The organism is Ralstonia sp. UBA689 (assembly GCF_002298975.1).
In the GTDB taxonomy this organism is placed as follows: Bacteria; Pseudomonadota; Gammaproteobacteria; order Burkholderiales; family Burkholderiaceae; genus Ralstonia.
Genome location: NZ_DBMV01000040.1, coordinates 54878 through 109886 on the forward strand (window position 1 = coordinate 54878; position 55009 = coordinate 109886).

Here is a 55009-nt window from a genome sequence, read left to right on the forward strand (position 1 = left end):
AACGTCTCGCGCGAACGCGTGCTCGATTCGTTCGACGCCTTCTTCGTGGAAGCCGAAGACTTGCCGCTGGACATCGACTCCAACGAGTACATTCGCACCGTCTTCCGCAAGGCGCTGGGCGATGACCGCGCCGCCAACATCATCGATCGCATCCTCTCGGGCGGCGACACAAGCGGCATCGAAGGCCTCAAGTGGATGGATGCTTCGTCGGTGGCGGAACTGATCCGCAACGAGCACCCGCAGATCATCGCCACCATCCTGGTGCATCTGGATCGCGACCAGGCTTCGGAAATACTGACCTATTTCTCCGAGCGTCTGCGCAACGACACCATTTTGCGCATCGCCACGCTCGACGGCATCCAGCCCAGCGCACTGCGCGAGCTGAACGACGTGCTGACCAAGCTGCTGCAGGGCAACGACCATCGCAAGAAGAACGCCATGGGCGGCGTGCTCACGGCGGCGGAAATCCTCAACCTGGTGCCGAGCGCGGTGGAGTCCGCCGTCATCGAGGGCGTGCGCTCGCGCGACCCGGAACTGGCCGATGCCATCGTCGAGAAGATGTTCGTCTTCGACAACCTGATCGATCTGGATGGCCGCAGCCTGCAGACGCTGCTGCGCGAGGTTGGCCAGGAAATCCTCGTGGTGGCGCTCAAGGGCGCCAAGCAGGAATTTCGCGACAAGGTGTTCGCCAACATGTCGCAGCGTGCCGGCACGATGCTCAAGGAAGAGCTGGAAGTGCTGGGCCCGGTCAAGGTGTCGGAAGTCGAAACGCAGCAGAAGGAAATCCTGATGATCGCGCGCCGCCTGGCCGACGAGGGCGAGATCACCATCGGCCGCAAGGCGGAGGACGCTTATGTCTGATCGCGTGCGCCTGTCCGTGATGGAGCGCTGAGATGCCGCGCCCGCCGATCATCCCGCGCGACACGCTGGTCGACTACCAGCGGTGGGAGCCGACCGATTTCGTGCGCGAGGCCGAGCTGGCCGCCGCCGCCGAGGCGGCGCCGCCACCGCCGCCGCCGCCGGTCGAGCCAGAAGAGCCGCCGATTTCCGAAGAGGAATGGCAGGCCGCGCTGGATGCGGAACTGGCCACCGCCCGCGACGAAGGCCGCCGCGACGGCTTTGCCCAGGGCTTTCAGGATGGCTTCGAACAAGGCCGCCGCCAGGGTGAGGAAGATTCCAAGCAGATCGCTGCGCTCATGCAATCCGTGCGCGAGGCGATCGACCAATTGAACGGCAGCGTTGCCGAAGAACTCGTCGACCTGGCGTTGCAACTGGCGCAGCAGTTCTTGCACGGCGCGCTGCATGCGCAGCCCGAACGCATCCTGCCGCTCGTGCGCGAGGTGCTGGGCGATGCGCCCACCGCGCCGGCACCCGCCATGCTGCGTGTGCACGCCGATGATGCCGAGCTGATCCGCCAGATGCTCGGCGCCGAGCTCGCCGCAGCCGGCTGGACTGTCGTCGTCGATGCCGCCATCGAGCGCGGCGGCTGCCGTGTACAAACCCGCTTTGGCGAAACCGACGCCACGCTGCAGACCCGCTGGGCCGAACTGACCCGCGCGCTGGGGCGCGATACCGCCTGGGTCGCCAGCGAGCGCTCGGAAGCCGAGCGCGTGGCCGGAGGGGCGCTCCATGTCGCTTGAAACCGTGCAGCCTGCTGGTCAGACCGCCGCCAACAACCCCAATGTGCGGGTGTGGCAGGCGCGCCTGCGCCAGACCGCGCAGCGCGCCCGCCTGGCGCGCCCCGTGGTGACGTGCGGCAAGCTCACGCGCGTGGCAGGGCTGGTCATGGAGGCGGTGGGCCTGAAGCTGCCCGTCGGCAGCGCCTGCCGTGTGGAACTGCCGCATGGCCGCCACGTGCTGGCCGAGGTGGTGGGCTTTGCCGAAGAGCGCGCCTTCCTGATGCCGCAGACCGATCTGGTGGGCGTGGTGCCGGGTGCGCGCGTGTTTCCGCTGGAGCCGCAGCGTCTGCCGGATGACGCCGCCGATCCAACCATCTCGCACAGCAAGTTCCTGCCCGTGGGCCCGCGCCTGCTGGGCCGCGTGGTCGATGCCAACGGCGAGCCGCTCGACGGCAAGGGGCCGCTCGGCACGCACGAAGAACTGGCCTGGGGCACGCTGAGCCCGCCACCGCTGAACCCGCTCAAGCGCAAACCGATCGAGCACGTGCTCGACGTGGGCGTACGTGCCATCAATGGTTTGCTGACGGTCGGCCAGGGCCAGCGCCTGGGCCTGTTTGCAGGCTCCGGCGTCGGCAAGAGCGTGCTGCTGGGCATGATGGCCCGCTATACGCAGGCCGACGTGGTGGTGGTGGGCCTGATCGGCGAGCGCGGCCGCGAAGTGAAGGAATTCGTCGACGAGATCCTCGGCGAGGAAGGGCTCGCGCGCTCCGCCGTGGTGGCCGCGCCGGCTGACAATTCGCCGCTGATGCGCCTGCAGGGTGCTGCCTACGCGCACACCATTGCGGAGTATTTCCGCGATCGTGGCTGCAACGTGCTGCTGATTGTCGATTCGCTCACCCGCTATGCGATGGCGCAGCGCGAGATCGCCCTGGCCATCGGCGAGCCGCCGGCCACCAAGGGCTATCCGCCCTCGGCATTTGCCAAGCTGCCGGCGCTGGTGGAGCGTGCCGGCAACGGCATGGTCGATGCCAGTGGCCGTGGCGGCTCCATCACCGCGTTCTACACCGTGCTGGCCGAAGGCGATGACCAGCAAGACCCGATTGCCGATGCCGCGCGCGCGATCCTGGATGGCCACTTCGTGCTTTCGCGCAAGCTGGCCGAGCAGGGTCACTACCCGGCCATCGACATCGAGCAGTCGATCAGCCGCGTGATGTCGGCCATCGTGCCGCGGGAGCATCTGGATGCAGCGCGCCGCTTCAAGCAGCTCTACGCCCGCTACCAGCGCAACCGAGACCTGATTGCCGTGGGCGCCTACGCACGCGGCAGCGATCCGATGACCGACCAGGCCATCGCCCGCTACCCCGACATGGAAGCGTTTCTGCAGCAGGGCATGTTCGAGAACGAAAGCCGTGAGCACACGCTGGAGAAGATGCTTGGGGTGCTCACGTGAAGTGCTCGCTTGACAGTGTGAAGCCGCAAGCGTTGTGCAGGCCGGAGGCTAAAGCCGCTGTGTTTGCGACCGATTGGTTGATGTAACGGGAAGCTGGAGGGTCTACCGATGACCACCATGAACAAGCCGTTCCGCCTCGAAACCGTGCTGGAACTGGCCCAGAAGGACACTGAAAGAGCCACGCAGGAAGTCGGCCGCCTGATGAACACGCGCGAGGCCGCTACGCAAAAACTGGCCTTGTTGTCGGACTACCGCAACAACTACCACCAGCAGATGCTGGCCACGGCCAATGCCGAAGGCGGCATCGACGCCACGCGCCTGCGCAACTACGCTGCCTTCATCGACCGCCTGGGCACCGCCGTGCATCAGCAGAAAGGCACCATCAGCGCACTGGAAAACCAGCTCGAAGCGAGCCGCGCCAACTGGCTGGAGAAGCAGCGTCGCGAACAATCGTTCGACATCCTGCGCCAGCGTCATATCGAAGAGCAGCGCCAGGACCAGGAACGCCACGCCCAGCGCGAGAATGACGAGCACGCCGCCAAGCTGATCCGCATGCGTGCGGCGCAGGGCGGTCGCTAACACGCAAGACGGAGTCAACGTGGCTTTGAGTGCTACTCCCAACACCGCAGCGCAAGACCTGAGCGGCATGCTGTCGGCCGGCAACAATGCCGCCGCCGACAAGACGCAGGGCGCGTCGTTATCCGGCGCCGATACCTTTGGCAACCTGCTGTCGGACCGTATGGCGCAGGATGCCGCGCGCCGCCGCGCCGATGCGCAGTCCGCCGCCGATGATGCCGCCAGCCGCGGTGCAGACATCGCGCGCAAGGATGCCGCGCGCGCCAACGCCGCGCGCAATGGGCAGGACGTCAAATCTGCCGCGAATCCGACCGCCCAGGCTACGACAACGCCGGCCGCTACTACGCAGGACGCTGTCAGTGCCAAGCCGGCACAGTCGACCAATGCCAAGGATCTCGATGCCGCCGCAGCGCAGGCTGTGATCGACCCCGCGGCCCAGTTGGCCGCCCAGATCGAGGCAGCGCGCCAGGCCGCGCAGCAGGCAGCTCAGCAACTTGCCCAGCAGACTGCTGTCGCCACATCGGCGACAGCGCTGCCTGCCGCGCAGCCGGCTGTCAGTCAGTCGAATACCAATACCGCTGCGGCACAGCCTGCACGGGCCACGCAGGGCACCGGCAATTCGACCGCAACGGATGCCGCCGCACTGGCCGCGCTGAATGCGGCCGCCAATGGCACGCCAAGCGCTGCGAATCCGGCGGATCCCACCGCTGTGGCTCAGGGCGAGCAGGCCGCACTGCAAGCCGCCAAGGCTGCCCAGAAGACCGCCAAGACTGCGGGTGCGGCCAACACCGGCAACACGCCAACGCTGCCCGCTACGGCGCTGCCAGACGGCAATGCACTCGCCCAGACCCTGGCCCGTACGCGCGCGGTGGCCGACAACACGCCACCCGCAGCGCGCCAGTTGGGCAGCGTGTCGTCGGCACAGAATGCCAACGGCGAGCACAGCCAGCCCAAGCGTGCCGACTCGAACACGCACAGCAACGTCACGCAAACCGCCCCAGCGGCTGTGGCTGATGCCACCAGCCACGCGGGCAGTGGCGGCAACACCGGCACGCAAGCCGATGCACAGGGCAACGGCACCCAATTCCAGGGCATCCTGGCCCGCGCCAATGGCGACGCCAGCGCGGCCGCCCCGACCTTCGCCGTCGGCACCGCCGGCGCGACCGGCGCCACGGCCGGTGCCACGATCACGCCAGCTCAAGTCCACACGCTGCCGACCTTCGGTGATGCCGCATGGCCGCACAGCATGGCCAGCCAGCTCGCCTTCATGCAGGTGCACCGCCAGTCGTCGGCTGAACTGCAGTTGAACCCGGCCGAACTGGGCGGGCTGAACGTCAAGTTGGAAGTGGACAATGGCGCCGTCAACGCCAGCTTTGTCTGTCAGCATCAGGCGGTGGCCGAGCTCGTGCAAGACGCCATGCCGCGCCTGCGTGATGCCATGCAGCAAGGCGGCATGCAGCTTGCGCAAACCTCGGTCAGCACCGGCGATTTCAGCCAGCAGCAAGGCGCTTCGCAGGGCTCGTCGACGCAGGGCAACGGTTCGGGCCATGGCGGCGGTGGCAGTGGCAGCCGTTTTGGCGGCAGCGCGCAAGGTGGAGCCGATACCGGCACGGTGGCCGTGACGTCGCGTGCGTCCAGCCACGTTGGCGTGATCGACACGTTTGCCTGAGGTGCTTGCCTAAAGTTTTGCTAAAGCCAGCCGTTAGTGCTCTGGAGTGCCATGCAAATGGCAGGCCGCAAGGCGACGAAAGTAGAAAGAAGGACGGGAAATAACGACGCGAACCTGCCCGATGTATCCGTGGCGGTGGCTTCGCGATGAATAACAAGGGGGTCAAGTCCGACCGGCGAAGACGGGATCAAACGGGGATCACTTCGCCACATTCGCCTTCGGGCGAATGCACACGGACCGATGCGGCGTGTCCGAGCCGGGGGGCTGGCGCACCGCATGTTTGCCGTACTTACGGGAGAGCGCACCGAGAGGTGCGCTTTTTGTTTTTGTGGTGCCCGAAATCAGGCGCGCGCCTCGGCGGTGGCCAGCGTGTCCGTTGACACCGGCACCACGTGCTCCACGTCATAGCCGCGCTCAAGCCACGCATCGATGCCGCCATGCAGCGGGCGCACGCGCTTGAAGCCGTGGCCCATCAGCTTGCGCGCGACCATCACGGCCGAGGCTTCGTTGGGGCAGGCGCAGTAAATGACGATCTCGCGGTCCGGGCCGTCGATCTCGATAGGGTTGTTCCGGCTCGACATGTCGTACAGCATCGCCCCCGGGATGCGTTGCGGCTGCAGTTGCCGCGAACTGTCGGCGCGTACGTCGATGATGACCGGTGCCGAGCCCGATTCGATCAAGTCGTGCAGCTCGTCGGGCGAAATACGCGCCATCTCCAGCATCTTGCGAAAACGCCAGCGTTGCAGCCAGCGCCCCGCCACGTAGAGTGCCGCCAGCAGCGCGATCAGCAGGATCGCCTGCATGCCGAGGCGGTCGAGCAGTCGCAGGGCCTGGTCGATGCTGTTGTGCGCCACGCGCCCGAGCATCAGCCAGATCAACGCCCAGAGCGCAGAGCCCCCCAGGTTGTACAGCACGAACGTACTGAACGACGTGCGCATGGTGCCCAGCAGCGCGGAAGACACCGTCGACAGCCCCGGGATGAACTTCGAGATCAACAGCAGCGGCGCGCCCCAGCGCTCGAACTGCGTGCGCGTGCGCCGCACGCATGAGTCGGGCGACAGCGACACCCGGCACAGCAGCGCCATCACGTGCCGGCCGTAACGCTTGCCGGCCAGATACCACAGCCCGTCGCCGAGCAGCGCACCTGTGATGGCGGCCGGCAACAGCTCCATGAATAACAGGGGTCCGTTCAGGGTGAGGGCACCACCTACCAGCAGCGTCGGTACCGCCGGCAGCGGCGCACCGGCTTGCGTGAGCAGTACGTTCAGGAACACGGCAAACGCACCGTATTCGGAGAGCAGGGGAAACAGGTCGTGCATGGAGACGGGGGGCAGGGCGGCAGGCCAGATGGGCCTGCCAAGTTACCGCATTCCGGCGCTGTCCGATAGCCATATCAGCGTGGTGTGCTGGGTGACGTGCCGGTCATGTGAAATTGGCGTGACAATGAAGTTTTCGCGCACGCGCCTGCTGCCATGTCTGCCGCTTCCTCTAACTCCGCCGCCGTTTCCCATTCCCGCCCCGCATCAGCGGCCGATGCCGTCAGCATCCGTCCGGCCGCGCTCGCTGACTTGCCGGCCATCGTCGCCATCTACACGGAGCATGTCCGCTTCGGTTCCGCCAGCTTCGAGGTCGAACCGCCCGATCTGGCCGAAATGACGCGCCGCTTCCGGGCCTTGCAGGACGCGGGCATGCCCTACGTGGTGGCCGAGGCCGACGGCAAGCTGCTTGGCTACGCTTATGCCGGCCCGCATCGTGCGCGACCCGCGTATCGCCATACGGTGGAAGACTCGATCTACCTCGACGCCGCCGCGCAGGGGCGGGGTGTGGGTACGTTATTGCTGCAGACGCTGATCGCCGAGTGCACGGCACGCGGATTCAAGCAGATGGTGGCGGTGGTCGGCGGCGGACATGAAAACCCGGGCTCTGCCAAGCTGCATGCGCGCTGCGGGTTCCGCGAGGTGGGCGTGCTGGAGAAGGTGGGCTACAAGTTTGGGCGGTGGCTGGATTGTTTGCTGATGCAGCGGGAGCTTTAGGCGTTGGTCCACCAAACACAGCGTTAGGCGTGGCGGGTCCCTAAACGCTCGCGAAGAAACTCAATCAAGCGCTGCGTCTTCGCCGGCAGCAGCCGGGTTTCCGTGATGGCGTAAACCGGCATCGGGGTTGCCGTGCCATTCGGGCAGGTTGCGACGCAGCGCCCCGCTGGCCAGCTCATCGGTGACGATCTCCTCTGGCACCAGCATGATGCCCATGTTCAGCGTTGCCCGACGCCGGATCATGCCGACGCTGTTGAGCGTGAACCGGCCGCCCACCGGCACCGTGGCGGTTCGCTTCCCGGCGCGCAGCGTCCATGCGCTGGTCTTCAGCATGCCCAGGCATTCGTGTCGCTCCGGGTCGGCGCGTGTGCGCGGCTCGCCCAGCAAGATAAGTGACGACACGGCGCTCCGCCGCATGAAAAAGCATGGCGTCACGCTATCGAGCACGAATCAGGTCATTGCCGAACTCGCCGGCAACTGGGCCACGCCGGAGGGCTCGCAGATCGTGCAGGTCGTGATGGAGGCGCTGCAAGGCGCCTGATGCAGAGGGCGGGCCGCGCGGTACTCAGTCAATGATGTCCGCACACGCATCCGTCGGGGCGGCTGCCACGTGGCCCACCAGCGGCACCATCTTCAAGCCCGCAGAGGCCACGCGGCATGGCGCGGCCACCACGCCGCAGCCCGAAAGGACTGCGCTACCGAGTAGAGAGACAGCCAGCAGAAAGCGTTTCATCGTTGGTCGGGGCGAGGGCGAATCGGATGGGGTGGCGCAAGTGTCAAGCAGAGAATGTTGCGCAGTGTGACACAAGCGTGCCCACGAACCTGTGCGTGTTTGTATCGGGACATGACAAGCTGTGCGCCGCCGTCGGAGAATGCTGCGGTGCATGAAATGGCAACCATCCTGACCGTACTTCCTACGGGCAGATCTGGCTTTCTTCAAAAAAGTCACATCTTCGATTTGCGCAAATCAACCCGCTACGCCTGACCGTAGGCCGCTAAACCAGCTCTGATGCGGGTTTTCCCTTAATTTCACATATCGCAACAATAAATTGTCTGTCGCGACATTTATTGTCTGAATGGGCTCGCCTACGATGACTCCATCGAATGCGGCGCCGCAGCGAAAAAGTCCAAACAATCCACCGGACACTGCCCGACGCGCTGCGCCCTGACCGGAGAAGACATCATGAAAGCCCAACGCACCCTGATCGCCGCCCTGATCGCCCTGGCCACCGTGCCGGCACTGGCCGCTACGAAGTTCGACGTGTACACCCAAGGCGCAGCGCAAGCCGGCCAACGTTTCGACGTTTATACGCAAGGCGCCAAGGCGGGCGGCAAGTTCGACCCGTACACCGAAGGTGCCAAGGTTGGCGACAAGTTCGATCCGTACACCCAAGGCGCACTGGCTCGCGCGGGCAAGTTCGACACCTACACGGAAGGCGCCAAGGCCGGCAGCAAGTTTGATCCGTACACCGAAGGCGCATTGGCTCGTGCCGGCAAGTTCGATCCGTACACTGAAGGTGCCAAGGTTGGCGACAAGTTCAACACGTACACCGACGGCGCCAACGCCTGAAGCCGCCGCTGGCGCGAAGGCGCCCGCCGCATAGAATTCACAGGAACGCCCGCATTGCGCGGGCGTTTTTGCTTTGTTGCGAACCGATATATTGTCATCGCGTCTCACTAGCATGCCACGCCTGGAGGATTCGATGACCCTCGCCCGCCGCCTCATTCGCACAGCCCGTTTCAGCCTGTGCATCTCACTGGCTGCGGCAGCCACGATGCTGGCCGGCTGCGCCACCGTCACGCCCGGCCCGTTCCAGATCACCGTGCGCGACACCGATGACACCCTGCTTGAGCAATTCCAGTTCCAGGCCGGTTCGCAGAACGCGCTGGAGATCGCCATGATCGGCATGTGCCGCGTCTATCCGGATGCCGTTGTCGTTGCCGAGCAATTGTTGACGCACGAGCGCCTGCAGGAGCGCTGCAAGCGGTCGTTCGCTTCGATGCTGAAGGCGCCTTGACCGGCCTCCTGAAGCGGGCTCCGCATGGGCCCCGGTTGCTCGTTGGGCGCCCTGATCGAAGCGGCTACCATGTCGCCTCGTCGGCCGGCATTGCCGGTCTTGTTTTTCGACGGTTTGAACGCACGCAAGAGGCCAATGTGAACCCGCAGGACGAGTCTTTCCCGATCTCTCGATGGATCCCTCGCTTTGCCGCGGCGCGGCCGCGCTTGTTGCTGGCATTCGCGCTGGGCACCGTCGTCGGTGCCGTGGTGCCGGCGGGGCATGGGTGGCTCTCACGCACGTTGCTCGGCTGGGATGTCGCTGTGTGGGCGTATCTGATTCTGGTCGGCGTGATGATGCTGCGGGCCGACCCGCGCCGAATCCGAGCCGTGGCCCGGCGCGAGGATGAACGCGCAGGTGCGGTGTTGGCGGTGGTCTGCCTGGGCGTGGTGGCCAGCATGGTGGCGATTGCCTTCGAGTTGGCGACGGCCAAGTCGGCGGGGCACGCACAGGCAGCGCACTACATTTTGACGGGCGTGACGGTGATCGGCGCCTGGCTGATGGTGCCGATGATGTTCACCGTGCACTACGCGCATCTGTACTACCGCACACCCGATGTGCCGCCGTTGCAATTTCCCGATCGGGAGATCGAGCCCGATTACTGGGATTTCCTCTACTTCTCCTTTACGATCGCGGTCGCCAGCCAGACGGCCGACGTCGGCATCCGCTCGCGCGCGATGCGCCGGGCGGTGCTGGGGCAGTCGCTGCTGTCGTTCTTCTTCAATACGAGCATCCTCGCACTCTCCATCAACATCGCTGCCGGTCTGTTCTCATGACGATGCTTCCTCCCACCACGCACCCCCGCGCCATCGATACCGTCAGCTACGTGCTGGTGGCCGCCATGATTGCGGCCGTGCTGTGGCTGCACCTGCTGCCTGCTGCCATTGCCGGTTTTCTCGTCTACACGCTCGCACTCAAGCTGGAAGCGCGCCTGCGCGAGCGGCGTATGTTGTCCCAGCGCGCCAAATCCATTGCGGTGATCGGCGTGTTCATGATTGCCGCACTCATCCTGGCGGGCATCGGCCTGAGTATTGGCCGCCTGGTCGAGCGAGGCCATGGGCTCGAAGGCATGCTCACGCGCATTGTCGACGTGCTTGACCACCTGCGCGAATCGCTGCCCGCTGCCGTGGCTGACTACATTCCGCTGTCGGTGACCGAACTGCGTGTCCAACTCGTGCAGATGCTCAAGGAGCACAGCCAGCAAGTGTCGACGATCGGCATCGATGGGCTGCGCGCCAGTGCGCTGGCGCTGGTGGGGTTGATCCTCGGGGCAATGGTGGCATGGTCGGATACGCTGAATCCGATACATCACAAGCCACTGGCCGCAGCGCTGTTCAGTCGGCTGGGGAGGCTCACGGCAGCCTTCGAGGCGGTGGTGTTTGCCCAGGTAAAGATTTCTGCGCTTAACACGGCGTTGGCGGCCATCTATCTTCTGGGGGCGCTGCCGTTGTTCGGGCAGCACGTGCCGTATTCCAAGTCGCTGATCCTGCTGACTTTCGTGGCCGGGCTGATTCCGGTGGTCGGCAACCTGATCTCCAACACCGCCATCGTGCTGATGAGCGTGACGGCATCGCTGCAACTGGCGGTGGCCTCGCTTGCTTTTCTGGTGGTGGTGCACAAGCTCGAGTACTTCGTGAACGCGCGCATCATCGGCAGCCGCATCGACGCGCGCGCGTGGGAGCTGATCCTGGCATTGATCGTGATGGAAGCGCTGTTCGGCGTGGGCGGCGTGATCGCCGCCCCGGTGCTGTACGCCTACATGAAGCGTGAGTTGACGGACGCCGGGCTGATCGGCTGATGTCGTCACTCGATGGTGATACCGCCAGCGCTTCGCGCTGACGGCATCGGTAGAAAAGAGCGCGCCCTACGGGACGAGGGGCGCGCAATAACTCGCTGACCGAGAGACGTCAGCGAGCCGAGGGGCGGTACACAGGGAAGCAATCGCGGGCGACGGATGTATGGCGTTGCCAGTCAAGTCCACGGCTTCGGAGGCGACAAAGCAGCAGATGACGCGGTCGTCTAGCAAGGCCTGATAGAAGAGGTCTCCCATCGCGCGGCATAGCGTTCCCGTTAGCAGGATCTTCATCGCTCCCCTCCCATGACGGGCTGATGATGGTGTTGTTGCGCGTCGGTCGACGGTACTGGCGCGAGGGCACTGTGCAGCAGCCTGTACTGGCGAGTATAGAAAGCGTCTCCTGAGCGACCATGCTACGAACGGACGAGCCTTGCGTGCGAATATGGCTAACAGGTTAGCTACCTGCCAAGGCAAGCGGCAGGCGGGTTTGCGGGAAAAAGGGGGGTGTTTCCCGGGCGAGGCGCGCCAAGTGGGCTGACGTTTCTGCCTGGACAGCAATTTGTCTGGTTTGCGCTAATCATTGTCGAATTTGCGGTAACGAGCCTGCACGGTTTGAGAGCATGATTGAGCGCTCCTTGCTTCAATCCTCTGCACCGCAAACCATCATGCAAACCACCGCAAACGGCACGGCCGCCGCCCCCATGCAGGCCGACAAGACCGGCTTTGGCGTGATCGGCGCCATCAGCTTCGCGCACTTCCTCAACGACATGATGCAGTCGTTGATCCTGGCGATCTATCCGCTGCTCAAGGGCAACTTCCACCTGGACTTCACGCAGATCGGGCTGATCACGCTCACGTACCAGATCACGGCGTCGTTACTGCAGCCGATGGTCGGGCTCTATACCGACAAGCATCCGAAGCCGTATTCGCTGGCGGTGGGCATGGGCTTTACGCTGGTGGGGCTGTTGTTGATGTCGGTGGCGCCGGACTTCGGCACGCTGTTACTGGCGGCTGCGCTGGTGGGCACGGGCTCGTCGATCTTCCATCCGGAATCATCGCGCGTGGCGCGCATGGCCTCAGGCGGCCGGCACGGGCTGGCGCAGTCGCTATTCCAGGTGGGCGGCAACGTGGGCAGCGCGATGGGTCCGCTGCTTGCCGCGGCCATCATCATGCCGTATGGGCAGCGCAGCCTGGCGTGGTTCTCGATTGCCGCGCTCATCGCCATCTTCGTGCTGTATCACGTGGGCGGCTGGTACAAGCGTGAACGCGCTGCGGGCCACGGTCGCAAGGCAGGCGGCCGCGCGCATGGGGCGGTTAAGCTCTCGGGCGGCCAGGTGGCGTTTGCGATGACGCTGCTAGTGGTGCTGCTGTTCTCCAAGTACTTCTACCTGGCGAGCTTGAACAGCTACTACACGTTCTACCTGATCACCAAGTTCCATCTCTCTACGCAGGCGTCGCAACTGTTCCTGTTCCTCTTCCTGTTCTCGGTGGCGGTGGGCACGATCGTGGGCGGGCCGATCGGTGACCGCATCGGGCGCAAGGTGGTGATCTGGGTGTCGATCCTGGGCGTGGCGCCGTTCACGCTGCTGCTGCCGTACGCCAATCTGTTCTGGACGGCCGTGCTGACGGTCTTCATCGGGTTGGTGCTGGCTTCGGCGTTCTCAGCCATCCTCGTGTACGCGCAGGAGCTGATTCCCGGCAAGGTGGGGATGGTGTCTGGCCTGTTCTTCGGGTTTGCGTTCGGGCTGGGCGGCATCGGCGCGGCCGTGCTCGGCAAGCTGGCCGACGCGACCGACATCTACTACGTCTACCACCTGTGCTCGTTCCTGCCGCTCATTGGTCTGCTGACGGCGTTCCTGCCGGACATCGAGCGCAAGCTGCGCCCGCAGGCAGCCTGACGCATCACAGGGTGTGCTGTCTGGCGTCGGCCAGCAGCGCATCGGCCAATTGCCGGCAGGCATCTGTCCGATCACGAAAGGGCCCAGGCATGGCGTTGTCATGAGAGGTGGGTTAGGCAAACGCCCGCGCCGAACCGCTGCGCCCCCATTTGCGCACGCGAAAGGCCACGCAGATCAGCGCAATGCCCCACACGATGGCCCACGCGCCGATCCACCACAGGACGGCCAGCACGCCCGCTTCGGGTCGCCACAGCAGCCAGCCGGCCAGCAGCACGCTGGCAATGCCGCCGAGGATGAGCCACCACTCGCCGGAGAGCTCTTCACGCAAACGCACGGCCACGACGATTTGCAGCACGCCCTGCGCAAGCAGCCACGCAGCGATGTACAGCAACAACCCCAGCGCGGTCACGGCCGGGTTGAACAGTGTCAGCACGCCCACCGCCACGCCGAGCAACCCCTGCAGCAGCAGTGGCCAGCGATCCTGCCCCTTGCGCAGCCCGCCGAAAGACGTCGCCAGCAACAGGCAACCCTCCACCAGCGCGTAGGCACCGAACACCAGGATGAGCGCGGCCAGCGTGGCCGCTGGCACAACGAATGCACCGATGCCGATGGCCAGCGCGCACAGCCCGCGAAGCGCGAGCACCCACCACAACTTGGAAAGTGTATGCAGCATCAAAACACTCCTTGATGGCAAAAACAAAAAACGAAAAGCGACCGCGCGCCAGGCGCGGCGTGCGATCGCTGATGATTCCAAGGTAGTGCAGGCTGCTGCGTGCCTCAATCCATGCGAGGTGATTCTGTGCATCTGGCGGGTCACATTTGGCGAATTTCTTCGCGCAATGTGCGTGCCGCGCAATACCACACGCCGCGCTACATCTTGATGCTCACGCGTGCCCAAGCGGTACGCCCCGGCTCGGGAATCGGCGTGCTTGCCGGGAATCCGAAGCCTGCGTCGCCGGCCAGGTTCAGGTGCTCGGTGTAGGCCTTGTTCAGTACGTTGTCGATGCCCACGGCCACGCGCACGGTCTTGCTTACAGCATAGCCGGCATGCAGCGACAGCACGCCAAAGCCCGCGCTTGGCCCGAAGTCTTGGCCGACCACGTTGCCCTGGTTCAGCGCATAGCGGTGCTGCGCTGCGGCCACACGCCAAAGCCCGCCGGCTGACCACGGCCCACGCTCGTACTCCACACCCAGACGCAGATCCAGCGGCGGCATTTGCGGCAGCGGCTGGCCGGTGCTGCTGTTGCGTCCCCATGCATAGGCGAGCGCGCCGTCGATGCGCCATGCGCTATCCACGCGCCACGTGCCGCCGATCTCGCCGCCGGCAATGCGAGCATCGACGTTGGTTGCTTGCGACGTGGTGCCCATCATGCCGGGCCGGTAGTTGAACAGGATGAAGTCGTTGACCACGCCCGCATACGCCGACACCCACGCATCGAAGCGCGCGCTCTTGAACTGCGCACCCACGTCGAGCTGTGTCGTCTTCTCGGGCCGGATGGCGGAGAACGCGTTGACGGAACCCGTCGGCCCCATGCGTGGCGAGATCAGCTCCCAGTAGTCCGGAAAGCGTTCTGCATGACCGACGCCTGCATACAGCGTGGCGGGCACGCCGGACACGTCATGCTCGTAGCGGGCAAAGCCGCTGGGCAGCGTGCGCGAGCGGTCGTCGCCGGCAGTGGGGTTGGGGCGGCTGCCCATCATGCTGCTGATCGATGCGCGGTCGTCGCGGGCGCTGGCGCGGTCGATGCGCGCGCCGGCAATCACGCGCTGGTGATCGGTGGCAAACCAGGTCAGCTCGCCGAACGCGCCGGTGTTGAAGAAGCTGGCGCTCGGCACCCACGGGCGTGTGCTGTAGGAGACGATATCCGTGCCGCTGCGCGAGCGCAGGCGGCTGGTTTGCATGTCCAGGCCGGTGACGAGTTGCAGCGCATCTGCCCAACGCAGCGTGGCGGCCACGCGCCCACCTACCGTGCGGCGGCCCACGTCGGAGGCCATCGCCATCGGCATGCTGCTCATCGGGTCGGGCGTGCGCAGTGTGAAGTTGTCCATCACGTGGTCGGCATCGTTGTAGTAGACCTGCGCCTCGATGCGCTGCAGGACTTCGCCAATGTGCGATTTGTCAAAGCGCAGGCCGACGCTTTCGCGGCGGAAGTGCACGCCGTCCATGCCGCGCCCGGCGTAGCGCGCGTAGCCGTCGCCGGTGCCGGCGGTCAGTTCCAGGCGTGTGTGGTCGTCGGGCGTGAGACCGAGGGCGGTGTCGACGTTCCACTTGTCCCATTGCGAGGGGATGGTGTTGCCGTTGCCGTCTTTGTAGTCCTGCTGGTGCGCGTGGTTGGTGGTGATGCGTGCATACGCGTCGGGTGTGCCGGCGGTGAAGTCGGCGTTCTGGTCGTTGCGGCCGAACGAGCCGCCGACCACGCTGCCGTCAAAGCGCGTGCCCGGCTCGGTAAAGCGCTTGGTGTTGCGCTCGAACAGGATGGTGCCCGCCGAGCCGACCGGCCCGTAGATCACGGATTCCGGCCCCTTGATCACGGTGAGCTTGTCGTAGCTCTCGGGCGCGATGTACGAAGTGGGCGCATCCATGCGGCCGGGACAGGCGCCTAGCATGGTGGTGCCGTTGGTGAGGATATTCAGCCGCGAGCCGAACATGCCGCGCAAGACCGGGTCGCCATTCGTGCCGCCGCTGCGGATGGCGGAAAAGCCCGGAATGGTCTTGAGGTAGTCGGTGCCGTCGCTGGCGGGCAGCGGCTGGCGCGGCGATTTCGGATCGGTAACGATGGTCAGCGGCGATGACGGCGCGGGCGCAATCACCATCGTCGTCGACAGGTCGAACACAGGTGGGTTGGGCTCAGCCGCATGGGCGGCAGAGATGGACAACAGCAAGGCAACCGCCAGGGCAACGGCGTGCGGGCCGGTGTGTGGGTGATCCAGCATCATGAGAAATCAGAAATCGAAGACGAAAAGGGTGAAGCCCGCCACCGCGGTTGCGGGGCGGGTGAAGATGTCTTGAGATGGAGCGGATCAGCCCAGAGGCGGGCCGCGGGCGCGCCGTTGCGGCGCAGGTGTGGCGATGGGCGGTGCGAGGACATCCGCCGCATTGACGCTGCCGAGCAGAGCGGGCGCGTTGGGTGGAGCGATGTCGAGCGCGGGCGCGATGTCCGCCACGACAATGCACGCGCCGCAGCACGCAGGCGCCGACATCGATTGTTCGACGCGCTTGCGCTCGCCCGGATCGGACAGCGGGATGATCATCACGCCCGTGCCGTGCGCCGAGCACAGCGTCACGGGCAACTGCTCGGCGCGCGCCAGGGCGGCATGCGCCAGCGGCATCCATGCAGCCGCCAGCAGGTAGGCCCACAGCAGCACCCACGCAGCCGCACGCCCACCGGCAAGACGCAGGCAGGGCGCTGGTTTCCAGGCGGGGTGACGACGGGCAGGCATCGCGCGAGGATACTGCCTGCTCAGTCACCCGCGCCGCGCTGCGACGCCGTGCCGCAGCTCGCTTACGCGATTCGCGCCAGCCCCAAGGCCAAGCCCAGCCCGATCAGAATGACGCCGATCACGCGATCGACCATCCGTTGCCGCGCCAAGAGCGAGCGCCGCAGCACGCCCGACGCAAACATCGTTGCCACCAGTGCGAACCACGCCGCGTGCGCCGCCGACATGAACAGCCCGTAGCCGAACTGCGCGGCCAGCGGCGTGCCCGGATGGACGACCTGCGTGTAGGTGCTGACGACGAACAGCGTCGTTTTTGGATTCAGCGCGTTGGTGAGGAAACCCATGCGCAGGGCCGCAGAGGTGGGCAGCGCGCGGTCGCCTGCGTTGTCACGAATCACCTCGCCGCCCGACGGCAGCACCTTGGCCGACAACGTCTTCCAACCGATCCACACCAGATATGCCGCGCCGACCAGCTTGATGCCATGTAAGAGCGTCGGCGCATGCGCAATCAGCAGCCCCACCCCGAACATTGTGTAGAACACGTGCACCTGCACGCCCAGCGCAATGCCAAGTGCGCACAGCACGCCGGCGCGCCGGCCATAGAGCAGGCTGTTGCGCGTGACCATGGCGAAATCTGCGCCGGGGCTGACGACGGCCAGGATGGTGATGACGGCAACGGCAAGGAGTTCGGCCATGTCGGGCACTCGAAAGGCGAAGTGGAGATGCGCCGATTCTGGGTGAGCCGAGCCCCGTTGAAAATCGATTTATGATGCCGTTTTTCCGTGAGAAAAACTGACAGATGGAGCTCCCTCCGCTCAATACCTTGCGCGTGTTCGAGGCGGCGGCACGGCACGGCAGCTTCGTGCGCGCGGCGCAGGAACTGCATGTGACACATGGCGCTGTCAGCCGCCAGATCAGGTTGCTGGAAGAGTCGCTGTGTGTTGCCCTGTTTGAGCGGCGCAACCGGGCGGTTTTCCTGACAGCGGCCGGCGAGCAGCTACGCGCGGCAGCGGCTGATGCGTTCTCCATTCTCACGGATAGCATTGACCGGATTGCCCGTCGTGCCACGTCTTCTGCGCTGGTCGTCTCATGCGAGCCGACGCTGGCGATGCGCTGGCTGATCCCGCGTCTGTCGCGTTTCCAGGCGCGGCATCCGTCCATTCAGGTGCACCTGTTTGCGGCCGGCGGCCCGATCGATCTTGCGCGTACCGGCGTGGATGTGGCCTTGCGCCGCAATGACTTTGCGTGGCCCGCGCACTTGCATGCCGAACCGATCTGCGAGGAATGGATCGGACCCGTGCATGCGCCGCAAGCGGACGCCGCCGCGCGCCGCCGGTTGCTGCACACGGCCACGCGGCCTGACGCCTGGCAAACATGGTGGCGCGTCAGCGGAGCACCGCGCCCGCGCGGGCGGCTGCCTGAGGCACGCTACGAACATTTCTACTTGAGCTTGCAGGCTGCCCTGGCCGGACAGGGCACCGCCATCGCCTCGAAGTTGATGGCGGGGGATGATCTGAAGGACGGGCGCTTGATGGCGCCGGACGGGTTTCGGCGCGATGGTTCAGCGTATTACCTGCTGGCGAACACGCCAATTGCGCCGGACAGCCCAGCCGGCGCGTGGCTTGCCTGGCTATGCGAGGAAACGGCTGCAACCCTGGCGGGCTAGGCAGCGGCGTGCCGGCCCGCGCCCAGGATGCCGCGGATGGTCGCGAGGTATGCCTCGCCCACGGCACGGTTGAGCGGCCGCGTGCGTGAGGTACGCTGGCGCGGCGGCGGCGTCACCCCCAGTGCACGACACACCTCCGATGCATATGGCCGGCCGCGCCCCTCCATGCGCATTACGACTTCGCACAGCGCTTGGTCACCCAGGCGATTACGCAGCCAGGCCACGGTTTGGCGGTCGTATTCGTTTTCGATGCGGATCAGGTCGTCCATGGTGAATGCTGTATATATTTACAGTACCTGTAAATATATACAGTTATTCATGGATTTCAAGATCGTTGTTTCGGTGGCTGCGCGGGAGCGGACTAGATGTAAGCGACAAGATGCCCCTTGGCCGCGCGGCGGGCCCGATGTGCTATCGTCCCCGCCACACAAATTTCACGAATACCGGGTATGCACGACGTTGTCATCAGCGGCACGGGCCTGTGGGTCGCGCCGGAGGTCATCACCAACGAGGAACTGGTTGCTTCCTTCAACGCTTACGCTCAGCGCTACAACGAGCAGCATGCGGCAGCCATTGCCGCCGGTGAGCTGGCGCCGCTGTCGGAATCGTCGGCGGAGTTCATCGAGAAGGCTTCGGGTATCCGCCAGCGCTACGTGATCGAGAAGAACGGCGTGCTGGACCCGACGCGCATGCGTCCGCGCCTGACGCAACGGCCGGACGATGCGCTTTCGCTGCAGGCCGAGATCGGTGTGAAGGCTGCCCGCGACGCACTGGCAGCCGCTGGCCGCAACGCCAGCGAGATCGACATGCTGATCTGCGCGACCTCGAACTTCCAGCGCCCGTATCCGGCACTGGCCGTCGAGATCCAGAACGGCATCGGCGCGGGCGGCTACGGGTTCGACATGAATGTCGCTTGCTCGTCGGCCACCTTCGGGTTGGAGCAGGCCATCAACGCAGTGCGCTCCGGCACCGCCCGCGCCGCGCTGGTGGTGAGCCCCGAGATCACCTCCGGCCACCTGGACTGGAAAGACCGCGACTGCCACTTCATCTTTGGCGATGTGTGCACGGCGGTGCTGGTCGAGCGCGCGGAGGACACCCGCTCGGCCGACGCCTGGCGTGTGCTTGGCACCAAGTGTGCGACCAGCTTCTCGAACAACATCCGCAACAACGCCGGCTACCTCTCGCGCTGCGAAGACCGCAACCCCGACGATCGCGATCAGCTCTTCCGCCAGGAGGGCCGCAAGGTCTTCAAGGAGGTCTGCCCGATGGCTGCGGAGCACATTGCCAGCCATTTGCAGCAACTGGGCCATGCGCCCGGCGGCGTGCGCCGTTTCTGGCTGCACCAGGCCAACCTGGCGATGAACCAGCTGATCGGTAGGCGCCTGCTCGGTCATGAAGCTTCGGCTGACGAGGCGCCGGTCATCCTGGATGAATTCGCCAACACGGCATCGGCGGGTTCGATCATCGCGTTCCATCGCCACCGGGCGGACCTGAAGTCGGGTGACGTCGGGCTGATCTGCTCGTTCGGTGCGGGTTATTCCATCGGCAGCGTGGCTGTTCAGAAGCAGTGATCGATCGGCGGGCGACGCTCAGGCCCTGGTGCCCAGCGTTGCCCGAAAGAAGTCCAGCGCACGCCGGATGGCCTGCGCATGCACAGCATCACGGTCCACGCCGGGGTTGTCCTGGCACAGCAGCGGCAGGTGCGGTATCGCGCCGGGCAGGCAGGTGTCTAGGAACGTGTAGTGCGAGGCGCCCGGCACCAGCAGGAGATCCGCCTTCGGCAGCAGGCCGGCGATGCGGCGCGCATTGGTGTCGACCGGAACCGTCACATCGGCGTCACCGGCCATCAGCGAGATGGGGAGGGTGATGTTGCCGAGCGAGATCTCGTCCATCGCCATGCCCAGCGCTGGCGCGATGGCGAAGACTGCCTTGATGCGCGTATCTCTGTAGGATGCGCCAGCGCGGGCAAGCGAGGCCTCTGTTTGTGGCGTCTTCGATGCGTTGGGCTGCGGGCCGGTCTGCACGCGGCGCATCTCCGGTGGATGACAGATCGCATCGGCCTGCAGCGAGCCGCAAAACGCCTCGAACGCCGGCACATTGGTGCGTGCGCCGGCCAGTTCCAGCACCGTGTAGCCCCCCAATGAAAAACCCACCGCGCCGATGCGCTCCCGGTCAACATGCGCGCCGAGCGCCGGATCGGCGAGCATGCCGTCGAGGACTTCGCTCACATCCGTTGCGCGTTCCCACCACAGCATGAAGCCGTCGTGCGTGAGGGGCTCCAGCGCATTGTTGCCGGGGTGGTTCACGCCCGCGACGATATAGCCCTGCGCAGCCAACGCGGCGGCCAGCCAGTCGAGGCTGTCGGCGGTGCCGCCTGTGCCGTGCGAGAGCAGCAGCAGCGGGTAGGTGGACTGTGCACTTGCCAGCGGCGCATCACCCGCAGACGGATGCCCGCGGAACGTCGGCCGGCTCGGCTCGCCGATGTTGTGCGGCGCTTCAGGGACAGAGGCATCCACCGGATACCAGAGGTTGGTGACGAGCGCTTCGGTGCGTGCGCCGCGCCAATGCCGTTCGACCTGCGAGTGGAACACGCGGGAAGTTTCGCCCACGTGGTACGGCGCGGCGGGCGCAGGCTCCGCCGCGCTGGCGGCGCCCACGACAAGCGCCGCCAGCGTGGCGGCAAAGTAGCGACGCAGCATCTCTACTCCTTGCGGATGGGAATCATCAGATCGGTCACGCAGGCGCGCGGCAGCCGGTGGCGCGCCGGGCTTCGATACAGCTCCAGCGTCGGTCGGTCGTCCGGCTCGAATCCGTAGCTGGCCAGGCAACCTCCGTATAGCGCCTGCATGGTCGGCGCGATCAGCGCGTAGGGGCCGATGAGCCGATGCGAGGCATAGAGGCCGCCTTCCACGCGCATCGGCTGCAGTTGGCCCGTGATCGCGCGCGGTGTGTCGAGGATGGCACCCGCGAAGTATTCGAACGAGCCCGGCGTTTCCGGATCGCCGTAGCAGATACCGATGCGGTCGGGCGCGTCTGTCGACGTGCTGTCGATGCCGAGCGCCTGCCACAGCGCGATGAAGGTCTGGCGGATGGTCGCGACCGGGCCTTCGTGGCGCAGGCACAGTGCGTTCAGCGGCGGCTGTTCGATCAACTCGATCGGCGGCAGGCTGGCGGCATCCGCGGTCGGCACGGTGAGTTCCTGCTGGCGGGTCTGGAAGGCGCGCGGACTCACGCCCGTGAATTCGCGAAAAGCCCTTGCGAAGGCTTGCGGGCTGCCGTAGCCGACGTTGAGCGCGACGTCGGTCACGGAATCCTCGGCCCAGCTCAGGTGCCTGGCGGCCTGCGCCAGCCGCACGCGCTGGACGGTCTCGAACACGCCTTCTCCCGTGAGCGCACGGTAGATGCGGTGAAAGTGAAACGGCGACAGGTGCGCGACCGCCGCCAGGCTCTGCACCGTGTGCGGGGCGGCGGGGTCGGCCAGGATCGCCTCGATCACGCGGGCGATGCGGCGGTGGTAGTCGCGTTCTGTGCGGGGTTTCATGCTGCACAGCATAGACGCCCGGCATGTGGCGCGCGGTGCAGCAATTGCGAAATTGCGGCTAACGTCCCGCCGTAGCGCGCAGCGTAGAGGCGAAGGTGCGCAGTGCCTTCTTCGCGATCGGATCGGCCAGCCGGGAGTGCAGCACCACGCTGCGCGCGGGCAATGGCGGCAGGCCGAACGATTCGCCCACGTCAACGGTACCGGGGGGCGCCACGCGCCGGCTGAGTGCCGCCACGGCCGCGCCAATCGTCGCCACGCCGCCGCCCACGAACACCTCCTGCCAGGCGATGTGGGCGGCTTCCAACGTGGCCACCGCCATCTGTCGTACGCGGCACGTCTCGGCCTGATTGGCCAGGCGTATCGGCTCGCCAGCGCGGTGCTCGAAGTCAGGCGATGCCATCCAGCCGAATGGCTCTTCCATCAGCACGTCGCCGTCGCTGCGCCGGTGGTCGTGGCGCAGCACGATGGCTGCATCCAGTGCGCCGTTCTCAAAGATGTCGAGAATCTCCCACGAACTGGCGATGCGGATTTCCAGCGTCAGCCCCGGCTCTGCACGGCCCATCTGACGCAGCAGGTGCGGCAGTTCCGCGCCGACGATGTGATGGCTCATGCCAACCGACAGCCGCCGCTGCTCCGTGCCGAATGCGCCGAGCGCATCTTCATGCGCAGCCACCAGTTCGCGCGCCCGCACGAGGAACGCCGCGCCATCTTGCGACAGTCGCACGAGGCGCGGCGTGCGTTCCAGCAGGCGGTGGCCCAACGCATCTTCCAGCCGCTTGATCTTCAGGCTCACGGCCGATTGCGTGGAATCCATCGCCTCGGCCGCGCGCGTGAAGCTCTTGAGGTCGGCAGTTAGCACAAAGGCCTGGACGGCCTCCAGGTCCAACATCTTCATGGCTCAATCATTGAAAAATCGAATGATTGAAATATCTTAGGGTGGCTTTTATGAATGATCAAAGGAGAGCATGCTGCCACCATCCAACCCACGGAGTTCACCATGCCTCTGGTTCAAGTGTCGCTACGGCGGGGCAAGCCTGCTGCGTATCACCAGGCCATTTTCGATGGCGTCTATCGCGCCATGCGCGAGACCTTCAATGTGCCGGAAGACGACCGCTTCATGACGCTCACCGAGCACGATGCCAGCACCTTCAGCGTCAGCCCGACCTACTTCGGCATCGCACGCAGTGACGATACGGTCATCCTCCAGATCACCGCCAACAACACGCGCAACCTTGAGCAGAAGCAGGCGCTCTATCGCCGCATTGTCGAGCTGCTGCGCGAGAGCCCCGGCGTGCGGCCGGAAGACGTATTCATCAATCTGGTGGAGGTGCTGCCCGAGAACTGGTCGTTCGGCAACGGCCTTGCGCAGTACGCAAAATGACGCCGCGCCAGGCGCTCATCGCGCACCTGGGCGGCGTGTTGTGGGCGGCCACGCTCATCGTGGGCCTGGCGTTCACGCTGGCGATGGCGGTGCGCGATGTGCTTCCAATGCTCAGTCCTTGAGCGAGTCGCCCAGCGCATCAAGCAGGAACTGCGTGCCGCGCTCGCGCGAACCTGCATCGTCGTAGCCGTCAAGAAAGGCGCCTTGCTCGGTCATGACGAGGCGCGTGCCGTTGCCCGCTGGTTTCAGCTCCAGCGTGGCGAGCGAGGCGGAGATCTTGCGCTCGTCCAGATGCATCACATACGAATACACGACGCGCTCGTCGGGAATGACGTCGTGATACGTCGCCTCGAAGCTCGACACGACGCCGCTGTCCCACCGGCCCTTGACGACTTCGCGGCCGCCGGGGCGGGCGTCCATCTCGCGCACGAGCAGAGTGTAGCCGCTGCCGCCGGCAAACCACTTGGCCTTGGCGGCCGGATCGGTCAGCGCTGTGAACACGCGCGAGCGAGGGGCATCGTACGTGCGCTCGACGGTAAAGGCGGCATGCACGACGGAGCGCTTGGTGTCGGCCGTGACCGGCATGCTCGCCGCCACGCGTTCGAGCCTGTCCAGCGTCTGCTTCCAGCCTTCCGGCGCGCCCTGGATCATCTGTTCGGCAATCGGCGCGAGCGGCGTGTGGGTCTGCGTGACTTCCATGCGCGTGCCGCCGCACTCTTCAGCAAACGTGACGACGGTGTGGGCATGCATCAGTGGGCGGTTGTCGGCGTCCACTACGTTCATGTCGATCACCAGGCGCGCGTTGGGCACGATCTCGACAAAGTGGCCGCGCGACCAATGGTCTTGCCCTTCCGGCGAGCGCATGCACACGTCAAACGCACCGCCCACGCGGAATTCGACCTTGGCATCGGGCACCGTGAAGTGCGCGGGGCAGAACCAGCGCTTGATGTGCTCGGCGGTGCTCCACGCCTGGAAGACCCAGTCGCGCGAGACGGGAAACGTGCGGGAAATCACGAGCGGGCGCAGTTGCGCTCGCGTAGGGGTTGCTGAGGTATCAGCGATTGTCATCATGCGGGTCTCCTTCGGCTTTGAGGGTTTCCAGATAGGCGCCAAGGCGGTCGAAGTGCTGTTCCCACTCCAGGCGTCGTTGGTTGATCCACTGCTCGGCCAGGCTCAGGGCCTGTGGCTCGATGCGGCATGTGCGCACGCGGCCGACTTTTTCGCTGCGCACGAGGCCCGAGCTTTCCAGCACTGCCAGGTGCTGCATCACGGCCGGCAGCGACATGTCGAGCGGCCGCGCAAGTTCGCTCACGGAAGCAGGGCCGCGCACGAGTTGGGCCAGCATGGCGCGCCGATTGCCATCAGCCAGCGCCTGGAAGGCCAGATCGAGAGAAATGTCATGGTTAAGCATGTTGTTAACTATAGCGACTCTGAATAGTTAAGCAAGTCCTTTATCTTTTGGTCGTTGACATACCGATTTACTTCGCATACAAAGTAAATATATTTCGCATACGAAATAAAAAATCAAGCCGAACCGATGGATAACTCCCTTCAAACCATTTCCGCCACTGACGGCTACCCCCTGGGTGCCAAGTTGTGGACCGCTGTCGGCACACCGCAGGGCGTGGTGGTCATGCACCCGGCCACGGGTGTGCCGCAGCGGATCTACCAGGTGTTTGCACAGCATCTCGCGGGACGCGGCTTTCATGCCATCACGTACGACTACCGCGGTATCGGCGCATCGCGGCCGAACAGTCTGCGCGGCTTTGCCGCGCGCATGCGCGATTGGATGCTGCTCGACGCCGAGGGCGTCACGCGCTGGGCGCGGGGGCGCTATCCGGAGCTGCCGCAACTGGCGGTCGGGCACTCGGTGGGCGGTCACGCCATCGGCATGTGCAGTGCGGGCTGGGGTTTGGCCGGCGCCGTGCTGGTGGCTTCGCACACGGGCAACTCGCGCTTTATCCGCCAGCGGGGCGAGCGCTGGCGCGTCGAGTTGATCCTGCGCGTTGTCGGTCCCGCGATGGCACGGCTGATCGGCTACGTGCCCGGCAAGCGGATGGGGCTGGGTGAAGATCTGCCGGGCGGCGTGGCCATCGAATGGGGCGCCTGGGGCGGCATGCAACGCTACTTTTTCGACGACCCCACGCTGGGGGCCGTCGAGCGCTTCAACCGCGTGACGAACCCGGTGCTCGTCTACGGCTTTGATGACGACCCGTGGGCCACGCCACCCGCCATCAATGCGCTGACGACCCACTTCACCAGCACCTGGGTCGAGCGCCGCCAGATTGCGCCGGCAGAGGCGGGCGGGGCCGTCGGGCACATGGGCTTTTTCCGCCCGCAGTTTGCCGAGACGTTGTGGCCCGGCCTGACCAACTGGCTCAGCGAGCGCGCCGCCGCCACGCGTGTCTCCGAGGCCGCGGAGGTGGCCGCATGACCGCACCCGAGCGCCGCCTCGTCTATCTGCTCAGCGTCGGGCAGCGCCGCCTGCAGCGCTGGGTCCAGACCCGCACCGGCGAGGGCGTGACGGCCGCGCAGTCCGGCCTGCTGTTCTTCCTTGAAAAGAATGACGGTGCATTGATGCGCGAGGCCGGTGCCGCGCTCGACCTTGGCCCCTCCGCCATGAGCGGCCTGGTTGACCGGAGCGCCGATGCCGGCCTGATCGAGCGCCGCCCCGACGCCAACGACGGCCGCGCATGGCAGCTCTGGCTAACGCCCGCCGGCCGCGCAGCGTTGGCCGAAACCCGCATCGGCCTGGCCGAACTCAACGCGCGCTTGACCGATGGCTTTACCGACGCCGAGATCGACGTCGTTGCGCGCTGGCTGGCCAGCCTGCAGACCAAGTTCCCCACAGGAGACGAGCAATGAGCGAACACATCCAGAGTCATCAGGCCGATGGCGTGCTGACCCTCACGCTGGCACGCGCCGACAAGAAGAACGCCATCACCGATGCCATGTACGGCGCGCTGGCCGATGCGCTGGACGCCGCTGAGCGCGATAACACCGTGCGCGTGGTGCTGCTGCGTGCCGAGGGCGATATGTTCTCGGCCGGCAACGACATCGGCGAGTTTGCCGCCGTGGCCATGTCCGGTGGGGGTGGGGAGCGCAACGTCATCCGCTTCCTGCATGCGTTGGCGCGCGCCACGCGTCCGCTGGTGGCGGCGGTGCAGGGCCGCGCGGTGGGCATCGGCACCACCATGCTGCTGCATTGCGACTTTGTTCTGCTGGCAGACAACGCACAGCTCTCCACGCCATTTGTCAACCTGGCGCTGGTGCCGGAGGCGGCATCGAGTCTGTTGATGCCCGCGCGGCTAGGCCACGTGCGTGCGTTCGAAATGTTCGCGCTGGGTAATGCGGTGAGCGCGCAGTCGGCGCTTGCGTGGGGCCTGGCCAATCGTGTGGTGCCGCTCGACAAGCTCGCCGACGAGGCGCTGGCGATTGCGCAGCGCCTCGCGCGCCAACCGCTCGGCGCGCTCACGGCCACGAAGCGGTTGATGCGCGATGCGGAGCTGCTCAAGCAGCAGATGGATGCGGAGTCCGTCTGCTTTGCCCAGCGCCTGAAATCCCCCGAGGCGCATGAAGCCTTCAGGGCGTTCGTCGATCGACGGCCGCCCAATTTCAACGCCGTGGCGCACTGAGCGCGGCGGTGTCTCCTTCGGCGGCCCTGGTTCGGCCGCTTTTTTTCTTTGTTTCTTTGCTAAACCGCCAGCCGGCCTTGTGTGGCCGCCACCGTGATCGTCGCCTCCATGCCGGCCGTGAAGCGCAGGTAATCGGTCTCCATGCCGTCTGAGAAGATCACGCCGTTCTCGGGCATGCGCGAGCGCAGCTTGAGCGGCTGGTCCGCATCCACATGTCCGAACACGAGCGTAGCCTGCGATGCGCGGCTCGGAAACGGCTCGCGCACGGCAAACGTCAACTGCGGGGTGTCCCACGGTTCGGGCTCGTAGCGGAAGCCATCGCCGCCCGCATGCATGGCGCGCGCGACGCCCATCGAGCCGGTCACGATGCTCTTGAGCCACGCCGTCGAACCCAATCCCGTGGCGACGATGATGCCCGACGACGATTGCGCTTCACGCTGCTCACCCACTTCGATTTCATACAGCGCAGATGCATGCGTGCGCGGCCCGATGAAGAGGTCGTTGACCGCGCGCAGCACTTGCCCGTCGGACAGCCGCGCCTCGGCCATCGTCACGGTTTTGGTGGGACGTTTGTCGCGTGCCACGTCAGTCAGCACAGTGCCGAGGTCTTGCGGCTCGAAGGGCAGCAGCACGCCGTCCCAGCGGCCGGGCTCCGGGTTCAGGCCGATAAGCGGCTGGCCGTCGAGATACTTCATCGAGTTGGCGACCAGCCCGTCTTGGCCGAGCGCTACGACGATGTCATCCGGCGCAAAGATGAAGTTGGGCAGATAGCTGCGGTCCACTACCTGGTAGCGGCCCCAGGCTTCCAGCGCACGCACGGTGATCTCCAGGCTGCGCGCGTAAGCGGCATTCTCGGCCAAGTAATCGGAGAAATCGGCGCCCAGGTGTTCGAGATAGAACTTCGCCTGCGCCAGCGTGTGGTGGCGCGCCACCAGCTCTTCGAGCCGGGTGCGGCGCGTCACCAGCACGACCTTGCGGCCATCGGTGCTCATGATGCGGCCTTGCCGGTGGCGGTAGCGTTCATCAACCCTTGCAGCAGATCCGGCGACACGTTGAGTTGGCCGATGCGTTCCGCACGTTCGGCAATACCGCCAAAAGCCTGTGCGATGAGCTGACCTGGCTGCATGCCGGCTGCGGCAAGCGCGTTGACGATGCGCGGATCGGCCTTTTCCAGCGCCTGCATGACGGCGGCCACCCGGTAGGCCTCGGCTTCGGCGAGCGTGCGGCTGTTCTCGGCCTGCCCAGCCACGAAGGCCTTGCGCTGACCTTCGAGTTCCACATCGGCGGCCATCTGTTCGTTGCGCAGGGCATTCTCCTTGCGCATCAGCATGGCCTTGGCCTCCATCTGCGTCTCGCGAATCTGGCGCTTCTTCTGCTCGACGGCGATGTCGGTGTCCAGCTCGTTCTGGCGGATGGCGCGTTCGTTCTCCACCGCCGACATGCGGCGCAAGTAGACGGCGTCGTCCGCAGCCTTGAGGTTGGATTCGCGCGCCTCGGCTTCCAGCGCGCGGGCGATGTCGGGGGTCGGTTTGACCGCCATGACCGATACTCCAAGGATCTCCAGTCCCAACGCTGCAATCTCCGGCTGTGCGGCCAGTTCGGCCTGCGCGGTGCGCGCAATGGCTGCCGAGGCGCGCAGCGCTGCCTTCAGCTCCAGCGCCTGCACGGCTTGTTGCACGATCACTTCCACTTGCTGCGCCACGCGGTCGCCCAGGCGCTTCGGGTCTTCCGACACGTAGGTCTGGCCGTTCTTGGCCAGCGAGAAATCCATCATGGCAGCGGTGCGGCGCGGGTCGCTGATGCGGTACGTCACCTGGCCCTGCACGGTCACGCTCTGGAAATCTGCCGTCACCAATTCGAGGATGAACGGGCGATCCTGGCTGGCCACCGGCACGGCCACCAGCGTGGTCGTCGGGCCGTAATAGAAGAACGACAGGCCCGAACCTTCGCGCACGACCTGGCCGGCGCGGAACTGCATGAGGTGAACGGTGGGCTGCGACTTGATGAAGCGGATGCCGAACATGATGACCTCCTTTCTTGTTTGGGTTGTACAGTACAACTTGATTTGGTTGGACAATACAACTTACTATCGGGGCCGTCAAGAAATTTACATGTTGATGCGCCATGGCCACACGATCCACCTCCAAGACCTTCCCAAGGCCGTTTACGACGGTCGATGTGGTGATCTTCACCGTGCTGGAAGATGCGCTTCGCGTGCTGCTGGTGCAGCGCCCCAAGACCGACGACGAACCGTTTCCCGGCGGGTGGGCGTTACCGGGCGGGTTTGTCGATACCGCCGTCGACGCCACGCTGGAAGATTGCGCGCGTCGCAAGCTGCTGGAGAAGACTGGCGTCGGCAGCCCCTATCTGGAACAGCTCGGCAGTTGGGGCAGCGCCACCCGCGACCCGCGTGGCTGGTCGGCTACGCATGTCTACTTTGCGTTGATGCCCGCGCAGGATGCGGTGCTGGCCAAGGGCGCGAATGCGGCCGACGTGGCCTGGTATGCGGTGGACGATGTGTTGCGTGCGCCCAAACTCGCCTTCGACCATGCGGAGATTTTGCGTACAGCCGTTGAACGCCTGCGCAGCAAGGTCGAATACACGTCGCTACCGGCGTTTCTGCTGGCCGAGCCGTTCTCGTTGCCGCAATTGCAGCGCATGTACGAGATCGTGCTGGGGCGCCCAGTGGACAAGAGCGGCTTCCGCACGCGCATGCTCGCGGCCGGTTTTCTGCAAGAGGACGGCGTGGCCGAAGGAGATTCGTACCGCCCCGCCAAGGGCTACCGATTGATCGACCGCAGCGCGCCAGTCGTCTTCCCGCGTACCTTCAGCCCGCGCGGCGGCGAATCAAACGCCTGAAGTGTCAGCGTGGCTTCGCAGCGGAGTCGTCATCTTCAAGGGTAAAGCGTTGCACAACACACGTGCGATGTCGCACCGTCTCTTCAGCCTCACCACGAAATACCACGCGGTGTCCGGCAATGGTAGCGATGGCCGGCAGCCCGTGGCTGCGCCGGCTGTCGATGCCGGCGATGGGCGCCTCCGGGTCAGGCTCGGGATGGCTGTTGACAAGCGAGGCGTTGGAATAGATGACGTTATCCTGCCACAGCGACGGGTTTCTGGCCGCTTCCCGGCTCTTGCCGTCGCAATCGACGGTGCTGCCCGAGGCCTCAGTGCCTGCCGCATCGACAGAGCGGATGCGCTGTGATGCTTGCAGCACCGGGTCGTCCGGGGTGGTGCCGGCGGCGACGGTTTTCGCCCCCACAAGCGGTGGTCGGGCGGAGCGGAACTTGTTGGCGTTCATGATGGAACTCCTGCGGCGATGATGCGGCGGTCGTGCGATGACGGCCTTGCCGCAACCGTCATGCCTGCCCGGGACCTTCCATGCGTTGCCGATGGCACCTGTGCTCAGGCCCGCTTGCGTGCGGGGCGCTTGCCGGTCTCCTGCAGGAAGGCCAGTGCGCGTGGCTCGGTCGCGTAGGCGCTGTTGATGCGCACCCAGGGTGAGACTTCCATGTTCGGCCGGAAGTAATGGCCCGGCGCCAGTGTGATGCCATGGCGTTCCGCTGTGGCGGCCAGTTCGCGCGAATCTTCCACGTGCGGTACGCGCGCCCATAGGAAGCTGCCGCCGGGCGGATGATGGAACACCTCCCAGCCCGCATCGATCAGCGCGTCGAGCGAAGCGATGACGGAGTCGCCGATGCGCTGGCGCAGCCGCTCGACATATTTGCGATACGCACCGCGTTCGAGCAGCGTGGCGACCACAGCTTCGGCAAAGCGCGAGCCGCCCACGCTGGTGAGCATCTTCACGTTGGTCAGGTCCTGCACCAGTTCACGCTTGGCGACCAGGTAACCGACGGGCAGCGAGGCCGACACCGTCTTGGAGAATCCGCCGACGTAGATCACATGTTCGAGCTGGTCCAGCGTCGCCAGCCGTGCAGTCGGATCGGCCTGCAGGTCGGCAAAGATGTCGTCTTCCAGAAACACGAAGCCGTGGCGTCGCGCAAGCTCCAGCAGCCGGAACGCCACCGGCGGCGACAGCGTGGAGCCGGTCGGATTCTGCAGCACGCTGTTGGTAAAGAACAGCTTGGGCCGGTGCTCGCGCAGCATTGCCTCAGTCACCTCCACGTCGGGGCCGTCAGCCCTGCGTGGAATGCCGACCAGCTTCACGCCGTGCAGCCGCAGCAGGCCGAACACGCTGTAGTAGCCGGGGTCTTCCACGAACACCGTGTCGCCGGGCTTGAGCAGGTGGCGCACGACGAGGTCGATGGCCTGGCTCGTGCCCACCGTGGTCATCACGTTGGGCGGTTCCGCCTGGATGCCAAGCTGGCGCGCGCGCATCATGATCTGGTGGCGCAGCGCGGGATTGCCGAGCGGCGTCGCGTAGTCGATCACGGCTTGCGTATCTGTGCGCGAAACCTGGCGGATGGCCTGCGTGAGGCCATCCATGTCGCGCCAGTCGGCCGGCACGAAGCCGCCGCCAAGCTTGAGCATGCCGTCTGGAAAGCTGAACTGCTCGAAGATGTGCTTGGATTCTGCTTCTGCGCGGCGCGGGTCTGACCAGCCGCGCCCATCGCGCCCGGTCAGGCCGCTCTCGGCCACATAGAAGCCCGAGCCGTGGCGCGAGTCCAGCAAGCCCAGCGAAACCAGCCGGTCGTACGCCTCGATCACCGGGAAGCGGCTGATGCCGTAGTCGGCGGCCAGTTGCCGGATCGACGGCAGCTTGGCGCCGGGCCGTACGTCGTTGTCGCGAATCCAGGCCTGCACGCCGGCCACGATCTGGTCGGCAATGGGCACGCCGGTGGTGGCGTCGATCAGGAGTTTCATGGTGCGGGCGGCAGGTTGGCTGGAAGCTGCCGAACAGTGGGGCAGGACTGTTCGTAACTGTTTGCGGATTGTAATCCTGGGAAACCCACCCCGCCGAGTGGTGGCGATTGCACCGAGTTGCAGTGATACTGGCGACCCCGGGCCGGACTTTACCGGCCAGTACAACAATTCATTCTCAAGGAGCGGGAGGCGATGAAGGTGTTCCTCAAAAGCCGTGGCGCAATGAAGGGGCGAGTGGTGGGCCGTCTGCTGTTGGCGGTCGTCGCGGTTGTGGTGGTGCTGGCCGCCAGCGTGGCCATCAATACCTGGCGCCACGGCTCGCGCCAGCTTGAGGTGCCGGCCGTGGCGCCGGTGGCGGTGGATGGCGCAGCCGCCGCGGCGCACTTGGCCGAGGCCGTGCGCGCTCGCACAGTCTCCAGCGCTACCGATGCTCAGCTGAACGCCGACCAGTTCCGGCAACTGCACGCCATGCTCCAGGCGCGCTATCCCAAGGCGCATGCCGTACTGCAGCGCGAGCAGGTCGGCGATTTCGCGCTGCTCTATACGTGGAAGGGCTCCGACCCGTCGCTGCCGCCGATCATGCTGATGGCGCACCAGGACGTCGTGCCCATCGCCCCCGGCACCGAAGGCGACTGGACCCAGCCGCCCTTTGATGGCGTGGTGAAAGATGGCATGGTCTGGGGGCGCGGTGCGTGGGATGACAAGGGCAACCTGATCTCGCAGATGGAGGCCATCGAACTGCTGACCGCCAGCGGCTTCCAGCCGCGCCGCACGATCCACCTGGCCTTTGGCGCCGACGAGGAAGTGGGCGGCGAGCGTGGCGCCAAGCAGATCGCCGCGCTGCTCAAGGCGCGCGGCGAGCGCCTGGATTTCGTGATCGACGAAGGGCTGCTGATTACCGAAGGCGTGCTGCCGGGGCTGGCCAAGCCGGCCGCGCTGATCGGGGTGGCGGAGAAGGGTTTCCTCTCCGTGCAGCTCAAGGTATCGGCCACGCCAGGACATTCGTCGATGCCGCCGCCGCATGGGCAGAGTGCCATCGCCATGATGAGTGCCGCGCTCAAGCGCCTGGACGATGATCAACTGCCGTCCGGCATCCGTGGTGTTGCGCAGGAGATGTTCGAGACGCTGGCGCCCGAGATGCAGGGCTTCAGCCGTGTTGCGCTGTCCAACCTGTGGCTGTTCGGGCCGATGGTGCAGAAGCAGTTGGAGGCGTCCGCCAGCTCCAGCGCCATGCTGCGGACGACCACGGCACTCACCGTCGTCCAGGCCGGCAACAAGGACAACGTGCTGCCCGGCCGCGCTGAGGCCACCGTCAACTTCCGCCTGCTGCCGGGCGATACCGTCGCGTCGGTAACCGAACACGTGGAGAACGCCGCCAAGGCCGCCGCCCCCAAAGGCAAGTTCGAGCTGAGCACGCTGCCGGGCGTGAGCGAGGCCTCGCCCGTGTCACCCACGCAATCGGCGTCGTACCAATTGATCAACAAGACCGTGCGCGAGCTGTTTCCGGGCACCGTGGTCGCACCTGGCTTGATGATCGGCGCCACGGATTCGCGCCACATGATCGGGATTGCGGACCATGTGTACCGCTTCTCGCCGGTGCGCGCCAAGCCGGAAGATCTGCCGCGCTTTCACGGGACCAACGAGCGGATTACCGAAGCCAACCTGGTGGAGCTGATCCGGTTCTATCACCGGTTGGTGCAGCAGGCGGCTGGTTGAACTGTCCGTGAAAGATGCTGAACAGTTCAGCAAAACTGTTCGCAACTGTTCATGTCAATGCCCTGAACCGCCGCGCAAGATGGAGTCGTGCCGATCCGCAGTCCCCATAAAAACTTCCACCACGAACCCCGGCACATGGAGTCTCCATCATGCGCGAAATCAGGATCTTCGAACTGAACCGGCCGGGCGTGCCGGTGAGCTGGCGGTCGGCACGGGCCCAAACCATCGCCGCACAGGCCGGGTTGTTGTGGGTCACGCAGGAACACCAGTTGCAGGATCTCTGGCTCAAGCCCGGCCAGTCGATCGATGTGCCGGCGGGCGTGCGTTTCTGGCTCTCCGGTGAACCCGCCGGCGGCATTCCCGCTCGCTTTGCAGTGACGGAAGACGTTAACGCCCCGCGCCGCCTGCTGCGCTTCATCGGCCTGCTGGTGGCCGCCGCGTATCGCCAGGTGCTGCGTGACGACGGGCAAGATGCGACACGCACGCCGTCGGCGCTGCGCATCGGTACGTAAGGCGCTTGCGCTAAACCGGAAACACCAGCCGGAACTCGGTCCGCCCACCCGGCGGGCTGCTGGCCTGCACCCACCCCCCGTGCAGGTCCATGATGGTCTTGACGATGGCCAGTCCCAACCCGGTGGACTGGCTGGATTGCCCACTGGATTGAGCCCGCGAAGGGTCGCCCCGGTAGAACCGCTCGAACAGCAGCGGCAAGCTCGCGGCCGGAATGCCCGGCCCTGGGTTGCACACGGCAATCGCGATGCTTTGCATTCCCGCCGTGTCTGGCTGCAGATGCTCCACCACCACGTCGATGCGCTCGCCGGTTGGCGTGTGGCGCAGCGCGTTGTCGAGCAGGTTGTTGATCGCCCGGCGCAGCAGCGTTGCATCGGCTCGCACCTGAGCGTCTCCGATCACGTGGATGGCGATGTCGCGGTCGGCGGCCACGGCCTCGAAGTAGTCGACCAGCACCTGGATCTCGTGCCGCGCGTCGAGTGGCGCCACCGATAGCGCCACGCGTGTGTGGTCGGCGCGGGCGAGGAACAGCATGTCCTCGATCATGTGCGACAGGCGCGCGTATTCCTCCAGGTTGGATTCGAGCACGCTGCGGTATTCCTCCACCGTGCGCGGGTGGGCGAGCGTGACCTCGGTCTGGCCGACGAGGTTGGCCAGCGGTGTGCGGAAGTCGTGCGCCAGATCTGCCGAGAATTGCGAGAGCCGTGCAAAGCCGTCCTGCAGGCGCGTGAGCATGGCGTTGAGCGAGGCCAGCAGGTCGGCCAACTCGCGCGGCGCCCCCTCGATCTTGAGGCGCGTATCGAGTTGGCTTGGGACTACCGATGCGGCCTGCCTGCCAATGCGCGCCAGGCCACGCAGCGTGCTGCGCACCAGCAGCAGGCTCAGCAGCGCCACCGCGGCCACCCCGCCAACGACCGCAAAAACGATGTGGCGCCGGTAGCTGGCCAGCAGCGCGGCGCGGCTATCGCCGTCCTGCGCGACCAGCACAATGACCTTCGCGTTAGTCTGCCCGAGCGATGCTTGCCCTGCCACCGCGCGTGACGCGATGCCGCCTCGCGACTCCCAGGCATGCACGGCCGATTCCGAAGGCGTGTCCTCGGACCGGATGACGGGCGGCATTGTCACCGGTTCCCCTTCGGGGTTCACTTCAACCAGCGTGCGCCCCTCGGGCGTGGCAATGCGCAGGATGAGCCCATCGTGGCCGGAAATCACGTCGGTGTAGCGGTGCGCGGTGCGCACCAGGTCGTCGGCGCTCGCCGCCTCGCTGGCAAGGTGGCGCAACTGCGAAATCTTGCCGAGCAGCATCGCATCGTCAGTCGCGCGCAGTTGGGCATTGAGCGCGTAGTACAGATACGTGCCGGCGGCCGTGAGCGTGACCGATGCCACCAGCACGAAAGCCAGCACAAGCCGGCCGGCAAGCGACGCGGGCCAGCGCATCAGCGGGCCGCTTCGTCCAGCACGTAGCCCATGCCGCGCAACGTGTGGATCAGCTTGTGCTCGAACGGGTCGTCCACCTTGGCGCGCAGGCGGCGGATCGACACGTCGACCACGTTGGTGTTGCTGTCGAAGTTCACGTCCCACACCTGCGAAGCGATCAGCGAGCGCGAGAGCACTTCGCCCGCGCGGCGCGCCAGCAAGTGCAGCAGCGCGTATTCCTTGGCGGTCAGGTCGATCCTGCGGCCGGCACGCGTGACACGGCGCTTGACGGTGTCGATGGAGAGGTCGGCGATTTCGATGATCTCGCTCTCGCGCATCGGGCCGCGCCGCAGGATGGTGCGCACGCGCGCCACCAGTTCGGCAAAGGCGAAGGGTTTGACGAGGTAATCGTCCGCACCCAACCCCAGGCCCTTCAGGCGGTCAGGCAGCTCGTCGCGTGCGGTCAGGAACAGCACCGGCGTGCTCTTCTGGCGGCGCAGTTCCTGGATGACCTGCCAGCCGTCCATGCCGGGCAGCATGACGTCGAGCACGATCAGGTCGTAGTCGTGTTCCATGGCCTGGAAGAGGCCATCTGTGCCGGTGCGGGCGAGGTCGGCCACGAAGCCGGATTCCGTCAGGCCCTTGAGGAGGTAATCGCCCGCCTTGGGCTCGTCTTCGACGATGAGCAGTCGCATGATGAAAGTGGTGGGCTTTTCGCGCCCACCTTGGCTGCCGATGCCCGCCACGATATGCCAAAACACCCCGCACGGGAACGAACATGACAAGTTTGTCATTTTCGGGTCATGCCCGCGTGGCGCACCCCTCCCTAGACTGGCCGCACTGACACCGCCCCCCTCATTGTTCCTGCTGGTGTCAGGTCTTTCGAAGGAGATCATCATGGCAATTCGATTCCAACGTGTGCTGCCACTGGCCGCTCTGGCCGCAATGTTTGCAGCGGGCGCTGCTGTGGCCGCGCAAGACCGTCACGACGCCTGCAGCGACTTGCAGATGAAGTCGATGGCTGCGCCGCTGGCCAAGGTCGGCGCGCGTGACCCCTATACCGATGGCGCCAAGACTGGCGCGCGCGACCCGTACACGGACGGCACCGCTGCGCAGGTCGTGCTCGAAGCGCGCGTCGGCCCGCGTGATCCGTACACGGATGGCGGTCTGGGCAGCAAGCGCGATCCATACACCGATGGCGCGATCGCGTAATGCTTCGCAACTCCTGGCTTGAACGGCCCGTGGGAGCGGCCTTGGCCTGTCTGCTGGCCGCTCCCTTGGCTGTCGTGGCGGCAACTGACCTTGCTGCTCCGGTGGCGCTTTCCATGGCCGCCGATGCAGCCCCGGGCCAAGCCGAGCGCGTGACGCTGCAACAGGCCGTCGAGCGCGCCATGCAGACGCATCCCGCGTTGGCTGCCGCCGGCTACGAGATGGCGGCCAGCGAGGGCGCGCTTGACCAGGCCAGCCGCCTGCGCAATCCGGAGGCCGCCTTCACAACCGAAGACGTGCGCCGCGATCGGGCCACGATGACGGCGCAACTCAATATCCCGCTGGAACTTGGAGGCAAGCGCGCGGCCCGCACGCGTGCGGCGGAACTGACGCGCGACGCCACCACGCAGGACGCTGCCGTGCTGCGTGCCGAACTGCGCGCTGACGTGACACGCGCGTTCTTCGATCTGCTGATCGCCCAGGAGCGGCTGACGCTTGCGCAGGCATCCGATACGCTGGCCGTTCAGGCAGAGTCCGCCGCAATGCGGCGCGTGCAGGCCGGCAAGGTGTCGCCCGTGGAGCAGACCAAGGCGGGTGTCGCCCGCGCCAGCGCTGCCATCGAGCTGCGCGATGCGCGCACCGAATTGCTGGTTGCACAGCGCGCGCTGGCAGCGTTCTGGGGCGGGGCGCTGGCCGTGCCGGAAGCCGATGGCAGTGCCGAGACCTTGCCTGCCGTGCCGTCCGAAGCGCGCCAGGCCGCCAGCACGCTGAACAACACCCCACGTGCCGTCCGCGCCCGCCTGGAGATCGACCGCCGCCAGGCACTCGCCAATGTCGAGCGCAGCAAGGGCGTGCCTGACGTGACACTCACCGTTGGGGCAAAGCGCGACAGCGCCGCAAACAACAATATGGCCGTGCTCGGCATTGCCGTACCGCTGCCGTTGTTCGATCGCAACCAGGGCAACCTGCTCGAAGCGCAGCGCTTGGCCGACAAGGCGTTCGAAGACTACCGCGCGTTGCAGCTCGCACAGAACGCCACGCTCGCACAGGACGTGGCACGGCTCGATGCCGCCCGCACCGCCGTGCAGTCGCTGCGACAGGACGTGCTGCCCGGCGCCCAGCGCGCTTACGACGCCGCCCGCATTGGCTTCGATGCCGGCAAGTTCAACTTCCTCGACGTGCTGGACGCTCAGCGCACGCTGTTCCAGGCACGCGCGCAATACCTGGCCGCGCTTTCGCGCGCGCATCAGGCGGCAGCCGGTATCGATCGCATCCTCGGCCGGTGATCCGACATTTCTTTCTTTGCTGACATGACACTTCCACCGCAACAACGGCGCGCCATCGCGCTCATCGTCGTGCTGGGCGCGCTGGCCGCCGCCGGGCTGTGGTTCGGCATGGGCGCACGGCAAGCCGCATCGACCGAAGCCGAAGCGGCACCCGTGCCGGCCGCCGAGCAAGCTGAAGCACCACATGCCGAAACGCTCGCCATGACGGCGGAGGCGATCGCCAATGCGCAGATCGGCGTGGAGACCGCAGGCGCAGCCGAGCTGCGCACGGAAGTCGTGCTGCCCGGCGAGATCCGTCTGAACGAAGACCGCACCGCGCACGTGGTGCCGCGCGTGGTGGGCGTGGCGGAAAAGGTGGAGGTGAAACTAGGCCAGCCGGTCAAGCAAGGGCAATTGCTGGCCGTCCTGTCGAGCCCTGCGCTGTCCGATCAACGCAGTGAGCTGCAGGCCGCACAGCAACGGCTGGCGTTGGCACAAGAGACGCATGCGCGTGAGAAGCGCCTGTGGGAGCAGGGCATTGCCGCCGAGCAGGACTATCAGCAAGCGCGCACCGCGTTGCAGGAAGCGCGTATCGCGGCTGACAATGCGCGGCAGAAGCTGACCGCCATCGGCGCAGCGCCGGCAGGTTCGGCGTTGAACCGGTTCGAGCTGCGCGCGCCGTTCGATGGCGTGGTGGTGGCCAAGCACCTTTCGCAGGGCGAGGCCGTGCAGGCAGAAACCGCCGTCTTCACCGTGGCCGATTTGCGCATCGTGTGGGCGGATTTTTCGGTCACGGCCAAAGACCTGGAGGCCGTGACGACCAACGCCGCTGCCACCGTGCGCGCCATCGCCACCGGCACAGCCGTGCAGGGCAAGGTGTCGTACGTGGGCGCACTGCTGGGCGAACAGACCCGCACCGCCCCCGCGCGCGTCACGCTCGACAACCCCAAGCTGGCGTGGCGCCCGGGCATGTTCGTCAACGTGGCAGTTGAATCGGGCCGCGTGCAGGTGCCCGTGGCCGTGCGCGCCGATGCCGTGCAGACGGTTGACGACAAGCCCTCCGTGTTCGTGCCGGTGCAGGCTGGCTTCGAGGTACGCCCCGTCAAGGCCGGCCGCAGCGACGGCGCTTGGACGGAGATTCTCGATGGCCTGCCTGCCGGCACACGCTACGCCGCTGCCAACAGCTACGTGCTGAAGGCCGAGGCCGGTAAGTCCGCCGATCACGGCCACTAAAAGGAGGCGCCATGTTTGAACGCCTCTTGCGCACCGTGATCGCCCAGCGCTGGCTGGTGCTGTTGGCCGTGCTGGTTGCTGCTGCATTCGGTGCAGTCAGCTACACGCGCCTGTCGATCGATGCGGTGCCCGACATCACCAACGTGCAGGTGCAGATCAACACTCCGGCCCCGGGCTACTCGCCGCTGGAAACCGAGCAGCGCATTACCTATCCGCTGGAAACGGCGATGGCCGGGCTGCCGAAGCTGGAGCAGACGCGTTCGCTTTCGCGCTACGGCTTGTCGCAGGTGACCGTGATCTTCAAGGAAGGCACCGACATCTACTTCGCACGCCAGTTGGTGAGCGAACGCCTGCAGGCTGCCAAGGAGCAGTTGCCCGACCGCATTTCGCCGAGCATGGGGCCGGTCTCCACCGGCTTGGGTGAAATCTATCTGTGGACGGTCGAGGCCGACACCAGCGCGCGCAAGCCCGACGGCACGGCTTACACGCCTGCCGACCTGCGCGAGCTGCAGGATTGGGTGATCCGTCCGCAGATCCGCAACGTGCCGGGCGTGACTGAAGTGAACACCATCGGCGGGTTTGCCAAGGAATTCCTGGTGGCGACCAGCCCCGAGCGGCTCGCCTCGTACAAGCTGACGCTGGCCGATGTGGTGGCCGCTTTGGACCGCAACAACGCCAATGTCGGCGCCGGCTACATCGAGCGCAAGGGCGAGCAATACCTCGTGCGCGCGCCAGGGCAGTTGCGCGATGCGGACGACATCGGCAACGTCGTGCTGGCCAGCCCGAACGGCACGCCGGTACGCCTGCGCGACGTCGCCACCATCGAAAGCGGCAGCGAACTGCGCACGGGCGCGGCCACCAGCAACGGGCGCGAAGTCGTGCTGGGCACCGCCTTCCTGCTGATGGGGGAGAACAGCCGCACCGTCTCACAGGCAGTCGACAAGCGCATGCAGGAGATTCGCAAGACGCTGCCGGCAGGCATTCGCGTGGAATCGGTGTACGACCGCACCGTGCTCGTCGACAAGGCCATCGCCACGGTCAAGAAAAACCTGCTGGAAGGCGCCATTCTGGTCATGGCGGTGCTGTTCCTCTTCCTGGGCAACCTGCGTGCAGCCGTGTTGACGGCACTGGTGATTCCGCTGTCGATGCTGATGACGTTCAGCGGCATGGTGTCGGCCAACGTGAGCGCCAACCTGATGAGTTTGGGCGCACTGGATTTCGGCATCATCGTTGACGGCGCCGTGGTGATCGTCGAGAACTGCGTGCGGCGCCTGGCTCATGCGCAGGAGGCGCGCGGCCGACCTCTCACACGCGCCGAACGCTTTGACGAGGTGTTCGAAGCCGCCCGCGAGGCACGCCGCCCGCTGCTGTACGGGCAGCTCATCATCATGGTCGTGTACCTGCCGATCTTTGCGCTCTCGGGCGTGGAAGGGAAGATGTTCCACCCGATGGCGATCACGGTGGTGCTGGCGCTGGCGGCGGCCATGATCCTCTCCATCACCTTCGTGCCGGCGGCTGTGGCGTTGTTCATCGGCGAGCGCGTTGCCGAAAAGGAAAACCGCCTGATGGACTGGGCACGCCGCATGTACGCGCCGTTGCTCGAACACGTGTTGGCCACGCCCGCCGTGGTGTTGACGTTTGCGGCGGTGGCCGTGACGGTTTCGCTGGTGGCGGCCACGCGCCTGGGTGCGGAATTCGTGCCCAACCTGAACGAAGGCGATTTCTCCATTCAGGCGATGCGCGTGCCCGGCACAGGTCTGGCGCAATCGCTGGAGATGCAGATGCAGATCGAGCGCGCGCTCAAGGCGAAGTTTCCCGAGATCGAGCGCGTCTTCGCCCGCACCGGCACCGCCGAGGTGGCGACCGACGTGATGCCGCCCAGCATTTCCGACGGCTACATCATGCTCAAGCCCGAAAAGGACTGGCCCGCCGGCCCCGACGGCAAGCGCCAGGGTCGGCGTACGCGCGACCAGTTGCTCGCCGACATCCGAGCCACGGTGGAAGCGCTGCCCGGCAACGCGTACGAGTTCTCGCAACCGATCCAGTTGCGCTTCAACGAACTGATCTCCGGCGTGCGCAGCGATGTGGCCGTCAAGCTCTTTGGTGATGACATGAGCGTTCTGGAAGCGCAGGCCAAGAGCGTGGCCGCGCAACTCGGCAAGCTGACCGGTGCCACCGAGGTGAAGATCGAACAGACCGGCGGTCTGCCGTTCCTCAACGTGGAGATCGACCGCGATAAGGCCGCGCGTTATGGGCTGTCCATCGGCGCGATCCAGGACACCGTGTCCGCCGCCATTGGTGGCAAGGACGCAGGCACGGTGTTCCAGGGCGACCGCCGCTTCGGCATTGTCGTGCGCCTGCCGGAAGCTTCGCGCAGCGACCCGGCCGCGCTGGGCCGCCTGCCGCTGGTGCTGCCGGGCGGTCAGGGCTATGTGCCGCTGTCGGACGTTGCCACGCTCAACGAAGTCACCGGCCCCAACCAGGTCAGCCGCGAAGATGGCAAGCGCCGTATCGTCGTCAGCGCCAATGTGCGCGGGCGCGACATCGCTTCGTTCGTGGAGGAGGCGCAGTCCGTGCTCGATGCGCAGGTGCGCCTGCCGACGGGTTACTGGATGGCTTGGGGCGGGCAGTTCGAGCAGTTGGAGTCCGCCACCGAACGCCTGCAGGTGGTGGTGCCGCTGGCGTTGGCCATGGTGCTCGCGCTGCTGTTCATGATGTTCGGCAACCTGAAGGACGGGCTGCTGGTGTTCTCCGGCATTCCGTTTGCACTGTCGGGCGGCATCCTGGCGCTGGCATTGCGGGGCATTCCGTTGTCGATCTCGGCAGCGGTGGGCTTCATTGCGCTCTCCGGCGTGGCGGTGCTCAACGGGCTGGTGATGCTGAGCTTCATCCGCAGCCTGCGCGAGGGCGGAAAGTCAGTCGACGAAGCTGTGCGCGAAGGTGCGCTCACGCGCCTGCGCCCGGTGTTGATGACGGCGCTGGTGGCCTCGCTCGGCTTCGTGCCGATGGCGCTGGCGACCGGCACCGGCGCCGAGGTGCAGCGCCCGCTGGCGACGGTGGTGATCGGCGGGATTCTGTCGTCGACGGCGCTGACGCTGCTGGTGTTGCCGGTGCTGTATCGCCTCGCCTATCGGCGAGATGCCGGGCATGACGCCGGACGGGAGGGAGCAGCGGCGCAGACGGCGACCGCAATGCCATCCGCTGCGCCGTAGCCGTGGCGCTTACTCGGCTTGCAGCGCGGTGATGATCTTCTCGGCGAGGGCCTTGAGCTTGTCCGGGTCGGCCTGCACGCGGGCGTGCGGCTGCAGCGGCGTATCGGTGTAGCGCGGCAGCACGTGGAAGTGCACATGCGGCACGGTCTGGCCGGCAGCGCTGCCGTTGAGCTGGAAGATGGCAATGCCCGGCGGCGTGAAGGCAGCGCGCACGGCGCGGGCCAGCTTGCGCGTGGTGCGGATGGCGGAAGCGGCCGCCTCGTCCGACAGGTCGAACAACTGCGCTGCGCCTTCCTTGGGCAGCACCAGCACGTGGCCGTCGGCCTGCGGCATGATGTCCATGAAGGCGATGGTGTGGTCGTCTTCGTACACCTTGATGCAGGGCAGCTCGCCGCGCAGGATCTTGGCGAAGATGTTCTGGTTGTCGTACGTCGCGTCAGGCATGGGTGTCTCCGGCAAACAGGAAAACAGCAGAAAGGACAGCGCGCAGTATATGCGAGCCCATCGCTGCCGACTTGCAGCAGGTCAAGCTGGTCCATCGTCCATCGACAGCGGTGCAGCCACGTGTTCGAGCGGTTTGCGTTCGGCCGCAGTGCCCCAGCAGGCCTGCACGGTGGCTGCCAGCAGCATCAGCACGGCACCCAGCGCGTAGCCGGCAAATACGGCGCCCCGCTCGTGGGTGTCGATCAGCCAGCCGAACAGCGCGGGGCCGGCTACGCCGCCCAGGGCTGTGCCCACGGCATAGAACAGCGCGATGGCCAGCGCGCGTACTTCCAGCGGGAAGGTCTCGCTCACCGTCAGGTAGGCCGAACTGGCGGCGGCCGACGCGAAGAAAAACACCACCGTCCACGCGAGCGTCTGCGTGGCGCTGTCGAGCACGCCGGCTTTGAACAGCGCGCCGCTGGCCAGCAGCAGCGCGCCGCTGATCGCATACGTAGCGGCAATCATCGTGCGTCGGCCGAGCACGTCGAACAGTCTGCCGAGCAGCAACGGACCGAGAAAGTTGCCCAGCGCAAACGGCAGCAGGTAGGTGCCGACTTTGGTGGCGGGCACGTCATAGAAATCCGTCAGCACGAGCGCGTAGGTGAAAAAGATCGCGTTGTAGAAGAAGGCCTGCGCGGCCATCAGCGCTAGACCCACCAGCGCGCGCCGGCGGTGCCGCACGAACAGCACGCGCGCAACTTCCGCCAAACCAGGGTGCTTACGTTGACGCAGGCGCAACACGGGCAGCGGTGCATCGTCGAAGCGGTGTCCACGCATGGCGATCTCATCTTCGATACGGCAGACGATGGTCTGCGCCTCGTCGTGGCGGCCACGTGTGATGAGCCAGCGCGGGCTTTCGGGAATCCAGAGGCGCATGATCAGGATGATGAGCCCCAGCACCGCGCCGATGAAGAAGCACAGCCGCCAGCCGGTATCCATGGGCAGATGCGCCGGGTTCAGCAGCCACAACGAGGCCCCGGCACCCAGCGCCGCGCCCACCCAGAACGTGCCGTTGATGGCGAGGTCCGTCCAGCCGCGCACGCGTGCTGGCGTCAGTTCCTGGATGGTGGAATTGATGGCCGCGTATTCGCCGCCGATGCCTGCGCCCGTCAGCGCGCGAAAGGCAACGAGGCTGGCGAAATTCCACGAGAATGCCGTCGCCAGCGTGGCCGAGATGTAGACGCCCAGCGTGACGAAGAACAGCTTGCGCCGCCCGAGCCTGTCCGTCAGCCAGCCGAACAGCAATGCGCCGAGTACGGCGCCGGCGAGATACGCACTGCTGGTGACGCCCACCTGCGCATTGCTGAGCTGCAGCGCGGGGCTTTGCTTGAGCGCGCCCGCCACGGCGCCTGCCAGCGTCACCTCCAGCCCATCGAGCAGCCACGTGATGCCCAGCGCCACGACCACGCGCGTGTGAAAGCGGCTCCATGGCAAACGGTCGAGCCGGCTGGGCAGATCGGATGGAGGAAAAACAGGCGAGTCGGGCATCGCGGCGCATTCAAGAGGGCACGCGCGCGATGCAGCACGATTTGTTCCTGTGCCGGGTTGCGTTAATCCTCGGGCGGCGCGCCGGCTAGCAGCGTGTCTTCAAAGAAGCGGCGGCGTGCGTCTTTATCGGGCTTGCTGCCCTGGTTCCAGAGTGTGGCCTCGGAGAGCTGGTAGGCGTAGAGCATGAAGGCGCGCGTCTTGGCGTCCTTGCGCGTAAAGCCGATCGCCCGGAAGTGCCGGATGTAGTAATCCATGCGGTGTTCATCCACAGCATCGACGGCTTGCTGCGCCATCGGGTCGCGGCGGGCCCAGGCACGGATGGCGAATTCGATCATCGCCGTGCGGCGCGCGCTGCGACCACGAAAAGGCAGCACAAGCAGGTCGCGCACCAAGCCTTGCACCGAGGCGTTCTGCCGCTCCAGCTTGGGGCCGACGCGCGTGCGCTCGCTCCAGTCCTGCAGCACCTGATGCAGCAGATCATCCCGGTTCTTGAAGTGCCAGTAGAAGCTGCCACGCGTTACGTCCAACTGCTTGGCGAGCACATCCACGCGCACGGCGTCGATGCTCTTGGTGACGAGCAGATCGGCCGCCGCGCGCACCCAGTCATCGGGCGTAAGCTGCGCGCGCGGCGCTGTGGGGGCGGGGGCTTCAGCATCGACGGGGCCATCGTGTTCGTCGATCAGCGAAGAGGGCATGCGCACCTCGTGCGGCGTGGAGATGAAGGCGGATTCTAGCTGTGCTGACACCGCTGTCCAGCGCTTACGGCGTACTTGCGCCCCCAGGTTTGCGCGAGTTGACACCGCAGCAAACGCACTTCTACCATGCACATACGTTTGTGTATGGAAGGATCGAGCTGCCGCAAGCCTTGGTTTGCGGTGTTGTGCAAGAACCATGCTCGACAATGCCTTCTGCACGGCGTCCAACGATAAGACATCAGGAGACATTTGCATGAAGGCATTTCGAGTTGCGCTGCGCGCGGCGGCCATGGCGGGCGCGGCGGCTGGCGCATTCTGCGCGAGCACCGTTCACGCCGAGACCGTCAAGATCGCCTGGATCGACCCGCTGTCCGGGCTGATGGGCGCGCTGGGCCAGAACCAGTTGCGCAGCTGGCAATACGCGGCTGATCTGGCCAACCAGCAGAACTGGAGCGGCAACGGCACCAAGTTCGAAGTCGTCGGCTTCGACAACAAGGTCTCGCCGCAAGAGAGCCTGACGCTGCTCAAGCAGATCACCGACCAGGGCATCCGCTATGTCGCGCAGGGCGATGGCTCCAGCGTGGGGATGGCGCTGCAGGAGGCGATTGCCAAGTACAACGACCGCAATCCGGGCAAGGAGATCATCTACCTGAATTACGCAGCGGTCGATCCGGACATGACCAACAGCAAGTGCAACTACTGGCACTTCCGGCTGGACGCCAACTCCGACATGAAAATGGAGGCCCTGACGACCTATCTGGCGAAGGATCAGAACATCAAGAAGGTCTACCTGCTGAACCAGAACTATTCGTTTGGTCACCAGGTGGCGCGCGCGGCCAAGGAATACCTCAAGCGCAAGCGCCCGGATATCCAGATCGCGGGTGAGGATCTGCATCCGCTGGCGCAGGTGAAGGACTTCTCGCCGTACGTGGCGAAGATTCGTGCCTCTGGTGCGGATACGGTCATCACCGGCAACTGGGGCAGCGACCTGGCGCTATTGATTCGCGCGGCCAAGGATGCGGGCCTGAATACCAACTTCTACACGTACTACGCCGGCACCACCGGTGTGCCCACGGCAATGGGCGCCTCGGGTGCCGACCGCGTGAAGGTCATCAGCTACTTCGCGCCCAACGACGGCAGCCCGAAGACCAACGCCGTGCTAGACGGTTTCAAGAAGAAGTACAACGACGACTTCTTCAACGCTGACGTCTACACCGGTCTCGCCTTCCTGTCCAAGGCCGTCAAGACCGCAGGTTCGGCCGAGCCCGCCAAGGTCGCCAAGGTGATGGAAGGCATGACGGTCGACAGCCTGAACGGCCCGGTCGAGATGCGCAAGACCGATCACCAGGCGCAGCAGACGCTGTATGTGACCACCTGGGTCAAGGCCGACGGCAAGAAGATCAAGTACGACCAGGAGAACACCGGCTACGGCTGGCGTACCGACGTCACGCTCGAGCCGCACCTGGGGGCTCAGCCGACGTCGTGCCAGATGAAGCGGCCGGCGACCTGATCGCGTGATTGGCCTGTCCCCGGTACAGGCGCTTGCTTAAACCGGGGACACCACCGCCTCGCCCGCCAGGTGCCGGCGGGCGTTTTCCAGAAAGCGATCCACCGTTGCCTGCACCGACTCCGGCGACCAGCCGGCAACGTGCGGCGTCAGCACGACCTGCTCCAGGTCCAGCAGCCCGGCGGGCGGCTTCGGTTCACTCTCATACACGTCCAGCCCCGCGCCACCCAGCTTGCCCGCGCGGATGGCTGCTTCCAGGGCTACCGTGTCCACCACGCTGCCGCGCGCGATGTTTACCACATAGCCGTGCGGCCCCAGCGCTTCCAGAATCGTATGGTTGATCAGGTGCCTGGTCTGCGCGCCGCCCGGCGTGGCGACGATCAGGAAGTCGGCCCACTCGGCCATGTCCTTCAGCACATTGAAGTAGCGGTACGGCACCCCTTCGCGCGGTGCGCGATTGTGATAGCCGATCTGCATGTCGAAGCCCGCTGCGCGGCGCGCGATCTGCTGGCCGATGGTGCCCAGCCCGACAATGCCCAGGCGCTTGCCCGAGACGCCGGGCGGCAGCGGGATGTCGTCGCGCCAGACGCCATCGCGCGTGATGCGGTCAAGCTTCGGGATACCGCGCACCGTGGCCAGCAGCAGGCCGATGGCGTGGTCGGCCACACAGGCATCGTTGGTGCCGGCGCCGTTGGCGACTACGACGCCGCGTGCCCGGGCAGCCTGCACGTCGATGTTCTCGTAACCGGCGCCCAGCGCGCAGGCCAGTTCCAGCTTGGGCATGGCGGCTATTTCAGCCGCGGTCAGGCCGGTTGAGCCGTTGGTGAGCACGATGCGTACGTTGTGCCCATCGCGGGCGATGGTCGTATCGCGCTCGGCGCGGGTGGGGGCGTGGATGACGTGGAAATGTTGGCCGATTTGCGCCACGTTGTCGGGCGTCATCGCAATCAGGATCAGCAGCGTCGGGTGCATGGTGAGGAGAAGAGGGGGGGGCGTCGTACGTGGAGGGCAACCAATCTGGTTTGCAGGAAGTGCCGCGCACGGCGCCCGGCGATCATAGCGCGCCCCTCGTACGATGCGCCGGAAGCCCTGAGCACGGTGCGGTTACACGCCGTTACCAATGAGCAGGTTTGGTTGCACGGGTTAGCAGTGCTGCGGCATAGACTTTGCGGCGAGAGGTGCATTGCCGCCGGCCGTACGAAGACGGACGGTCCGGACCAGACGCCTCGTCCACATGACGAGATCAATCATGCAAGCAACGAACAAGGCGGTACGCACAGGGCGGTGGGTGACAGCGGTGGTACTGGCCGCAGCGGCGGCCGGGCTGACGGGCTGCGTCACTGCGCCGCCTTACACCGGTTATGGCGCAGGCTATGGCGCGGGCTACGCAGCCGGCAGTTCCACCTACGGTGGCAACTACGGCAACAGCTATGGCGGTACGACCTACAGTTCCGCGCCGGCCAGTGGCTATGCCAACGGATATGACAACGGCTACAACGGCGGCTATGGCAGCTACGATCCGAATGCGCCCCAGCCTTATCCGCAACCGTATCCATCGCAGCAGCCGGCGCCGGCGCCCGTGTATTCGCAGCCGAGCTATACCCCATACCCGAGCAACACCGCACCGGCCTACCAGGCGTCAGCCGACAACCGCTATGGCGTGGTCGAGCGCATCGACGCCGTGCCGGTGCGTGGGCAGCCATCCGGCGTGGGCGCAGTGCTGGGCGGCGTGGTGGGCGGTCTGCTGGGCCACCAGGTGGGCGGCGGCCGCGGCAACACCGTGGCCACCATCGGCGGGGCGGTGGCCGGGGCCATGGCCGGCAACGCCGTGGAAGGCAATACCGTGGTTGGCCAGACCTACCGCGTGGTTCTGCGCCTGAACGACAACTCGGTCGCTACGCTCACGCAGAACAATCCGAACGGCCTGCGCCCAGGTGATCGCGCTCGGATTGACAACAACATGGCAGTGCCTTACTAAGCACTCACCACATCGCCCCCGCATGGGAGGCCGGTCCGCTCCAGGCTTCAGCAACGGCGCGGACCGGCCGATGTCGCCGTTGCGATGACTCGCTTCGACTTCCACGCTCAATCGACTTTCCATCCGTTTCCGACTCAACGCCGCACTGGCGCTGCTTGCCGTGCTGCTGGCCGCCATTGGCACCATCGGCGTGGTCGGCATGCGCGCGTCTGACGCGACGATTAAAGAGATCTACACCAACCAGCTTGCTTCGCTGGGCTGATCGGCAAGGCGCGGTTGAACGCCGCCATTGTTCGTACCACGCTCGATCGCGCGGTGTTCCACATCGACGCGGCTGACGTGCCGGCCACCATCGAGAAGGCCGAGACCTATCGGGCCAAGTCGGACGATGCCTGGAAGCGCTACTCGGCGCTGCCCATGAGCGCGGAGGAATCCCGCCTGGCCGCCGAGGTGCAGGCCAAACGCACCGCGCTCTTCCGCGACGGCATCGAGCCGCCCATCATCGCGCTGCGCGCGCGTGACGCCGCCGCCGTCGACTCGGCAGTCATCAAGACGATTCCGCCGCTGTCGGTGGCGTTGACTGCCGCTGCAGACGCGCTTGACCGCAGCCAAACCGAACAGGCCACTGCGGCCTATGAAGCCGCAGTGGCCCGATCGCACAATTTCCTGATGCCGACCATTGGCGCGATCGTGGTGGGGATTGCCGCTGCGCTGGGCTGTGCCTTCGGCCTGCACCGCGCGATCTGCGTGCCGCTGTCGCACATGCTCGGCCACTTTGGCGAGATCGCACGCGGCAACCTGACCGAGCACGTCACGGTCACCAGCCAGGACGAGATGGGCGCGCTCACCCAGGGCCTCATCGACATGCAGCGCGGCCTGATCCGCACCATCGAGACCATGCGCGGCGGCAGCGACTCGATCGCCAGCGCGACCAAGCAGATCGCCGCCGGCAACATGGACTTGTCGCAGCGCACGGAAAAACAGGCCAGCTCGCTGGAGGAGACCGCCTCCAGCATGGAAGAGCTGACCAGCATCGTGAAGCAGAGCGCCGACAACGCGCGCCAGGCAGCCAGCTTGCCGGCAACGCATCGGACATCGCCGTCAAGGGCGGCGAGGTGGTGGGCCGGGTCATCGAAACGATGTCTGGCATCAACGACAGCAGCAAGAAGATTGCCGACATCATCGGCGTGATCGAAGGCATTGCCTTTCAGACCAACATCCTGGCGCTGAATGCCACCGTGGAAGCCGCACGCGCTGGTGAGCAGGGCCGCGGTTTTGCCGTGGTGGCAGGCGAGGTGCGCAGCCTGGCGCAGCGCAGCGCGACGGCCGCCAAGGAGATCAAGGAACTCATCAGCGATTCGGTCGACCGCGTTGAAAATGGCTCGACCCTGGTGACGGAAGCCGGCGGGGTCATCGACGAGGTGGAGGTGGCCGTCAAGCGCGTGACCGACATCATGTGCGAGATCAGCGCTGCCTCTGACGAACAGAGCGCGGGCATCGAGCAGGTCAACCAGACTGTCACGCGGATGGACGAGGTGACGCAGCAGAACGCGGCGCTGGTCGAAGAGGCGGCCACCGCGGTGCCAGCGCCGAAAGCCTCTGCCACTGTGTCGTCCGCGTCCGGCACCGTTGCCAATCTGGCGCCGTGCAAGGCTGCCGTGACAACAGCGCCTGCGACGCCTGCACTGCGCGCTGCGCGCAAGCTCGCCGCAGCGCCTGCGAAGCAAGTTCCCGCCCCATCGGCAGCTTCTGCCGTGACAACCGAATCCGATCCGATCAAGCTTGCCCTGGCTGCGGTCTCCAGCGACGCATGCGATTGGGAGCAGTTCTGACGCCCGCGCCCGCGCGCTAGTCCTCGCAAGCCGCGCTTCGAGCGCGGCTTCGTGTTTCAGCGCTGCAACGTATCCGCGCAGGTTGGCGAGACCGCTTTTGCCGATAAAGCGGTCAGGCTCGCATCGGCCGGAGGCAATCTCACTATCGTGCCGAATCGCGTGGGGTGCGTCTGGGCGGGCCATCGCCCCTGTGAGCTTCCCGTGTTCGGCAAAGCGTTGTGCGACAAGGCCTTGTCTGGTCACAACACTTTTGCTACGCGACGCGAGCGGCAACGCATGTGCGAGCCGCGCAAATTGAGCCACCCGCGCGCCTAAGCCGAATCTCCGGCGCCTGACGGCTCAACACTTCCATCGTTTGTAGGGCGGCCAAATCGGCTGCGTGGACGAGTGTCGCGCGCCGCCGATATGCATGGCATGCCGTGACCATGATCGCCGCATCGCTACCGAGTTCAGCTTTCGTTCACTCGTGCAACATCTCGGCGCGCATGTAGCCTGCTCGGATGCTCGTGCTGGAAGCCGCATCGCTTAACAGCGCGGCTTCGCAGACATTGGCACAGTCCTCGCGTTCTTTCTCGCAGCAAGCGAGGCGGGGAACAACGCATCGACAGCCATCGTCGCGCAGGCGGTGGTGCCTGATGTCGCATCTCAAGCCATTGGGTTCACCCGCTCGAAAAATCAAATGGGGTAGCCATGAGCACCAATGTGCAAGGTGGGGGAAGGATCGCGTACGGCTCGGACGCCGGTAGAGGGCGCCGTGTGTCGCGCGTCAAGGGCTTTCATCCAGATGCTTCTGGCGGGACTCCACTGTGAGCGCAGTCATGGTTGGGCACAAGCTGACACTGGAGACCCTTCAACATGCGTAAAGCTCTCGCCGTATTCGGAACCCGCCCCGAAGCCATCAAGATGGCGCCGCTGATTCACCGGCTACGCAACTCATCCGCTTTCGACCTGCGGGTGTGCGTGACAGGCCAGCATCGGCAAATGCTGGATCAAGTGCTCGAGCTTTTCGAGATCGTTCCGGATTTCGATCTCAATGTCATCAGTAACGGGCAGAGCTTGACCGACATCACAACCAGGGTGCTGTCCGGTGTGCATGCCGTGCTCGACCAATACATGCCGGACGTGTTGCTCGTCCATGGCGATACCACCACGACGCTGGCGGCCACACTCGCCGGGTTCTACCGCAACGTTTCGATCGGACATGTCGAGGCGGGGCTGCGCACGGGCAACCTGGGCGCCCCCTGGCCCGAAGAAATGAACCGACGCGTGACGGACATCATGGCGTCGTGGCATTTCGCCCCCACGAAGCAGGCGCTGAAAACGTTGTTGGGCGAAGGTGTCAATCCGATACGGATCAGCCTCACCGGCAACACCGGTATCGACGCGCTGCTCCAGATCAAGCAACGCATCGATACGGATGCGCTGATCCGCACCAGGCTGTTGCGCAGCTATCCGTTTCTCGACGAGGCTCGCCGGTTGGTGCTGGTGACAGGACATCGGCGGGAGAATTTCGGAGAGCCGTTCGCTCGATTCTGTACGGCACTGCGCAGGCTGGCAGATCGGAACGATGACATCCAGATCGTTTATCCCGTTCACCTGAATCCTCTGGTGCGCGCGCCGGTCAACGCCATCTTGAACGGGCATCCCAGCATTCACCTGATTGGGCCGCAGGAATATCTCCCGTTTGTGTTCCTGATGTCGACGGCCTATCTGATCGTGACCGATTCCGGCGGGATTCAGGAAGAGGCGCCGGCCCTGGGCAAACCGGTTCTTGTGACGCGCGAAACGACCGAGCGCCCGGAAGCCATTGCAGCCGGTACCGCGCGACTGGTCGGCACCGACACAAACCGGATCGTCGCTGCGGTCGAGCATCTGCTCAAAGACCGTGACGAATACGCCCGCATGTCTCGGGCACACAACCCGTTTGGTGACGGTCATGCAAGTGAGCGGATCGTCAGTGTTCTGCAGGGACGGCACCCGGATGAAGACATCCGCGTCCACCAATTTGATGCGCAGGCAGGAAAGCCGAATTGCAGGCGCACAGGCCCGCGCGCTGTTCGCCTGCCCGGTCAGGCTGAAATCTGGAGGAAGGGATCATGAAGGCAATAACCATAGCGGCAGCAGCGATCTGTGTTGCCGGTGCACTGGCTTCAGCAGGAGCTGCCGGCGCCGATGCGCTGTCGAAAGAGGCGTCGGAGGCGATGTCGGGGCCAACCATGTATCTGCCGGCAAACCCATCGAATCCAGGTGGGGTCAAGGGCTACGACCATGGCAGGCAGTTTGATTTCAACGTCGAAGACGAAAACCCCGCCAAGATCAGGGCGCTGCAGCACCAGTTCAAGAAGACCATGCCCAAGCATGCGGTGGTTGGTCAAAAGGTCAAGTCGGGCAGCTACAAACTGGCTCCGGTTCATGACTCCGGTTCGAATTAGTTTTTCCTTTCTGGCTTCGCGCCGTTTCGTGGTTGAGACGGGCGGTCGGAGGTAGGTGCACCCCGGGGTGCTTGCTTGGATAGGCAGCGATGCCTGGCACGCCCCAATGAATTCCATCGTGTTTGGAGGCAACCGTGTTCCGAAATCTCTGTTCCATGCTGACACGACTCGGTGTCCTGGCATTAACGGTCCTGGTCTTGGCTACGCCTGCACCAGCCCGCGCCGCCACCAATCAAATCGCCATGTTGGTGCCGGATACGTTCTCGCCGACCGATCCGCGTGTGACAGCGTGGCTCGACGCCGCGTTAGAGGAAGGCCTGCAGATCACCCTGGTCACAGATACACAGTTTCTTCAGGGTGTCACGCCCGCACAGTTCCCGGGGGTGATCCTGCCCGATATGGTGCACCCGAATGCCAGCGATTCCTTGGTCGCCGCAGTCGAGACCTACGCGAACCAGGGTGGCAAGGTCATGCTGGTATATGACTTCGGAGCGCTGACGACCACGGGCTTCTATTCGGCAGGGCAAAGCCGGTTCAGCAACCTCGCTGGGGTTTCCTATGTGCTCTACGACACGTTGCTGGGCAACATGATCGGACTCGGGCCGGTCACGGGGTTGAGCAGCACGTTGCGCACGATCCAGGTCCCTCCGGGGAAATCAATGGCCTGGACGACGACATCTTCAACGGATCCGGTCGAGGGCATTTCGGGCTACGTTTATGGCTTCCTGACGTACCCAAGTTTCGTGACGCAAGGTACCTACGCCGGAACCACCATGCTGACTTCACCCAACTTCGGGCTCGTGGCTGGTTTGCGGAATTTCGGCGCAGGGCAAGTGCTGTTCGTCAATACGCCTCTCACTTACCTCAAGGGACAGACCGACGGCATGTTGATGCACGGATTCCTGCGCTATTTCGGCAGCAACATGATGCAAATGCCGCGGCTGTCGGCACAACCCAAGGGCATGGCAGGCTTTGTGCTCAACATGCACTTTTGCGCTGAAGACCAGATCGCTCCGGCCTATAAACTCAAAAGCTGGGGGATCTTCAAGAATAACGGCCCGTTCTCGATCGTGATTACAGCCGGTCCTGATCAAATCACGTTCGGCGATGGTCTCGGGATCAATCTGTCGCAGAACCTGACGGCTCAGTCACTGGTGCAATACCTCCTCGCCAAGGGGCACGTCATTGGCAATCATGGCGGCTGGATCCACGACTACTGGGGCGACAACGCCAGCGAAACCAACGCGTCCACGTTCACGCAGTACCTCGTCCTGAACAAACAGTCGGTGGAAGCCGTGACGGGCAGACCGACCGTTGAGTACGCCGCGCCACAAGGCAATACGCCGCAATGGTCGATCGACTGGCTCGAATCGAATGGCAACAGTGGCTATTACTTCGTGGGGCATACCGGCATGGCGCCCACACGCAGCTATCGCAACGGTGCGTTGCTGAACCAGACGATCCGCGCTTTCCCGGTGATGCCGTTCGGAAAGTACGCGACGTTTGAGGAATTTGAGGAATTCAAGGTGCCCACAACCAGCATCATCAATTGGTACAGCCAGTTGATGGACTTTGTGGTGAAGAATCGGACCAGCCGGCTGATTTACATGCACCCGCTCGGCGCCGTGGACTATCCGACCGTTCTCAGTGCGCTGTTCACGAAAGCCACGACGTATAAGTCGGCGGGTCTATTCAACTGGTACACGATGGACACCCTGTCCAAGTTCTCGCAGCGGCGGCAGCAAACTGCCTGGACAGCCACCGATACAGGCAATGCGTGGCAATTCCAGGCGAGCAATGCTGCAGGGTTGGTCGATCAGACCTGGGTATTGCCAATGTCGGCTTATAACCAGCCAGTCGTGACCCAAGGCGTGGCAACGGTGACGTGGGATACGACCAACTGGCTGGTGACGGCAGGTGCAGGCAACTCTCTGACATTCATCAGCGGTAAGCATTAACACCAGACGAGAGCGCAAGAAGGGGGGCAGTGATGTCAATGTTCTCGAGCGACAAGAGCGCGATGCCGAAGGCCGCCGGCACCGCAATCGCTCATGTCACTGCCACGCCCCGATCGTTGTGGCCCATCGTGTTGCTCGGCGCACTGTTGGCCGGTACGGCTCAGGCGTCTCCGGGCGCGGACGGCAAGGTTGTTGTCCGCGCTGCGGCCGAAAGTGTGCACGGAGTTCCTGCATCCATCGAGCGCACTCAGATTGTCGCGGGAGCGGGGCTCGTAGACAGGCCATCCCCCAACCTTGAAGACGAGCCCCGCGACTCACAAAGCAGGCTTCCCCCGCCGTTGCGGGCGGCCGGCAATCCAGCCGATGGCCCCGGCATGGGTGACTGGGCCGTGACCTCTATCACCTCGCTGCTGGCACTGGTGATCGGCCTCGTCGCGTTCTATGCGGTGAGGCACTACCTCTTCACGCTGAACCGGCTCTTTGGCCGGCAGCG

At 65.3% G+C, this 55009-nt stretch carries 54 protein-coding genes and 2 pseudogenes (2 of these 56 cut by a window edge); 33 read left to right on the forward strand and 23 right to left on the reverse strand.

Annotated elements, in window-relative coordinates:
- The 5 genes from fliG to B4F51_RS18855 all read left to right on the forward strand — a co-directional run.
- A protein-coding gene (gene fliG / locus B4F51_RS18835; RefSeq protein WP_296227983.1) for a flagellar motor switch protein FliG crosses the window boundary here: on the forward strand, positions 1-861 show its 3' portion. Its footprint begins 132 nt before the window's first position; only the last 861 of its 993 coding nucleotides appear in the window; the start codon falls outside the window, past its left edge; its stop codon occupies positions 859-861.
- 32 nt (positions 862-893) lie between these two features.
- Entirely contained in the window at positions 894-1640 is a 747-nt protein-coding gene (fliH, locus tag B4F51_RS18840) for a flagellar assembly protein FliH (protein ID WP_296227984.1), read from the forward strand.
- Positions 1630-3069, forward strand: a complete 1440-nt coding sequence (gene fliI / locus B4F51_RS18845; RefSeq protein WP_296227986.1) for a flagellar protein export ATPase FliI — start codon at positions 1630-1632, stop codon at positions 3067-3069. The genes fliH and fliI overlap by 11 nt, the downstream gene beginning before the upstream one ends.
- 108 nt (positions 3070-3177) lie before the next feature.
- A complete protein-coding gene (fliJ, locus tag B4F51_RS18850; protein WP_296227988.1) occupies positions 3178-3648 on the forward strand; it encodes a flagellar export protein FliJ in 471 nt (156 codons plus the stop codon).
- A gap of 19 nt (positions 3649-3667) precedes the next feature.
- Complete coding sequence (locus B4F51_RS18855) at positions 3668-5314, forward strand: flagellar hook-length control protein FliK (protein ID WP_296227990.1); 1647 nt, start codon at positions 3668-3670, stop codon at positions 5312-5314.
- 341 nt (positions 5315-5655) lie between these two features.
- Here B4F51_RS18855 and B4F51_RS18860 read toward each other — a convergent pair whose 3' ends face one another.
- Positions 5656-6633 (reverse strand): DedA family protein/thiosulfate sulfurtransferase GlpE, encoded by a 978-nt coding sequence (locus tag B4F51_RS18860; protein ID WP_296227991.1) that lies wholly within the window; start codon positions 6631-6633, stop codon positions 5656-5658.
- A 153-nt stretch (positions 6634-6786) separates the two neighbouring features.
- Between B4F51_RS18860 and B4F51_RS18865 the strand changes: the two genes are divergently transcribed.
- Positions 6787-7347, forward strand: a complete 561-nt coding sequence (locus tag B4F51_RS18865) for a GNAT family N-acetyltransferase (RefSeq protein WP_296227993.1) — start codon at positions 6787-6789, stop codon at positions 7345-7347.
- 23 nt (positions 7348-7370) lie between these two features.
- Here the strand turns inward: B4F51_RS18865 and B4F51_RS18870 are convergent.
- Positions 7371-7728, reverse strand: a pseudogene (locus tag B4F51_RS18870) (LysR substrate-binding domain-containing protein); the annotation flags it as partial.
- A gap of 34 nt (positions 7729-7762) precedes the next feature.
- Between B4F51_RS18870 and B4F51_RS18875 the strand changes: the two are divergent.
- Positions 7763-7888, forward strand: a complete 126-nt coding sequence (locus tag B4F51_RS18875; RefSeq protein WP_296227995.1) for a hypothetical protein — start codon at positions 7763-7765, stop codon at positions 7886-7888.
- A 24-nt stretch (positions 7889-7912) separates the two neighbouring features.
- Here the strand turns inward: B4F51_RS18875 and B4F51_RS18880 are convergent, their stop codons facing one another.
- Entirely contained in the window at positions 7913-8080 is a 168-nt protein-coding gene (locus tag B4F51_RS18880) for a DUF6726 family protein (protein WP_296227997.1), read from the reverse strand.
- Between the two features lie 450 nt (positions 8081-8530).
- Here B4F51_RS18880 and B4F51_RS18885 point away from each other — a divergent pair, with 450 nt between their 5' ends.
- The 5 genes from B4F51_RS18885 to B4F51_RS18905 all read left to right on the forward strand — a co-directional run bounded on the left by B4F51_RS18885 (position 8531) and on the right by B4F51_RS18905 (position 13097).
- Positions 8531-8917 (forward strand): hypothetical protein, encoded by a 387-nt coding sequence (locus tag B4F51_RS18885; protein WP_296227999.1) that lies wholly within the window; start codon positions 8531-8533, stop codon positions 8915-8917.
- Between the two features lie 133 nt (positions 8918-9050).
- Complete coding sequence (locus B4F51_RS18890) at positions 9051-9365, forward strand: hypothetical protein (RefSeq protein WP_296228001.1); 315 nt, start codon at positions 9051-9053, stop codon at positions 9363-9365.
- Between the two features lie 137 nt (positions 9366-9502).
- Positions 9503-10180, forward strand: a complete 678-nt coding sequence (locus B4F51_RS18895; RefSeq protein WP_296228003.1) for a DUF1345 domain-containing protein — start codon at positions 9503-9505, stop codon at positions 10178-10180.
- Entirely contained in the window at positions 10177-11202 is a 1026-nt protein-coding gene (locus B4F51_RS18900; RefSeq protein WP_296228005.1) for an AI-2E family transporter, read from the forward strand. The genes B4F51_RS18895 and B4F51_RS18900 overlap by 4 nt, the downstream gene beginning before the upstream one ends.
- Before the next feature lie 662 nt (positions 11203-11864).
- Positions 11865-13097 carry an MFS transporter gene (locus tag B4F51_RS18905; RefSeq protein WP_296228007.1) on the forward strand — a complete coding sequence of 411 codons (1233 nt, stop codon included), beginning with the start codon at positions 11865-11867 and terminating at the stop codon, positions 13095-13097.
- Between the two features lie 112 nt (positions 13098-13209).
- Here B4F51_RS18905 and B4F51_RS18910 read toward each other — a convergent pair whose 3' ends face one another.
- From B4F51_RS18910 to B4F51_RS18925, 4 genes are all read right to left on the reverse strand, one after another.
- Complete coding sequence (locus B4F51_RS18910; RefSeq protein ID WP_296228008.1) at positions 13210-13770, reverse strand: HdeD family acid-resistance protein; 561 nt, start codon at positions 13768-13770, stop codon at positions 13210-13212.
- Positions 13771-13967: 197 nt separating this feature from the next.
- Positions 13968-16034 carry a TonB-dependent copper receptor gene (locus B4F51_RS18915; protein WP_296228010.1) on the reverse strand — a complete coding sequence of 689 codons (2067 nt, stop codon included), beginning with the start codon at positions 16032-16034 and terminating at the stop codon, positions 13968-13970.
- Between the two features lie 84 nt (positions 16035-16118).
- Positions 16119-16538 (reverse strand): DUF2946 family protein, encoded by a 420-nt coding sequence (locus tag B4F51_RS18920; protein ID WP_296228012.1) that lies wholly within the window; start codon positions 16536-16538, stop codon positions 16119-16121.
- Positions 16539-16600: 62 nt separating this feature from the next.
- On the reverse strand, positions 16601-17230 hold the full coding sequence (locus tag B4F51_RS18925) for a LysE family translocator (RefSeq protein ID WP_296228014.1): 630 nt from the start codon (positions 17228-17230) through the stop codon (positions 16601-16603).
- A gap of 104 nt (positions 17231-17334) precedes the next feature.
- Between B4F51_RS18925 and B4F51_RS18930 the strand changes: the two genes are divergently transcribed.
- On the forward strand, positions 17335-18201 hold the full coding sequence (locus tag B4F51_RS18930; protein WP_296228015.1) for a LysR substrate-binding domain-containing protein: 867 nt from the start codon (positions 17335-17337) through the stop codon (positions 18199-18201).
- Here the strand turns inward: B4F51_RS18930 and B4F51_RS18935 are convergent.
- Positions 18198-18470: a hypothetical protein gene (locus B4F51_RS18935; protein WP_296228017.1), complete on the reverse strand. Its 273-nt coding sequence runs from the start codon at positions 18468-18470 to the stop codon at positions 18198-18200. The genes B4F51_RS18930 and B4F51_RS18935 overlap by 4 nt on opposite strands.
- Positions 18471-18650: 180 nt before the next feature.
- On the opposite strand from B4F51_RS18935, the gene B4F51_RS18940 reads away from it, so the two are divergent.
- Positions 18651-19772 carry a beta-ketoacyl-ACP synthase III gene (locus B4F51_RS18940; protein WP_296228019.1) on the forward strand — a complete coding sequence of 374 codons (1122 nt, stop codon included), beginning with the start codon at positions 18651-18653 and terminating at the stop codon, positions 19770-19772.
- Positions 19773-19790: 18 nt separating this feature from the next.
- On the opposite strand, the gene B4F51_RS18945 is transcribed toward B4F51_RS18940, so the two are convergent.
- Genes B4F51_RS18945 through B4F51_RS18955 form a run of 3 tightly spaced genes read right to left on the reverse strand, consistent with a single transcriptional unit; the run spans position 19791 to position 22637 of the window.
- Positions 19791-20900 (reverse strand): alpha/beta hydrolase family protein, encoded by a 1110-nt coding sequence (locus tag B4F51_RS18945; protein ID WP_296228021.1) that lies wholly within the window; start codon positions 20898-20900, stop codon positions 19791-19793.
- 2 nt (positions 20901-20902) lie between these two features.
- Positions 20903-21742: an AraC family transcriptional regulator gene (locus B4F51_RS18950; protein ID WP_296228022.1), complete on the reverse strand. Its 840-nt coding sequence runs from the start codon at positions 21740-21742 to the stop codon at positions 20903-20905.
- A gap of 58 nt (positions 21743-21800) precedes the next feature.
- Positions 21801-22637: a LysR family transcriptional regulator gene (locus B4F51_RS18955; RefSeq protein ID WP_296228024.1), complete on the reverse strand. Its 837-nt coding sequence runs from the start codon at positions 22635-22637 to the stop codon at positions 21801-21803.
- Between the two features lie 102 nt (positions 22638-22739).
- Between B4F51_RS18955 and B4F51_RS18960 the strand changes: the two genes are divergently transcribed.
- A complete protein-coding gene (locus B4F51_RS18960) occupies positions 22740-23123 on the forward strand; it encodes a tautomerase family protein (protein ID WP_296228029.1) in 384 nt (127 codons plus the stop codon).
- Entirely contained in the window at positions 23120-23245 is a 126-nt protein-coding gene (locus B4F51_RS18965; protein WP_296228030.1) for a hypothetical protein, read from the forward strand. Before B4F51_RS18960 ends, B4F51_RS18965 begins: the two co-directional genes overlap by 4 nt.
- Here B4F51_RS18965 and B4F51_RS18970 read toward each other — a convergent pair.
- On the reverse strand, positions 23235-24191 hold the full coding sequence (locus B4F51_RS18970) for an SRPBCC family protein (protein WP_296228142.1): 957 nt from the start codon (positions 24189-24191) through the stop codon (positions 23235-23237). The two genes, B4F51_RS18965 and B4F51_RS18970, sit on opposite strands and share 11 nt — an antisense overlap.
- Complete coding sequence (locus tag B4F51_RS18975) at positions 24178-24534, reverse strand: ArsR/SmtB family transcription factor (protein WP_296228033.1); 357 nt, start codon at positions 24532-24534, stop codon at positions 24178-24180. Before B4F51_RS18975 ends, B4F51_RS18970 begins: the two co-directional genes overlap by 14 nt.
- A 126-nt stretch (positions 24535-24660) precedes the next feature.
- Between B4F51_RS18975 and B4F51_RS18980 the strand changes: the two genes are divergently transcribed.
- The 3 genes from B4F51_RS18980 to B4F51_RS18990 are packed head-to-tail and all read left to right on the forward strand — an operon-like array spanning position 24661 to position 26758.
- Positions 24661-25557: a serine aminopeptidase domain-containing protein gene (locus tag B4F51_RS18980; RefSeq protein ID WP_296228034.1), complete on the forward strand. Its 897-nt coding sequence runs from the start codon at positions 24661-24663 to the stop codon at positions 25555-25557.
- Positions 25554-25988, forward strand: a complete 435-nt coding sequence (locus tag B4F51_RS18985; protein ID WP_296228036.1) for a MarR family winged helix-turn-helix transcriptional regulator — start codon at positions 25554-25556, stop codon at positions 25986-25988. The genes B4F51_RS18980 and B4F51_RS18985 overlap by 4 nt, the downstream gene beginning before the upstream one ends.
- Complete coding sequence (locus tag B4F51_RS18990; RefSeq protein ID WP_296228038.1) at positions 25985-26758, forward strand: enoyl-CoA hydratase; 774 nt, start codon at positions 25985-25987, stop codon at positions 26756-26758. Before B4F51_RS18985 ends, B4F51_RS18990 begins: the two co-directional genes overlap by 4 nt.
- A gap of 59 nt (positions 26759-26817) precedes the next feature.
- Here B4F51_RS18990 and B4F51_RS18995 read toward each other — a convergent pair whose 3' ends face one another.
- Positions 26818-27750, reverse strand: a complete 933-nt coding sequence (locus tag B4F51_RS18995) for a sugar kinase (RefSeq protein ID WP_296228040.1) — start codon at positions 27748-27750, stop codon at positions 26818-26820.
- Positions 27747-28781 (reverse strand): SPFH domain-containing protein, encoded by a 1035-nt coding sequence (locus tag B4F51_RS19000; protein WP_296228042.1) that lies wholly within the window; start codon positions 28779-28781, stop codon positions 27747-27749. Before B4F51_RS19000 ends, B4F51_RS18995 begins: the two co-directional genes overlap by 4 nt.
- Before the next feature lie 101 nt (positions 28782-28882).
- On the opposite strand from B4F51_RS19000, the gene B4F51_RS19005 reads away from it, so the two are divergent.
- Complete coding sequence (locus B4F51_RS19005) at positions 28883-29617, forward strand: NUDIX hydrolase (RefSeq protein WP_296228043.1); 735 nt, start codon at positions 28883-28885, stop codon at positions 29615-29617.
- A 4-nt stretch (positions 29618-29621) separates the two neighbouring features.
- Here the strand turns inward: B4F51_RS19005 and B4F51_RS19010 are convergent, their stop codons facing one another.
- Both B4F51_RS19010 and B4F51_RS19015 read right to left on the reverse strand, forming a co-directional pair.
- Positions 29622-30059 (reverse strand): DUF3005 domain-containing protein, encoded by a 438-nt coding sequence (locus B4F51_RS19010; protein WP_296228045.1) that lies wholly within the window; start codon positions 30057-30059, stop codon positions 29622-29624.
- 104 nt (positions 30060-30163) lie between these two features.
- Positions 30164-31582: a PLP-dependent aminotransferase family protein gene (locus B4F51_RS19015; protein WP_296228047.1), complete on the reverse strand. Its 1419-nt coding sequence runs from the start codon at positions 31580-31582 to the stop codon at positions 30164-30166.
- A gap of 192 nt (positions 31583-31774) precedes the next feature.
- On the opposite strand from B4F51_RS19015, the gene B4F51_RS19020 reads away from it, so the two are divergent.
- Together B4F51_RS19020 and B4F51_RS19025 are read left to right on the forward strand one after the other, a co-directional pair.
- The gene (locus tag B4F51_RS19020; protein ID WP_296228050.1) at positions 31775-33298 is read left to right on the forward strand and encodes a M20 family peptidase; all 1524 of its coding nucleotides are present in this window, start codon (positions 31775-31777) and stop codon (positions 33296-33298) included.
- Between the two features lie 149 nt (positions 33299-33447).
- A complete protein-coding gene (locus B4F51_RS19025; RefSeq protein ID WP_296228055.1) occupies positions 33448-33810 on the forward strand; it encodes a DUF2917 domain-containing protein in 363 nt (120 codons plus the stop codon).
- A 10-nt stretch (positions 33811-33820) separates the two neighbouring features.
- Here B4F51_RS19025 and B4F51_RS19030 read toward each other — a convergent pair whose 3' ends face one another.
- Both B4F51_RS19030 and B4F51_RS19035 read right to left on the reverse strand, forming a co-directional pair.
- Positions 33821-35248 (reverse strand): heavy metal sensor histidine kinase, encoded by a 1428-nt coding sequence (locus B4F51_RS19030; protein WP_349676311.1) that lies wholly within the window; start codon positions 35246-35248, stop codon positions 33821-33823.
- The gene (locus B4F51_RS19035) at positions 35245-35919 is read right to left on the reverse strand and encodes a heavy metal response regulator transcription factor (RefSeq protein ID WP_296228060.1); all 675 of its coding nucleotides are present in this window, start codon (positions 35917-35919) and stop codon (positions 35245-35247) included. The genes B4F51_RS19030 and B4F51_RS19035 overlap by 4 nt, the downstream gene beginning before the upstream one ends.
- Positions 35920-36121: 202 nt before the next feature.
- On the opposite strand from B4F51_RS19035, the gene B4F51_RS19040 reads away from it, so the two are divergent.
- Genes B4F51_RS19040 through B4F51_RS19055 form a run of 4 tightly spaced genes read left to right on the forward strand, consistent with a single transcriptional unit; the run spans position 36122 to position 42143 of the window.
- Positions 36122-36436 carry a hypothetical protein gene (locus tag B4F51_RS19040; protein ID WP_296228061.1) on the forward strand — a complete coding sequence of 105 codons (315 nt, stop codon included), beginning with the start codon at positions 36122-36124 and terminating at the stop codon, positions 36434-36436.
- Entirely contained in the window at positions 36436-37719 is a 1284-nt protein-coding gene (locus B4F51_RS19045) for a TolC family protein (RefSeq protein WP_296228062.1), read from the forward strand. The genes B4F51_RS19040 and B4F51_RS19045 overlap by 1 nt, the downstream gene beginning before the upstream one ends.
- A gap of 24 nt (positions 37720-37743) precedes the next feature.
- Entirely contained in the window at positions 37744-38931 is a 1188-nt protein-coding gene (locus B4F51_RS19050) for an efflux RND transporter periplasmic adaptor subunit (RefSeq protein ID WP_296228064.1), read from the forward strand.
- 11 nt (positions 38932-38942) lie between these two features.
- Positions 38943-42143 carry an efflux RND transporter permease subunit gene (locus B4F51_RS19055; protein ID WP_296228066.1) on the forward strand — a complete coding sequence of 1067 codons (3201 nt, stop codon included), beginning with the start codon at positions 38943-38945 and terminating at the stop codon, positions 42141-42143.
- A 9-nt stretch (positions 42144-42152) separates the two neighbouring features.
- Here the strand turns inward: B4F51_RS19055 and B4F51_RS19060 are convergent, their stop codons facing one another.
- The 3 genes from B4F51_RS19060 to B4F51_RS19070 form a co-directional block, all read right to left on the reverse strand.
- Positions 42153-42587, reverse strand: coding sequence for an HIT family protein (locus tag B4F51_RS19060; protein WP_296228067.1), 435 nt, complete (start codon positions 42585-42587; stop codon positions 42153-42155).
- An 81-nt stretch (positions 42588-42668) separates the two neighbouring features.
- On the reverse strand, positions 42669-44114 hold the full coding sequence (locus tag B4F51_RS19065) for an MFS transporter (RefSeq protein WP_296228069.1): 1446 nt from the start codon (positions 44112-44114) through the stop codon (positions 42669-42671).
- A 62-nt stretch (positions 44115-44176) separates the two neighbouring features.
- Positions 44177-44809 carry a TetR/AcrR family transcriptional regulator gene (locus B4F51_RS19070; protein WP_296228071.1) on the reverse strand — a complete coding sequence of 211 codons (633 nt, stop codon included), beginning with the start codon at positions 44807-44809 and terminating at the stop codon, positions 44177-44179.
- A gap of 289 nt (positions 44810-45098) precedes the next feature.
- On the opposite strand from B4F51_RS19070, the gene B4F51_RS19075 reads away from it, so the two are divergent.
- Complete coding sequence (locus B4F51_RS19075) at positions 45099-46319, forward strand: branched-chain amino acid ABC transporter substrate-binding protein (protein WP_296228143.1); 1221 nt, start codon at positions 45099-45101, stop codon at positions 46317-46319.
- Positions 46320-46355: 36 nt separating this feature from the next.
- Here the strand turns inward: B4F51_RS19075 and B4F51_RS19080 are convergent, their stop codons facing one another.
- Positions 46356-47288: a 2-hydroxyacid dehydrogenase gene (locus B4F51_RS19080; protein ID WP_296228073.1), complete on the reverse strand. Its 933-nt coding sequence runs from the start codon at positions 47286-47288 to the stop codon at positions 46356-46358.
- A 277-nt stretch (positions 47289-47565) separates the two neighbouring features.
- Between B4F51_RS19080 and B4F51_RS19085 the strand changes: the two genes are divergently transcribed.
- From B4F51_RS19085 to B4F51_RS19110, 6 genes and pseudogenes are all read left to right on the forward strand, one after another.
- Complete coding sequence (locus B4F51_RS19085; RefSeq protein WP_296228075.1) at positions 47566-48294, forward strand: glycine zipper 2TM domain-containing protein; 729 nt, start codon at positions 47566-47568, stop codon at positions 48292-48294.
- A 121-nt stretch (positions 48295-48415) separates the two neighbouring features.
- Positions 48416-50126: pseudogene (locus tag B4F51_RS19090) on the forward strand (methyl-accepting chemotaxis protein).
- Between the two features lie 855 nt (positions 50127-50981).
- Complete coding sequence (gene wecB / locus B4F51_RS19095; protein WP_296228077.1) at positions 50982-52226, forward strand: non-hydrolyzing UDP-N-acetylglucosamine 2-epimerase; 1245 nt, start codon at positions 50982-50984, stop codon at positions 52224-52226.
- Entirely contained in the window at positions 52223-52558 is a 336-nt protein-coding gene (locus B4F51_RS19100) for a hypothetical protein (RefSeq protein ID WP_296228079.1), read from the forward strand. Before wecB ends, B4F51_RS19100 begins: the two co-directional genes overlap by 4 nt.
- Positions 52559-52713: 155 nt before the next feature.
- A complete protein-coding gene (locus B4F51_RS19105) occupies positions 52714-54516 on the forward strand; it encodes a polysaccharide deacetylase family protein (protein WP_296228081.1) in 1803 nt (600 codons plus the stop codon).
- 374 nt (positions 54517-54890) lie between these two features.
- Positions 54891-55009 carry the beginning of a glycosyltransferase family 2 protein gene (locus B4F51_RS19110; protein ID WP_296228144.1) on the forward strand. The gene runs 1150 nt beyond the window's last position, so the window shows 119 of its 1269 coding nt (coding positions 1-119); it begins with the start codon at positions 54891-54893; its stop codon lies off the right edge, out of view.

What these genes read in the sequence shown, in the direction of transcription:
- B4F51_RS19050 (WP_296228064.1), top strand. Translation starts at nt 37,744, where the DNA reads ATGACACTTCCACCGCAACAACGGCGCGCCATCGCGCTCATCGTCGTG.
- B4F51_RS18990 (WP_296228038.1), top strand. Translation starts at nt 25,985, where the DNA reads ATGAGCGAACACATCCAGAGTCATCAGGCCGATGGCGTGCTGACCCTC.
- fliI (WP_296227986.1), top strand. Translation starts at nt 1,630, where the DNA reads ATGTCGCTTGAAACCGTGCAGCCTGCTGGTCAGACCGCCGCCAACAAC.
- B4F51_RS18915 (WP_296228010.1), bottom strand. Translation starts at nt 16,034, where the DNA reads ATGATGCTGGATCACCCACACACCGGCCCGCACGCCGTTGCCCTGGCG.
- B4F51_RS18875 (WP_296227995.1), top strand. Translation starts at nt 7,763, where the DNA reads ATGAAAAAGCATGGCGTCACGCTATCGAGCACGAATCAGGTCATTGCC.
- B4F51_RS18980 (WP_296228034.1), top strand. Translation starts at nt 24,661, where the DNA reads ATGGATAACTCCCTTCAAACCATTTCCGCCACTGACGGCTACCCCCTG.
- B4F51_RS19000 (WP_296228042.1), bottom strand. Translation starts at nt 28,781, where the DNA reads ATGTTCGGCATCCGCTTCATCAAGTCGCAGCCCACCGTTCACCTCATG.
- B4F51_RS18910 (WP_296228008.1), bottom strand. Translation starts at nt 13,770, where the DNA reads ATGCTGCATACACTTTCCAAGTTGTGGTGGGTGCTCGCGCTTCGCGGG.
- B4F51_RS18985 (WP_296228036.1), top strand. Translation starts at nt 25,554, where the DNA reads ATGACCGCACCCGAGCGCCGCCTCGTCTATCTGCTCAGCGTCGGGCAG.
- B4F51_RS18975 (WP_296228033.1), bottom strand. Translation starts at nt 24,534, where the DNA reads ATGCTTAACCATGACATTTCTCTCGATCTGGCCTTCCAGGCGCTGGCT.
- B4F51_RS19015 (WP_296228047.1), bottom strand. Translation starts at nt 31,582, where the DNA reads ATGAAACTCCTGATCGACGCCACCACCGGCGTGCCCATTGCCGACCAG.
- B4F51_RS18935 (WP_296228017.1), bottom strand. Translation starts at nt 18,470, where the DNA reads ATGGACGACCTGATCCGCATCGAAAACGAATACGACCGCCAAACCGTG.
- B4F51_RS18930 (WP_296228015.1), top strand. Translation starts at nt 17,335, where the DNA reads ATGGAGCTCCCTCCGCTCAATACCTTGCGCGTGTTCGAGGCGGCGGCA.
- B4F51_RS18905 (WP_296228007.1), top strand. Translation starts at nt 11,865, where the DNA reads ATGCAAACCACCGCAAACGGCACGGCCGCCGCCCCCATGCAGGCCGAC.
- B4F51_RS19025 (WP_296228055.1), top strand. Translation starts at nt 33,448, where the DNA reads ATGCGCGAAATCAGGATCTTCGAACTGAACCGGCCGGGCGTGCCGGTG.
- B4F51_RS18880 (WP_296227997.1), bottom strand. Translation starts at nt 8,080, where the DNA reads ATGAAACGCTTTCTGCTGGCTGTCTCTCTACTCGGTAGCGCAGTCCTT.
- B4F51_RS19065 (WP_296228069.1), bottom strand. Translation starts at nt 44,114, where the DNA reads ATGCCCGACTCGCCTGTTTTTCCTCCATCCGATCTGCCCAGCCGGCTC.
- B4F51_RS18960 (WP_296228029.1), top strand. Translation starts at nt 22,740, where the DNA reads ATGCCTCTGGTTCAAGTGTCGCTACGGCGGGGCAAGCCTGCTGCGTAT.
- B4F51_RS18955 (WP_296228024.1), bottom strand. Translation starts at nt 22,637, where the DNA reads ATGAAGATGTTGGACCTGGAGGCCGTCCAGGCCTTTGTGCTAACTGCC.
- B4F51_RS18940 (WP_296228019.1), top strand. Translation starts at nt 18,651, where the DNA reads ATGCACGACGTTGTCATCAGCGGCACGGGCCTGTGGGTCGCGCCGGAG.
- B4F51_RS18995 (WP_296228040.1), bottom strand. Translation starts at nt 27,750, where the DNA reads ATGAGCACCGATGGCCGCAAGGTCGTGCTGGTGACGCGCCGCACCCGG.
- B4F51_RS18865 (WP_296227993.1), top strand. Translation starts at nt 6,787, where the DNA reads ATGTCTGCCGCTTCCTCTAACTCCGCCGCCGTTTCCCATTCCCGCCCC.
- wecB (WP_296228077.1), top strand. Translation starts at nt 50,982, where the DNA reads ATGCGTAAAGCTCTCGCCGTATTCGGAACCCGCCCCGAAGCCATCAAG.
- B4F51_RS19035 (WP_296228060.1), bottom strand. Translation starts at nt 35,919, where the DNA reads ATGCGACTGCTCATCGTCGAAGACGAGCCCAAGGCGGGCGATTACCTC.
- B4F51_RS18970 (WP_296228142.1), bottom strand. Translation starts at nt 24,191, where the DNA reads ATGACAATCGCTGATACCTCAGCAACCCCTACGCGAGCGCAACTGCGC.
- B4F51_RS19085 (WP_296228075.1), top strand. Translation starts at nt 47,566, where the DNA reads ATGCAAGCAACGAACAAGGCGGTACGCACAGGGCGGTGGGTGACAGCG.
- B4F51_RS19040 (WP_296228061.1), top strand. Translation starts at nt 36,122, where the DNA reads ATGGCAATTCGATTCCAACGTGTGCTGCCACTGGCCGCTCTGGCCGCA.
- B4F51_RS18920 (WP_296228012.1), bottom strand. Translation starts at nt 16,538, where the DNA reads ATGCCTGCCCGTCGTCACCCCGCCTGGAAACCAGCGCCCTGCCTGCGT.
- B4F51_RS19060 (WP_296228067.1), bottom strand. Translation starts at nt 42,587, where the DNA reads ATGCCTGACGCGACGTACGACAACCAGAACATCTTCGCCAAGATCCTG.
- B4F51_RS18950 (WP_296228022.1), bottom strand. Translation starts at nt 21,742, where the DNA reads ATGAAACCCCGCACAGAACGCGACTACCACCGCCGCATCGCCCGCGTG.
- B4F51_RS19020 (WP_296228050.1), top strand. Translation starts at nt 31,775, where the DNA reads ATGAAGGTGTTCCTCAAAAGCCGTGGCGCAATGAAGGGGCGAGTGGTG.
- B4F51_RS19055 (WP_296228066.1), top strand. Translation starts at nt 38,943, where the DNA reads ATGTTTGAACGCCTCTTGCGCACCGTGATCGCCCAGCGCTGGCTGGTG.
- fliJ (WP_296227988.1), top strand. Translation starts at nt 3,178, where the DNA reads ATGACCACCATGAACAAGCCGTTCCGCCTCGAAACCGTGCTGGAACTG.
- B4F51_RS18860 (WP_296227991.1), bottom strand. Translation starts at nt 6,633, where the DNA reads ATGCACGACCTGTTTCCCCTGCTCTCCGAATACGGTGCGTTTGCCGTG.
- B4F51_RS19070 (WP_296228071.1), bottom strand. Translation starts at nt 44,809, where the DNA reads ATGCCCTCTTCGCTGATCGACGAACACGATGGCCCCGTCGATGCTGAA.
- B4F51_RS18965 (WP_296228030.1), top strand. Translation starts at nt 23,120, where the DNA reads ATGACGCCGCGCCAGGCGCTCATCGCGCACCTGGGCGGCGTGTTGTGG.
- B4F51_RS18890 (WP_296228001.1), top strand. Translation starts at nt 9,051, where the DNA reads ATGACCCTCGCCCGCCGCCTCATTCGCACAGCCCGTTTCAGCCTGTGC.
- B4F51_RS19100 (WP_296228079.1), top strand. Translation starts at nt 52,223, where the DNA reads ATGAAGGCAATAACCATAGCGGCAGCAGCGATCTGTGTTGCCGGTGCA.
- B4F51_RS18945 (WP_296228021.1), bottom strand. Translation starts at nt 20,900, where the DNA reads ATGCTGCGTCGCTACTTTGCCGCCACGCTGGCGGCGCTTGTCGTGGGC.
- B4F51_RS19075 (WP_296228143.1), top strand. Translation starts at nt 45,099, where the DNA reads ATGGCGGGCGCGGCGGCTGGCGCATTCTGCGCGAGCACCGTTCACGCC.
- B4F51_RS19080 (WP_296228073.1), bottom strand. Translation starts at nt 47,288, where the DNA reads ATGCACCCGACGCTGCTGATCCTGATTGCGATGACGCCCGACAACGTG.
- B4F51_RS19010 (WP_296228045.1), bottom strand. Translation starts at nt 30,059, where the DNA reads ATGAACGCCAACAAGTTCCGCTCCGCCCGACCACCGCTTGTGGGGGCG.
- B4F51_RS19005 (WP_296228043.1), top strand. Translation starts at nt 28,883, where the DNA reads ATGGCCACACGATCCACCTCCAAGACCTTCCCAAGGCCGTTTACGACG.
- B4F51_RS18885 (WP_296227999.1), top strand. Translation starts at nt 8,531, where the DNA reads ATGAAAGCCCAACGCACCCTGATCGCCGCCCTGATCGCCCTGGCCACC.
- B4F51_RS18925 (WP_296228014.1), bottom strand. Translation starts at nt 17,230, where the DNA reads ATGGCCGAACTCCTTGCCGTTGCCGTCATCACCATCCTGGCCGTCGTC.
- B4F51_RS18900 (WP_296228005.1), top strand. Translation starts at nt 10,177, where the DNA reads ATGACGATGCTTCCTCCCACCACGCACCCCCGCGCCATCGATACCGTC.
- B4F51_RS19105 (WP_296228081.1), top strand. Translation starts at nt 52,714, where the DNA reads ATGCTGACACGACTCGGTGTCCTGGCATTAACGGTCCTGGTCTTGGCT.
- fliH (WP_296227984.1), top strand. Translation starts at nt 894, where the DNA reads ATGCCGCGCCCGCCGATCATCCCGCGCGACACGCTGGTCGACTACCAG.
- B4F51_RS19045 (WP_296228062.1), top strand. Translation starts at nt 36,436, where the DNA reads ATGCTTCGCAACTCCTGGCTTGAACGGCCCGTGGGAGCGGCCTTGGCC.